This is a genomic window from Pseudomonas sp. FW300-N1A1 (assembly GCF_058789115.1).
Genome location: NZ_JBYTBK010000020.1, coordinates 1 through 57671 on the forward strand (window position 1 = coordinate 1; position 57671 = coordinate 57671).

A 57671-nucleotide genomic window follows, 5' to 3' on the forward strand; every position below is an offset into this window, starting at 1 on the left:
AGATCCGATTATGACCGAAGGCCGCCAACAGCAAGGGGGAGCAAGCTCCCCCTTCGGTTTTTACCGGACACTAGTGAGGCTCCGCGTGGGAATGATCGATTGCAACCACGACCTTACAAGCTGCATCCCGTTAACGGCCTGCCCCGCTCTTCCCCCCAAGCCTGACGAGCAATAAGATCCGCGCATCTCCAACCGGATACATACCGATGAACCTCGCCCCCAATTTCCCCGACGACCTCGCCATGCAGTTGCTCATGCAGCTTTTGCACGAAGAACTCGGCCTGCCCGAACGCAAAGCCATCAACCTCGGCACCTCGATCAACCTCGATCTTGGCTGCGACGGCGCTGATGCGCGGAACCTGATGGAAACCCTGGAAGAGCAGTTCGTCATCGACTTGATCGACTACGATGCCTATCGCTACTTCCACCCCGAAGGCTACGATGTGTTCCTCAAGCGCAGGGCCAAGGGCCGGGGCGACAAGCTCCCGCTGACGATCGGCATGCTCTACCAGGCCATCAAGGCCCAACGCTGGGACACGCAGGTACTCGAAGGCCTGTAGCGTCCACTGTGCCGTTCGTGTTGACCTGTAAACCTGAGGAGCAGGCTCAATCGCACACACAAAAAAGCCGCCCCGAAGGGCGGCTTTCTCATTGCATCAAACCAACACTTACAACTTTGGACCCGCAGCCTTGATCGCGTCGCTCACGTCGAACTTCTTGAAGTTCTCGATGAACAGGCCGGCCAGTGCCTGGGCGGCTTCGTCGTAGGCGGCTTTGTCGGCCCAGGTGTTGCGTGGGTTCAGCAGGCCAGTCTCAACGCCCGGTACGGCCAGTGGCACGTCGAGGTTGATGGTGTCCATGTGCTCGGTCTCGGCACCGATCAACGCGCCGCTCTGGATCGCTGCGATCACGCCGCGAGTGGTCGGGATGTTGAAGCGGTTGCCAACACCGTAGCCACCGCCGGTCCAGCCGGTGTTGACCAGGTAGACCTTGGAGCCGAAGCCGCGGATGCGCTTGATCAGCAGCTCTGCGTATTCGCCAGCCGGACGCGGGAAGAACGGTGCGCCGAAGCAGGTGGAGAAGGTCGACTTGATGCCGCTGCCCGAACCCATTTCAGTCGAGCCCACCAGAGCGGTGTAGCCGGACAGGAAGTGGTAGGCCGCTTGTTCTTCACTGAGGATCGACACAGGCGGCAGTACGCCAGTCAGGTCGCAGGTCAGGAAGATCACAGCGTTTGGCTCGCCACCGAGGTTCTGCTCGGAGCGCTTCTCGACGTGCTCCAGCGGGTAGGCGGCGCGGCTGTTCTGGGTCAGGCTGCCGTCGGCGTAGTCCGCTTTCTTGGCGTCGTCCAGCACAACGTTTTCCAGGACCGCGCCATGCTTGATGGCTTTCCAGATAACCGGTTCATTCTTCTCGGACAGGTCGATGCACTTGGCATAGCAACCGCCTTCGATGTTGAACACCACGCCCTCGCCCCAGCCGTGCTCGTCGTCACCGATCAGGTAACGGCTTTCATCGGCGGACAGGGTGGTCTTGCCGGTACCGGACAAACCGAAGAACAGGGTCACGTCGCCCTCTTCACCGATGTTGGCGGCGCAGTGCATTGGCAGCACGTCGGCGGCCGGCAGCAGGAAGTTCTGCACCGAGAACATGGCTTTCTTCATTTCACCGGCGTAACGCATGCCAGCGATCAGCACTTTCTTCTGAGCGAAGTTGAGGATCACGCAGCCGTCGGAGTTGGTGCCGTCACGCTCTGGAACGCACTCGAAGTTGGCAACGTTGAGGACCTGCCACTCATCACGGCCAGCCGGGTTGTACTGCGCTGGGTTGATGAAGAGGCAGCGGCCGAACAGGTTCTGCCAGGCGGTCTGGGTGGTCATTTTCACGGCCAGGTAGTGCTCGGCGGCCGCACCTACATGCACGTGGGAAACGAAATGCTCTTGCCCGTTGTTGAATGCCTCGACGCGAGCCCACAGGGCATCGAACTTGTCGGCCGGGAACTTGCGGTTGATCGCGCCCCAGGCGATTGCGTCCTGAGTGCCTGGCTCTTCAACAATGAAACGGTCAGCGGGCGAGCGACCGGTACGATGACCGGTGCGAACAACCAGCGCGCCGGTATCGGCAAGCTCGCCTTCACCGCGATTGAGGGCTTCTTTAACCAGATCATCAACACTCAGATCGGTGTACACGGCGTTATTGGCTTGCGTCATGAGGTTCCCCGTCGGCCAGTGGCCGAGTGCTCCAAACGTTTTGTAGTAGAAAGTCCTGCACTACTACCGCGAAAAAAGTGGGCCGGATTATGCCAGAAACGCCCAAAAAAAGTAGGGCCCTCCCGTCAGGACGGCGTTATACCGGCATTTGGCAGTTAATTTACCTGCGCTGAAACGTTTTAGTGACGAGTATCTGACGGCGTGTCGACACCCGCTCCGGCGAACAATTGGGTGATATCGGCCGCATCGAACAGATAACGCTCATTGCAGAACTGGCAGTCGATCTCGATCGCGCCACCGTGCTCAAGCACCAGTTTCTGCGCATCGGCCTGACCCAGGCTGACCAGCGCGTTACCGGAGCGCTCACGGGAGCAGCTGCATCGGAAGCGCAGCTTCTGCACGTCGAACAGGCGCACCTGCTCTTCGTGATAGAGGCGGTGCAACACGGTTTCGTTGTCCAGGCTGAGCAATTCATCGGCGGTCAGGGTGCTGCCCAACGCGGTGATGTGCTGCCAGCTGGCGGCGCGTTCTTCTTCATCTTTCAGGCGGTCGGCCGGCAGTTGTTGCAGCAGCAGGCCACGGGCGCGACGGCCATCGGCGTGCAGCCAGAAACGCGTACCCACTTGTTGGGACATGACGAAATAGTTGGTGAAACATTCCGACAGGGTCGCGCCGTCGAGGTCGACGATGCCCTGATAGCGCTGGCCCTGGGTCGGGTCGACGGTCAGTGCCAGGACACCGTTGGGCATCAGGTCGGCCAGGGTCGCGTCAGGAGCGATCTTGTCCGCCTCATAACGGGCCAGGCCGCGAATTTCGCGCGCACTCGAGCATTCGATCATCAGGAGCGGCACCGGGCCTTCGGAGCGCGCCTGAAGGATCAGCAAGCCATCGAACTTCAAGGTGCCGACCAGCAGCGCCGCAGCTGCCATCAACTCACCGAGCAACTGAGCTACCGGCTCCGGATAGGCGTGTTTGGCGAGGACTTCGGCATAGCTATGCTCCAACGCCACCAGCTCGCCGCGGGTATCGCTGTCATCGAAGATGAAGCGTTGGGTGTAGTCGGTATCCGGTAGATCAGTCATAGGTCTGGGTATCTGAAGTGATGACAAAATAAGTACGAGGGCCGGAAATCACCAACTCGCACCCCCTGGGTGCGTGATTTTCAGCCGTGGGAGGCATTTTATGAACAATCGGGGCGCGTTCCAAGCAAGGTTGGACGCTCGGCCGATGGATGCGCTGTCATTAAGTCCCGTCAGCGTTACCGCGATCAGGTTACTCCGCCGCATTCCCGCCATGGAACTTGAACAGATCGCGGCGCTGTTTCTTGCTCGGCTTGCCGTCGGTGCTGACGCCCAGGGCACCGGCCTTGCGCTGGGCCGCAGCGTTTTCGCGCTTGGCGATACTGGCTGGGGTCTCAACGTACAATGCCTGGGCTTCGGGGGCACCACGACGCACGATCGACAGCGCCTGGACCACCACCGTGCGCTCGTCGAAACCGGTCCGGATCTGAAACTCGTCACCGATTCTCGGCTCCTTGCCCGGCTTGCAACGCTCACCCCGACAATGCACTTTGCCACTCTCGATGGCGGCCTTGGCCAGCGCGCGTGTTTTGTAGAATCGCGCCGCCCACAACCACTTATCGAGACGGACTTTGTCGTCCTCTTCGGTTTTTTGTGCCATGGGATTTCCTCATCCTGAAATATTTTCGAACTGTACTACCGTTTCTGTCGTGCCATGAATTTCACCCGGTCAGCTTACAATGCGCGACGTCCTCTGGCTGCACCCGAGGACCGGGAGTCCGGGCTGTAGATATCTGTCGCCTTTTAACCACTATTCTGCGTGAATACCGCACATTCGACCGCATCGCGGTACGAGCGGTTTTCTCACCGGCTGAGCACATTTGAAGACATTTGACCATTTGACCGTTGTGGGTCTGCGCGAGTGGGTGGCGCTTCCCGGCCTGGGAGTCGCCGGCCTGCGGGCGAAAATCGACACCGGTGCCAGCACCTCCAGCCTGCACGCCACCGATATCGAGCCGTTCGAGCGCGACGGTGAGAAGTGGGTGCGTTTTACCGCGCACCTGGGCACGGTGGTGCAATTGCGTCACCGCCGCTGCGAAGCACCGCTGGTGACGCGCAAGACCATTAAAAGCTCCAATGGCCAGGCACAGGTGCGCTACGTGATCAGCACCACCCTGGCGCTCGGCGACCGGGTCTGGCGAGTCGAATTCACGCTTGCCTGCCGCAAGTCCATGCGCTATCGCTTGTTACTCGGTTCCAAAGCCCTGATCGACGGCCAGTTGGTCGTCAACCCAGGGATTAAATACGTTCAAGACAAGCCGGTGTTCCCGGCGTCCACTACCTTCTCCACAGGTGTTGCATGAAGATCGCTGTGCTGTCGCGGAACCCGCGTCTGTATTCCACTCGTCGTTTGGTTGAAGCCGGGACCGAACGCGGCCATGAGATGGTGGTGATCGATACCCTGCGCGCCTATATGAACATCGCCAGTCATAAGCCGCAGATCCACTATCGGGGCAAACCACTGGAAGGCTTTGATGCGGTGATCCCGCGAATCGGTGCTTCGGTGACGTTTTATGGCTGCGCGGTGTTGCGCCAGTTCGAAATGATGGGTGTGTTTCCGCTCAACGAGTCGGTGGCCATCGCCCGCTCGCGAGACAAACTGCGCTCGCTGCAACTGCTGTCACGTCGTGGAATCGGTTTGCCGGTCACCGGCTTTGCCCACTCCCCGGACGACATTCCCGACCTGATCGACATGGTCAACGGCGCACCGCTGGTGATCAAAGTGCTGGAAGGCACCCAGGGCATTGGCGTGGTGCTGTGTGAAACGGCCACCGCGGCGGAATCGGTGATCGAGGCGTTCATGGGCCTCAAGCAGAACATCATGGTTCAGGAGTACATCAAGGAGGCTGGCGGCGCGGACATTCGCTGCTTCGTGGTCGGCGACAAGGTGATTGCCGCGATGAAGCGCCAGGCCAAGCCCGGCGAGTTCCGCTCCAACCTGCACCGGGGTGGCAGCGCCAGTCTGATCAAGATCACCCCGGAAGAGCGCATGACGGCATTGCGCGCGGCCAAGGTCATGGGCCTGGCGGTCGCGGGCGTGGACATCCTGCGTTCCAACCACGGACCACTGGTGATGGAAGTGAATTCATCACCGGGCCTGGAAGGGATTGAAACCACCACCAACAAGGACGTGGCGGGGATCATCATTCAGCACCTGGAGAAGAATGGCGGGCCGAACATGACGCGGACCAAGGGGAAAGGCTGAGACAGGTCGATCACCCATGTGACTGGAGAGCTTGCCGCTGTCGGGACAGGGAGTCCTTCGGCCTCCAGCGGGAGCAAGCTCCCTCGCCACATGGATCACCCTCGGCGGTTAGACTGCGTCTCTTGGCAACATCAGCCCCAGTGGCAATCTCACCCGCGCTTCCAAGCCGCCGCCGGTACGGTTGCGCAGCTCAACATTGCCGCCATGCATCGAGGCAATCCGCTTGACGATGGCCAGGCCCAGCCCCGTCCCTTTACCGCCCCGGGCGCGGTCGCCACGGGTGAAGGGGTTGAAAATCGCTTCCAGCTCCGACGGATCGATGCCGGCCCCGCGATCCATGACGCTCAGCACCACGTATGGCGCGCTGACATCACCCGAGACATAGGCTGCCACCTCGACATCGCTACCGGCGTGATTCAAGGCGTTACCGATCAGATTGTTCAGCAGGCGCTTCATCGAGACCCTTCGCAACGGGAACGGCTGGATCGGCTCCAGGCGCAGGCGCACCCGCTCCTCGTTCTGGTTGAACGGTGCCGCTACTTCACGCACCAGATCACTCAGGTCGACGGCTTCCACCGACTCGTCACGTCCATCGCGAATGAACGCCAGGAACTGGTCGAGAATCGCGTCCATGTCCTCGATGTCGCGCACCATGTCGTCGGTCAGGTCGCTGCGGTTACCCATCAGCTCCAGCGACAATCGCAAGCGGGTCAACGGTGTGCGCAAGTCATGGGAGACGCCCGCCAGCATCAACTCGCGCTCGCGCCCCGCCTGTTCGACATCCTCGGCCATCTGATTGAAGGCGCGATACACCTCGGCCATCTCACTGGGTGTGTCGCTGATCGGCAGCCGCACGCTGCGGCCCTGCCCCAGTTGCCTGGCGGCATCGACCAGACGCTTGAGCGGCTGATTGAGCTGACTGACGAATATCCACGCCGAAGCGGTGGAGAGCAAACCAATGGCGAGGAACCAGCCGAGCACGCTCCAGATTTTCTGGCCACGCAACGGGTGCGGGTACAGCGGTACTTTCAGCCAGCCATCCCCCAGGCTCGGCGCCTTCACCCACAACGCCGGAGGCGCGTGCATACGCAGACGCACTTCCGTGTCGCCACCCAGTTCGGCCTGCATCTGCCGCTGATAGATTTCACTGTAGGGCCAGTGTTGTTCGCCATCGGGAACGCCAGCGCCCACCACGCGGATCAATCCGACGTCATTGGCGATCTTGTCTCGGTTCTCTTCATCGGCGGCCCAATAGGCGCGCAAGGTCAGGGCAACACCGTGGCTGTATTGACGATCCACCAGCACGTCCTCGTTCATCAACAGATAAACCAGGGTCAGCGCCTTGGAAAACAGCACGACGATCAGCACCAGCCAAAGGGTGCGAGAGAAGAAGCTCTGGGGGAACCACACGGGGGTTTTCATAGACGACAGCTACACACTTTGCAGGAACGAGTCAGGCTCGCAGAATTGCGGATCGCGAATCAACTGGATAATGCCTTATCCGGCTGACCCGCTCCTGCAAATCACCGGTCACTTGGTTGCGGTGCCGTCCGGAACGAACACGTAACCCACGCCCCAGACTGTCTGGATGTACCGTGGTTTCGAGGGGTCCGGCTCGATCATCCGGCGCAGGCGAGAGATCTGTACGTCGATGGAACGCTCCAGCGCATCCCACTCGCGGCCACGGGCCAGGTTCATCAGTTTGTCGCGGGTCAGTGGCTGGCGGGCGTTCATCACCAGTGCCTTGAGGACCGCGAACTCACCGGTGGTGAGCATGTGGATTTCGTCGCCGCGCTTGAGCTCGCGAGTCGCCAACGACAATTCGTAATCCCCGAAGGTCACGCTTTCGTCTTCGCTGCCCGGTGCGCCTGGCACCGGAGCCGATTGACGACGCAGGACCGCCTTGACGCGCGCCATCAGCTCGTCCGGGTTGAACGGCTTGGCCAGGTAATCGTCGGCGCCCAGTTCGAGGCCCTTGATACGGCTCAGTTCATCGCCCTTGGCGGTGAGCATGATGATCGGAATCTGGTTGTTCGCGCCACGCAGGCGGCGGCAGGCGGTCAGGCCGTCTTCACCGGGCAGCATCAGGTCGAGGACGACCAGGTTGAACACTTCACGCGCCAGCAGGCGATCCATCTGTTCGGTGTTCGGTACGGCGCGGGCACGGTAGCCCTTGCTGACGAAAAAACGTTCCAGCAGGCTGCTGAGCCCTGGATCGTCGTCAACGATAAGAATTTTTTCGCCTTCAGCAGTTTGTGCAGTGCTGCTCATTGGATGCTCCTTTGATCTCGGCGCGCATTATGGCGTAGCTGCCGTTATACGCACCGTGTGCATTGTTAGCAGATTTTTCCTCTACCGCCAGCAGTACAGGCATTGTGCCTACAGGCTGCGATACCCCCCGAAGCTCGGAACGCTGGTTATAATGCGCGGCCTTTTGTGTCAGGCAACGTCTGATCGTTACGGCGTATGGCAACGGTTTATTTTTCATCGCCGCGCAGTAATTTTTCGATTTCACGGGTCAATGGGATGCCTTTTGATCCAGGTGGCGGTGCAGGCCAGGCCGCTCAACCAGACTCGCCGGGCCCTGATTACTGTGCCCGCGAGCCTGCTTTCACAATTTGTCAGGTGGTTTTATGGACAGCATCAACAGCCGCATCGCCGAGGAACTCGGTGTACGCCCACAACAGGTCGAAGCGGCCGTCGCGCTACTCGATGAAGGCTCCACGGTGCCCTTCATCGCCCGCTACCGGAAAGAAGTGACCGGCAGCCTCGACGATACGCAATTGCGTCATCTGGAAGAGCGTCTGCGCTACCTGCGAGAACTCGACGAACGGCGTATCAGCATCCTGGCCAGCATCCAGGAACAAGGCAAGCTGACCCCGCAACTTGAGCGCGACATCAAGCTGGCCGACACCAAGACCCGCCTCGAAGACTTGTACCTGCCGTACAAGCAGAAGCGCCGCACCAAGGGCCAGATTGCCCTGGAAGCCGGCCTCGGCGAGCTGGCCGACGGCCTGTTCAATGACCCGAACCTCGCGCCCGAAGCGGAAGCCGCACGCTTTGTAGACGCCGAAAAAGGCGTGGCAGACGTCAAGGCCGCCCTCGAAGGCGCCAAGTACATCCTCATGGAACGCTTCGCCGAAGACGCCAGCCTGCTCGACAAGCTGCGCAGCTACCTGAAGCAGGAAGCGACCCTCAGCGCCCGCGTGATTGCCGGCAAGGAAGAGGAAGGCGCCAAGTTCCGCGATTACTTCGAACACGACGAACCGCTCAAGAGCATGCCGTCCCACCGCGCCCTGGCGATCTTCCGTGGCCGCAACGAAGGCATCCTCAGCTCCGCACTGAAAGTCGGTGACGAACTGCCCGGCACCATGCACCCGTGCGAAGGCATGATCGGCCAGCAATTCGGCATCGCCAACCAGAACCGCCCGGCCGACAAATGGCTCGGTGAAGTGGTGCGCTGGACCTGGAAGGTCAAGCTCTACACCCACCTGGAAACCGATCTGCTGGGCGAGCTGCGAGACGGCGCCGAGACCGAAGCGATCAACGTCTTTGCCCACAACCTGCACGACCTGCTGCTGGCCGCTCCCGCCGGCCCTCGCGCCACCCTGGGCCTGGACCCGGGCCTGCGTACCGGTTGCAAGGTGGCCGTGGTCGATTCCACCGGCAAAATGCTCGACCACGCCACGGTCTACCCGCACGTGCCACACAACAAGTGGGACCAGACCATCGCCGTGCTGGCTGCCTTGTGCGCCAAGCACTCGGTGGACCTGATCGCGATCGGCAACGGCACCGCCAGCCGTGAAACCGACAAGCTCGCCGCCGACCTGATCAAGAAGTACCCGGCGATGAAAATGACCAAGGTCATGGTGTCCGAAGCCGGTGCTTCGGTGTACTCGGCCTCGGAGCTGGCCTCCAAGGAATTCCCGGACCTCGACGTATCGATCCGCGGTGCCGTGTCGATTGCCCGTCGCCTGCAGGACCCGTTGGCGGAACTGGTGAAAATCGATCCGAAATCCATCGGTGTCGGCCAGTACCAGCACGATGTATCGCAGCTGAAACTGGCTCGCGGCCTGGATGCCGTGGTCGAGGACTGCGTGAACGCCGTCGGCGTCGACGTGAACACCGCTTCCGTCGCGCTGCTGGCCCGTATCTCCGGCCTCAACGCCACCCTGGCGCAGAACATCGTCACCCACCGTGATGAACATGGTGCATTCAAGACCCGCGCGGCGTTGAAGAAAGTCGCCCGTCTGGGGGAAAAAACCTTCGAACAGGCCGCCGGCTTCCTGCGCGTGATGAATGGCGACAACCCACTGGATTCGTCTGCCGTTCACCCGGAAGCCTATCCGCTGGTGCAGCGCATCGCCGCTGAAACCAACCGCGACATTCGCTCGCTGATCGGCGATGCCACTTTCCTCAAGCGCCTGGACCCGAAGAAGTACACCGACGAATCCTTTGGCCTGCCAACGGTCACCGACATCCTGCAAGAGCTGGAAAAACCCGGCCGCGACCCGCGTCCGGAGTTCAAGACCGCCGAGTTCCAGGAGGGCGTCGAAGACCTCAAGGACCTGCAGCTGGGGATGATCCTCGAAGGCGTGGTGACCAACGTGACCAACTTCGGTGCCTTCGTCGACATCGGTGTGCATCAGGACGGCCTGGTGCATATCTCCGCACTGTCCGAGAAGTTCATCAAGGATCCCCGCGAGGCGGTAAAAGCCGGTGACGTGGTCAAGGTCAAGGTCATGGAAGTCGACATCCCGCGCAAACGCGTTGGCCTGTCGATGCGCATGAGCGATACCCCGGGCGAGAAGATCGACGGCGCCCGTGGCGCACGTCCGGGTTCGGCGCCACGTCAGTCGCAAAACACCGCACCGCGCAAGGAAGCCGCCGCGCCAGCCCCGAGCAACAACGCCATGGCATCGCTGTTCGCCAACGCCAAGCAGTTGAAGAAACGCTGATGGAGATCCCGGCAGGATTGACTGAAAGCGCGTTTTTCAAACTGCTGGGTTGCCGTTTGCACAGACTGGAAACCGGGGTGGCGCACGTTGCCCTGGCCCTCGAACCTGAACTGCGCAATCGCGGTGGCAAGCTGCACGGCGGAGCGTTGTTCAGCCTGGTGGACATTGCCATGGGGCTGGCCTGTTCCAGCGTGCATGGCTTTGACCAGCAGAGCGCGACCATCGAATGCAAGATCAACTACATCCGCGCCGTCAGCGAGGGTGAAGTGATGTGCACGGCGCGGGTGATCCACCCGGGCCGGCGCACGCTGGTGGTCGAGGCTGACGTGATGCAAGGCGATAAACTCGTCGCAAAAGCACAAGGCACGTTCGCTGTCCTGTAGATACCGGTCATCAATTTGAGTTAATTTCGGCGCTGCGAAAGCTGCGCCGAAGTTTTTTCGTGCGCGACAGCCAGGTTCAGGGAGTGAAGTTGGCATTTAAACGTGGGTCCGTGCGGCTAATGCCCGTCAGTCAAGATGCGCAAACTGTGGGAGCGGGCTTGCTCGCGAAGGCGCTGTGCCAGGCGACAGTCATGTTGACTGATACGCCCTCTTCGCGAGCAAGCCCGCTCCCACAGAGGTTGCGTCGATCAATCCTTGACTGACTGGCGCCAGGCCTGTGCGGCTCGAAAACCAGGCGAAAACGCCAGTTTCAACTTCACCCTTGTAGACCGTCCTGCCCACCCCCATATTGGGGCGACTGACGCGTGAAGGAATCCAACTTGAGCGAACTTCTCAACCGCCGCCTGGCTCTGCTCGGTGAGCGCGCCAACCTCTCTCTGCTCGAACAGTGTCTTCACGGCATCGAACGTGAATGCCTGCGCGTGACGGGCGAAGGTCGCCTGGCGCAAACGCCGCACCCGGAAAGCCTGGGTTCCGCGCTGACCAACGAACAAATCACCACCGACTATTCCGAGTCGCTGCTGGAGTTCATCACCCCGGCATTGCCAGATCCCGCCGACACCCTGGCGAGCCTGGACAGTATTCACCGCTTTGCCTACAGCAAGCTCGGCAACGAGTACCTGTGGAGTCCATCGATGCCGTGCCCGTTGCCGGCCGAGGAAGACATTCCGATCGCCTACTACGGCACCTCCAACATCGGTCAGCTCAAATACGTGTATCGCAAGGGGCTGGCTCTGCGCTACGGCAAGACCATGCAGTGCATTGCCGGGATCCACTACAACTTTTCCCTGCCGGAAAAGCTCTGGCCGCTGCTCAAGGCCGACGATGGCTTTGTTGGCACCGACCGTGACTATCAATCGGCGGCCTATATCGCGCTGATTCGCAATTTCCGTCGTTACAGCTGGTTGCTGATGTACCTGTTCGGTTCCTCGCCAGCCCTGGATGCCGGCTTCCTGCGCGGTCGTTCGCATCAGCTGGAACAGCTGGATGCCGACACCCTGTACCTGCCGTACGCCACCAGTCTGCGCATGAGCGACCTGGGTTACCAGAGCAGCGCGCAAGCCGGACTGACGCCGTGCTACAACGACTTGAACAGCTACACCGACAGCCTGCGCAGGGCGGTGGCCACACCTTATGCGCCCTATGTCGAAGTCGGCACGCACAAGGACGGTGAGTGGGTCCAGCTCAACACCAACATCCTGCAGATTGAAAACGAGTACTACTCCAACATCCGCCCTAAGCGCGTGACCTACACCGGTGAGCGGCCGATCCAGGCGCTGGTGGCCCGTGGCATCCAGTACGTCGAAGTGCGCCTGCTGGACATCAACCCGTTCCTGCCCACCGGCATCGAACTGCCGCAAGCACGCTTCCTCGACGCTTTCCTGCTGTACTGCGCGCTGAACGAAAGTCCGCTGCTGACCAGCACTACCTGCGGCAACGCCACCTCGAACTTCCTCAGCGTGGTCAAGGAAGGTCGCCGTCCGGGCCTGCAACTGCAACGCGACGGTCAGCCGGTGGACATGAAAGAGTGGGCCTGTGAGCTGCTGGAAAACATCGCCCCGCTGGCCGCGCTGCTGGACCAGAGCCACGGCGGCGACGCCCACAGCAAAGCCCTCGACGCGCAGCTGGCGAAGGTCCAGGATTCGTCCCTGACACCCTCTGCCCAGGTACTGGCCGCGATGAGCGAACACAAGGAGAGCTTCGCCCAGTTCTCCCTGCGCCAGAGCCAGGCGCACGCCGAGTACTTCCGCCGCGAACCGCTGGCCCCTGACGAACAAGCGAAATTTGAAGCGCTGGCCCGTACGTCCCTGGCCCAGCAAACCGAGCTTGAACAGAACGAAGTCGGTGATTTCGATGTGTTTGTCGGCGCGTATCAGGCGAGCATTCTGGCGATCAGCAACTAAAGCCATCGATCGTTCCCATGCTCGCGCTCAGGAACGGTCCTTCAGCCCGGGAATGCGCGACCATGCACACCACGATCATCATCACCTTCGGCCTGGTCCTGTTGGCGTTGATGCTGTTCATCGGCCAGAAACTGGGCTTCAGCCGTGACACCCTGACCTACAGCTTCGTTGCCCTGTGGCTGGCGCTGACGGTCATCAACGGCGCCATCGGCATGATCAGCACAGGGCAATCGCTGACAAACGAGTTGATGGCGGGGTTCATGGTGTTTTCGGTACCCGTGGCGGCCCTGGTGTTGTTCATGTCCTTGAGCAACACCTGAGCCGCCGCCCTCGTCAGCGCACCAGGTGCAGGAACTGCATGTGCCGCTCGTACTGGTCGAGGATGTCGTTGATGATTTGTTCCTTGGTGTAGCCCATCAAATCGTAATCCTGACTGCCCTCGCTCAAGTGCACTTCGGCGCGGTAGTAACGGCGGTTGCGCAACTCCTTGGGCCCCATCCCGCCACGGGCGAATGACGGCGTGAAGTAGCCGCGCATCTGCACCTGGTAAATGAACGGATGCTGGTCGCCATGGCCGATTTCCAGGCTGACACTGTCATTGGCCGGGTCCGGTTGGGTGATCACGTTCAAGCCCTTCTCGACGAACACCGCGGTCACCTCTTCGATGGCCGGACGCACCGTGGTGTCGAGGAAACGATACACCTCATCGCGAGACGGGAAGTGCACTGCCTGGGTCAAGCGCTGGCGCCAGCCACCCTTGCCGCGCCGAGAGGCCGAGACCGGTGCCAACGAGTGCATCTGGGCGATCTTCCTCTGCGATTCGAGGTAGAACGCTTTATGCAGCCCCCACATCATCAGCAGCAAGATCAGCGAGAACGGCAACGAAGTCAGCACCACCGCTGACTTCAACGAATCGATGCTGCCCGCGAACAACAGGGCGCTGGTGACCAGTGCCGTCATCGCCCCCCAGAACACCCGCAACCATTTCGGGCCGTCTTCGTCGGCGCTGCCACCACGGGCCGACAACGTCGAGAGCACCACAGTGCCGGAGTCGGCCGAAGTAACGAAGAACACGAAGCTGATGAACACCGTCACGGCGATCACCGTTTTGCTCCAGGGGTAGGTCTCCAACAACAGGTAAAGGGTCATCGACGGATTCTCGATGGCCGACAGGCCCAGGGCACTCATGCCGTGATTGAGCACCTGGTCGATGGCGCTGTTACCGAAGATCGACATCCACGCCAGGGTAAAACCAAGGGGAATCAGCAACACGCCGAAGACGAATTCACGGATGGTCCGGCCACGGGAAATCCGTGCGATAAACAGGCCCACGAACGGCGACCATGCAATCCACCAGGCCCAATAAAACACAGTCCAGCCACCCAGCCAGTCGCTGGGTTTGTCGTAGGCGTACAGGTCGAAACTCTTCATCGGCAAGGCGCCGAGGTAATCGCCGAGGTTCTGGATCAGGGTGTTGAGCAAGTGCTGGGTGGGACCTGCGAACAAGACGAACAGCAACAGCGCGCAGGCCAGCAGCATGTTGATATCGGACATCACCCGCACGCCCTTATCGACGCCCGCGACCGCCACGATAATCGCCGCGCCCATCATCAAGGTGATCAGGCCTACCTGAACCCACTGCGTGTGGGCAATGCCGAACAGGTAGTCCAGGCCGGAATTGAGGTGCAACACCCCAAAACCCATGTCCGCGCCCAGGCCGAACACCGTGGCAATGATGCCAAAACCGTCCACCGCGTAACCGATGGGGCCGTTGATGCGCTTGCCAATCAGCGGGTACAGCGCCGAACGCAGGGCCAGCGGCAAATTATGCCGGTAGGCAAAGTACGCCAGCGCCATGCCGACAAAGGCGAATACGCCCCAACCATGCAGGCCCCAATGCAGAAACAGAATCTGCATCGCCTGGCGCGCCGCGTCAGCCGTGCCGGCTTCACCTTGTGGTGGTTGCAGCATGTGCGTCAGGGGTTCGGAGACGCAGAAGAAAAACAGGGTGATGCTGATGCCGGCGGCGAACAGCATGCCGGCCCACGACAGGTAACTGAATTCGGGCTCGTCGTGGTCGGCACCGAGCTTGATCTTGCCGTAGCCAGACAAGGCGGTGACCACCACGAAGACCAGATACAGGGTCATTGCCAGCATGTAATACCAGCCGACCGTATTGGCCGCCCAGTCTTGCGCGGCCAGCAGCCAGGCACCGGACTGTTGCGGGAAGGCGATGACGACCAGGCCGAACAGCAAAATGAAGGTCGCCGCGAAGTAAAACACCGGCGGGTTCATGCGCATCTGAGCGCTTGGCGGGGTAGTTGATGCACTCATGCAGGGTGCACCTCGAGGGGATGAAACGTGGCTGTCAAAAACGGACTCAGCAAAGGCAAGCCTCCTGTTGTGAGCGGGCAGCGAACCACCGGTTTAACTTGAATGAACGTTCAAGTTAAACATGGATAGGGGGCTAAGGACTAATCCCAAGGCCCGGCGGTACTGTCGTACGCTAGCTCAAGGAAGGCTATGAGGTGGGGTTTGAAGGATTTGTTCAATGAAAAATCGGCAGAATGCTATTACCGTGGAGAGGGAGCTTGGCGCAGCAACCGCCATGCATCGCGCAAGACTCGGGTCGCAGGTTTTGGGCCGCTTCGCGACCCAGCGGGAGCAAGCTCCCTCGCCACAAAGCGTACCCAACATCGCCCTACTTCTGCGTCCCGTCATCATGCTGCAGATTGGCCTGGGTCAGGTTGCTCCCGGCCGGCACGCTGCGGGTCAGCCAGACGTTGCCGCCGATGCTCGAGCCCTTGCCGATGGTGATCCGTCCCAGAATGGTTGCACCGGCATAGATCACCACATCGTCTTCGACAATCGGATGGCGCGGGTGGCCCTTCTGCAATTGGCCGTCTTCGTCCGCCGGAAAGCGTTTGGCACCGAGGGTCACGGCCTGGTAGATACGCACGCGCTCGCCGATGATCGCCGTCTCGCCAATGACCACGCCAGTCCCGTGATCGATAAAGAAGCTGCGGCCGATCTGCGCGCCCGGGTGAATGTCGATGCCGGTCGCCGAGTGGGCGATTTCCGAGCTGATGCGGGCCAGCAACGGCAAACCGGCGCGATACAGATGGTGCGCCAGGCGATGGTGAATCACCGCCAGAATCCCCGGATAGCACAGCAGCACTTCATCGACGCTGCGGGCCGCCGGGTCACCGTGATAAGCGGCCAGCACATCGGAGTCGAGCAGGCTGCGCAGCTGCGGCAGGGCCAGGGCGAAACCCTGGATCAGGCCGATTGCCCGCGCCTCGACGTCGGTGTCGACCTGCGCGCTTTGCCGCGCAACGTAGCGCAGCTCCAGGCGCGCCTGGCCCAGCAAAGCGTTCAGCGCCACATCCAGCGTATGCCCGACGTAAAAGTCCTCACTCTCCTCACGCAGGTCCACCGGCCCCAGGCGCATCGGGAACAACGCACCACACAGTGCTTCGAGAATCTCCGCCATCGCCGCACGCGACGGCAGCTCACGCCCCCCCTGCTCGCCGCTGCTGCGACCATTCTGCGCGCGCCACTGGTCGCGGGCCGCGCGCAGTTCGCTGACGATGGTCTGTAATTGCCAATGGCTGGAACGCTCGCTCACGATAAAACTCCTCACAGGCTGTGGCCGTACAGTCGGCCGCCTAAATGGCATTCACTTTACGGTATGGGTCCAAAACGCAATTAAGAACGAATTGTGCTGTTCTCAGCATTTTTTTGCATAAGCGTTTCGCGGTTGCCCGAGCAAATCAGCCTGCCTATAGTCCAGACATCTCCTACAACCCGTACGGACCCATGATCAAACAACAGCTGGCTCGTTTTAATCGCCTGGATCTTCTCACCCACGCCACCCCCCTGGAAAAACTCGATCGCTTGTCGAGCTGGCTGGGGCGTGATGTCTACGTCAAACGCGACGATTTGACGCCGCTGGCCATGGGCGGCAACAAGCTGCGCAAACTCGAATACCTGGCCGCCGACGCACTCGCGCAAGGTGCCGACACGCTGATCACCGCCGGGGCCATCCAGTCCAACCATGTACGCCAGACTGCCGCCCTGGCCGCTAAGCTGGGCCTGGGGTGCGTCGCCCTGCTGGAAAATCCGATCGGTACGGATGACAGCAATTACCTGGGCAACGGCAATCGCCTGTTGCTGGACCTGTTCGATGCCAAGGTCGAGTTGGTGGACAACCTCGACAACGCCGACCAACAGCTACTGGCCTTGGCCGAGCGGCTGCGCAGCAATGGCAAGAAACCCTATCTGGTGCCCATTGGCGGTTCCAATGCGTTAGGCGCACTGGGTTATGTGCGGGCGGGGCTGGAACTGGCGGAACAGATCAAGGATACCGGCCTTGAATTCGCCGCCGTGGTCCTGGCTTCGGGCAGTGCTGGCACCCACAGCGGGCTGGCGTTGGCGCTGAGCGAAGTGCTGCCAGACCTGCCGGTCATCGGTGTCACCGTATCGCGCAGCGACGAGGACCAGCGGCCCAAGGTTCAAGGCCTGGCCGAACGCACCGCCGAACTGCTGGGCGTGAGCTTGCCGGCGAGTTTCAAGGTTGAACTATGGGACGAGTATTTCGCCCCGCGTTACGGTGAGCCGAACGCCGGTACCCTGGCCGCCGTGAAGTTGCTGGCGAGCCAGGAAGCCCTGTTGCTGGACCCGGTCTACACCGGCAAGGCCATGGCCGGCCTGCTCGATGGCATTGGTCGTCAACGCTTCAATGACGGGCCGATTATCTTTTTGCACACCGGTGGCGCGCCGGCGCTGTTTGCCTATGCCACCGCGTTTTGAGAAACCCGGTGGCGAGGGAGCTTGCTCCCGCTGGGATGCGAAGCGTCCCCAAAACCCGCGACCCGGCTCTTGCAGATACACCGCGTTATATGGATTTGCGCTTGCTACGCAACCGAGCGGGAGCAAGCTCCCTCGCCACAGAATTTGTACTCAGACTTTATATTCCAATAACGAATAACAAGGTTAACTTATATTATTTTCCAATCTAAAAGCCGCGTCATATAGTCCCGCCGCAGGCGCAATTGCCGCGAGACGCATACGCTGCTTTAAGGCAGGATGTTGCAGTCGTTCCATTCCCGGTTTTGCCTGCTTCCTAAAACAACGTCTTCATAAGAAAACACAGGGGCTTGTCATGAATTTTTCCGCATTTCGTCGAAATCTGCTGGTGGGCTCGCTGGGCCTGGTCCTGGGTGCCGGACTGCTGGGGCAAGCGGTTGCCGGTGAGCAGCTGCAAAAAATCAAGGAGGCCGGCGTGATCAACGTTGGCCTGGAAGGCACTTACCCACCGTTCAGCTTCGTCGACGCCGACGGCAAGCTGGCCGGCTTCGAAGTCGAATTCTCCGAGGCCCTGGCCAAAGAGCTGGGCGTCAAGGTCAAGCTGCAACCGACCAAATGGGACGGCATCCTCGCGGCGCTGGAGTCCAAGCGCCTGGACGCAGTGATCAACCAGGTGACCATTTCCGAAGAGCGCAAGAAGAAGTACGACTTCTCCGAGCCCTACACCATCTCCGGAATCCAGGCCCTGACCCTGAAAAAGAATGAAGGCACCATCAAGAGCGCTGCCGATCTGGCGGGCAAGAAAGTTGGGGTCGGCCTGGGCACCAACTATGAGCAGTGGCTCAAGGACAACGTTCCACAAGCCATCATCAAGACCTATGACGATGATCCGACCAAGTATCAGGACCTGCGTGTAGGCCGGATCGACGCCATTCTCGTGGACCGCCTGGCCGCTCTGGAACTGACCGCCAAAGCCAAGGACACCGCGGTTTCCGGCGAACCCTTCTCCCGTCAGGAAGCCGGTATTGCCCTGCGCAAGGGCGAGCCTGAACTGCTGGCAGCGGTGAACAAGGCCATCGAGAAACTGCGCGCCGACGGCACGCTGAAAAAGATCTCGGAAAAGTACTTCAACGCTGACGTCACTCAATAATGGAAGAAGGTTTCCAACTCGCGCTGGACTCCGCGCCCTTCCTGCTCAAGGGCGCGTACTACACCGTCATCCTGAGCCTGGGCGGCATGTTCTTCGGCCTGCTGCTGGGGTTTGGGCTGGCGCTGATGCGCCTGTCACGCTTCAAGCTGGTGAGCTGGATCGCCCGCATCTACGTGTCGTTCTTTCGCGGCACGCCGTTGCTGGTGCAGTTGTTCGTGATCTATTACGGCTTGCCGCAATTAGGAATCGAACTTGATCCACTGCCCGCCGCCCTGATCGGCTTCTCGCTGAACATGGCGGCCTACGCCTGCGAAATCCTGCGTGCCGCCATCAGCTCCATCGAGCGCGGCCAATGGGAAGCCGCTGCCAGTATCGGCATGACCCGTGCACAGACCCTGCGCCGGGCCATCCTGCCGCAAGCCGCGCGCACGGCACTGCCGCCACTGGGCAACAGCTTTATCTCGCTGGTCAAGGACACGGCATTGGCCGCCACGATCCAGGTGCCGGAACTGTTCCGCCAGGCACAACTGATCACCGCCCGTACCTTCGAAATTTTCACCATGTATCTTGCCGCCGCGCTGATCTACTGGGTTCTGGCCACGGTGCTGTCGCACCTGCAGAACCAATTGGAAGAGCGGGTCAATCGGCACGACCAGGAGTCCTGACCCAATGATTGTCGTGGAAAAACTGACAAAGCAGTTCAAGGGTCAAGTGGTGCTCAATGGCATCGATCTAGAGGTCAAGGAAGGCGAGGTGGTCGCGATCATCGGCCCCAGCGGCTCGGGCAAGACCACCTTCCTGCGTTGCCTTAACTTCCTGGAAGAGCCCACCAGTGGCCGGATCAAGGTCGGCGACATCGAAATCGATGGCAGCCGCCCATTGAACCAGCAGCAAGGCCTGGTGCGACAGTTGCGCCAGCACGTAGGTTTCGTGTTTCAGAACTTCAACCTGTTCCCCCACCGCACCGCGCTGGAAAACGTCACCGAAGGCCCTTTGGTGGTGAAGAAAGTCCCCAGGGAACAGGCACTGGCATTGGGCCGCAAGCTGCTGGCCAAGGTGGGCCTGGCGGGCAAGGAAGACGCCTACCCACGCCGACTCTCCGGTGGGCAACAGCAGCGTGTCGCCATTGCCCGGGCGCTGGCCATGGAACCGGAAGTGATTCTCTTCGACGAGCCCACTTCAGCCCTCGACCCAGAACTGGTCGGCGAAGTACTGGCGACCATTCGTGGCCTGGCGGAAGAAAAACGCACCATGGTCATCGTCACCCACGAGATGGGCTTTGCCCGCGATGTGGCGAACCGGGTGGTGTTTTTCGACAAGGGTGTGATCGTCGAACAGGGCGAAGCAAAAGCACTGTTTGCCAATCCAAAAGAAGAACGCACACGGCAATTCCTCAGTAAGTTCCTGAACGACTGAAGTTACAAAAAACATACCCACCCCTATTAAAAGCGCTCATCTTCCACGGACGGAAGTGACACTCCCCGAAATAACAAATCAACCGACCAGCAGCATCCCCGCTATTTCATTCAGCCTTCATTCAATCGCTTGAGCGCGGTAAATAGAGACCTCCTGCTGCGACCTCTTGTCACGTGCGCGGCTACATACCCTGCCCATACCCACATCGCAAAGTGCCAGATATTATGGCTCCAGATCAGTAAGCCCCCAAGAAAAATGTCAACTAGCCGTCCACTGACGATCCATATGACGTAGGAGTTTTCTGAATAGCAAAACATCAGATCGTTATTAACTTCTAACTATTGACACGTTATCAAGCGCGCTCTTATCTAGACACCCATTAACTCTTCACCACACCTAAAATACTCTCGACGTTATTAGCAAATAGTTAACAGCTTGAATCACTGTCAACTAACGCACCCCATCATTACGAAATGGACTTCGTTGCACTATTTCAAGGAGAACACTCATGAACTGCATGTCGAACACAGTTGAACTGACAGCTCCCCGCCTGGCGCAATCACCGGGGTCAGCCATCAATATCACCTCTGCCGCTCACCTGCTGATCGAGATATCACCTTATGCCAGCATGGAAGAAGGCGACCTGATCGAGTTGTACTGGGACGACTGCTATGTGGCTTCCAGGGCGCTCGGTGCCACCGATATCGGCCAACCACTGCAATTGCGCGTGCCGGAGAGCTTCATCCGCAACGGCAACTCTCGAATCCACTATCAGGTCATGCAGGTTGGACGAAGCCCGACGTTGTCCGCTGCGAAAGGGGTTCAGGTCAAACTCGACTGCCCGGGAGGCCAGCCTCACGCCTTGTGCATCGACGAAAACCAGAGCCTGGAACCCCTGGGTATTCCAGAGATGATCCGCCGCCACGGGGTGAATCCAAGCCAGGTCAAGCGTGGCGTTCCGCTGACCATCGAGCCCTACCTGAACATGGCCGCTGACGATGCGATCACTCTGCGCTGGGGCGATGTGCGCATGGACCTGCCCACGGTCAAAGCGAACGAGGTCGGCAAGCCGGTCAATGTCTGGGTACCGCCGGCGGTGATTCTGGAGGCGGGTGAAGACAACCGCCTGGAAGTCACCTATTGCATCCTCGACCGGGTAGGGAACAACTCACGCTGGGCACCGGCTCGCACCCTGAAAATCGGCGGTACCCAGCCCTGCTACACCGTGCGGCCCAACAAAGCGCTACGTACTGAGAAACCCTGCACCGAGGCTACTCGCCCATATTCTGGCAGTAACCACCCGCACCCTTGAACACCCGCGCTCACGGTCTGACTGGGTCGCTTAGCGACCCAACGGGGCAAGCGCCCCCTTACTACCGAGGCGTACCTTGACCATCTATGCATATTCCAAAATGTTAGTTCATAAATTGTTTATACACCATTAGGGTATATGAACCGGACCACCGGACATTCTTGAATTCGATTTCGCCGCATGAGCGGCTTATCCATCAGATGTGAGGTAGGTATGGTCCGGAACACAATCACCCCAGTGCAGATCGCCAGGGCATTGCGTACAGCCAAGGAGTGGCAGTGATGTCCAGTCTGGCCGAAGCAAGCGTTCAGAGCGATCTGGACATCGCCCCGCCGTTGTTGCCCGCGCACGTCCTGCGCAACGACGCACAAGCCCTTGAAGCTGCCCGTGAACTGGCGAATGTTGCCCGCCTGCACGCGGCGCAACGCGATCAGCAACGCACATTGCCATGGGCACAGATCGAGCAATTCACCCGCAGCGGCCTGGGCAGTATTGCCATTGGCAAGGCTTTCGGTGGGCCCGAGGTTTCATACGTCACCCTCGCCGAAGTCTTCGCGATCATTTCCGCGGCGGACCCGGCGTTGGGACAAATCCCGCAGAACCAGTTCGGCATTCTTAACCTGCTCCAGCACGTTGCCCGCGAACCGCAGAAACAGCAGTTGTTCCAAAGCGTGCTCGAGGGTGCGCGCATCGGCAACGCAGGTCCCGAACGCGGCAGCAAGAACACCCTGGAACTCAAGGCACGCATCACCGCCAAGGGTGATGGTTTCGTGCTCAATGGCCAGAAGTTTTACTCCACCGGTGCGCTGTTCGCCCACTGGATTGCAGTCAAGGCACTGAATGACGATGGCAAGCAAGTCATGGCATTCGTGCGTCGTGGCACCCCTGGGCTGCGCATCGTCGATGACTGGTCGGGGTTTGGCCAGCGCACCACGGCCAGCGGCACGGTGCTGCTGAACAACGTGCGGGTCGAAGCCGCCCTGGTGGTGGACAACTGGCGAATCAATGACAGCCCGAACATTCAGGGCGCCGTGTCACAACTGATCCAGGCCGCCATCGATGTCGGCATTGCCCGCGAAGCCATCGATGACGCCATCCGCTTCGTTCGCGAACACTCCCGGCCATGGATCGATGCCAAGGTCGACCGGGCCAGCGATGACCTCTATGTGATTGCCGACATCGGCAAACTGAAAATCGAACTGCACGCCGCCCAAGCGCTGTTGCGCAAGGCTGGTCGGGTGCTCGATCAGGTCAGTGCGGCACCGGTCACCGCCCAATCTGCCGCCCGCGCCTCGATTGCGGTGGCCGAAGCCAAGGCGCTGACCACCGAGGTCTCGTTGCTGGCCAGCGAAAAACTCTTCGAATTGGCCGGCAGCCGCGCCACCCTCGCCGAGTTCAACCTCGACCGCCACTGGCGCAACGCCCGCGTGCATACCCTGCACGACCCGGTGCGCTGGAAGTATCACGCGGTGGGCAGCTATCACCTTAACGGCACTTTACCGGCCCGGCATTCCTGGATCTGACCGACCCGACCTCTGGAGAAACACATGACTCTTTCCCACTCCGTCGCGGTCATCACCAGCGATGAGCATGCCCTTATTGTCGCCAGCGACCTGGCCGATGACTTCCAGCGCGACAGCGCCCTGCGCGACCGCGAGCGCCGCTTGCCGCACCTGGAACTGGAGGCTTTTTCACGCTCCGGCCTGTGGGGCATCAGTGTGCCCAGGGAGTACGGCGGCGCGGGGGTTTCCAGCGTCACCCTGGCCAAGGTCATTGCCCTGATCGCCCAGGCCGACGGCTCCCTGGGGCAAATCCCGCAGAACCATTTTTATGCCCTCGAAGTACTGCGCATCAACGGCAGCCAGGCGCAGAAAAGCCGCCTGTACGCCGAAGTGCTGGCCGGCCAGCGCTTCGGCAATGCCCTGGCCGAACTGGGTACCCGCACCGCTCACGACCGGGTCACCCGCCTGACACGCGACGGCGACGGTTATCGCATCAACGGGCGCAAGTTTTACGCGACCGGCGCGATCTACGCGCAGCGGATTCCCACCTCGGTGGTCGATGAAAACGGCGTCCAGCAACTGGCCTTCGTCCCGCGCGACAGCCAGGGGCTGACGGTGATCGACGACTGGAGCGGCTTCGGCCAGCGCACCACCGGCAGCGGCTCGGTGGTGTTCGAGGAGGTCTACGTGTCGGCCGACGACGTGGTGCCGTTCCAGAGCGCCTTCGAACGCCCGACCACCGTGGGCCCGCTGGCACAGATTCTCCACGCGGCCATCGACACCGGTATCGCCCGCGCCGCCTATGAAGACGCGCTGCATTTCGTGCGAACCAAAACCCGGCCGTGGATCGACTCAGGCAGCGACAAGGCCACCGAAGACCCACTGACGCTCAAGCGCTTCGGCCAACTGAGCATTCGCCTGCACGCCGCGCAAGCCTTGCTCGAGCGCGCCGGCGAATACCTCGATACGGCGCAGGCCAGGAGCAACGCGCAAACCGTCGCGGCGGCCTCGATTGCCGTGGCCGAAGCCCGCGCCATCAGCACCGAAATCTCGCTGGCGGCCGGCAGCACACTGTTCGAGCTGGCCGGCAGTCAGGCAACACTCGCCGAGCACGGCCTGGACCGGCACTGGCGCAACGCACGTGTGCATACCCTGCACGATCCGGTGCGCTGGAAGTACCACGCGGTGGGCAACTACTACCTCAACGACGAAAACCCGCCGCTGCGGGGGACCATCTGATGAGCCGCCCTGCAGAAGCGAAGAAAAAGATCCTGCTCAATGCCTTCAACATGAACTGCATCGGGCACATCAACCATGGCTTGTGGACCCATCCACGGGACAACTCGACCCAGTACAAGACCGTCGAGTACTGGACCGAACTGGCACAGTTGCTTGAGCGCGGATTGTTCGATGGCTTGTTCATCGCCGACATCGTCGGCGTGTATGACGTTTATCAAGGTTCGGTCGACGTTCCCCTGAAAGAGTCGATCCAGCTGCCGGTCAACGACCCGTTGCTGCTGGTCTCGGCCATGGCGGCGGTGACGAAAAACCTCGGTTTCGGCCTGACCGCCAACCTTACCTACGAGCCGCCGTACCTGTTCGCCCGGCGCCTGTCGACACTCGACCACCTGAGCCGTGGCCGGGTGGGCTGGAACATCGTTACCGGCTACCTGGACAGCGCCGCCAAGGCCATGGGCCTGAACGAACAAGTGGAGCATGACCGGCGCTACGACCAGGCCGACGAATACCTGCAAGTGCTCTACAAGCTCTGGGAAGGCAGCTGGGAGAGCGACGCGGTGGTCAACGACCGTGCACAGCGCATCTATGCCCGGCCGGACAAAGTGCACAAGGTCGAGCACCACGGCGAGTTCTATCAGGTCGAGGGCTATCACCTGTGCGAACCCTCACCGCAGCGCACGCCGGTACTGTTCCAGGCCGGCAGTTCGGAGCGCGGCTTGCAGTTCGCCGGCCAGCACGCCGAGTGCGTGTTCATCAGTGGCCAGGACAAGGCCTCGACCCGGGCCCAGGTGGACAAGGTGCGCGCCAGTGCCATTGAGGCGGGGCGCAACCCGGGCGACATCAAGGTGTTCATGGGCTTGAACGTGATCGTCGGGGCCACCGAAGCGCAGGCGTGGGCCAAGCATGCCGAGTACCTGAGCTATGCCAGTGCCGAGGCGGGCGTGGCGCATTTTTCCGCTTCCACCGGGATCGATTTTTCCGAGTACGAACTCGATGAGCCGATCCAGTACGTGAAAAGCAACGCCATCCAGTCCGCGACCCGGCACCTGCAAAACAACGATTGGACCCGGCGCAGATTACTGGAGCAACACGCTCTGGGCGGACGCTACATCACGGTGGTCGGCTCGCCCGCTCAAGTAGCCGACGAACTGGAATCGTGGATCGCCGAAACCGGCCTGGACGGCTTCAACCTGACCCGCATCGTCACCCCGGAAAGCTATGTCGACTTCATCGACCTGGTGATTCCCGAACTGCAGCAACGCGGCTCGTACAAGACCGAATACGAGGCGGGCACGCTGCGCGAAAAGCTGTTTCACGCCGACGCGCAATTGCCCAAACAACATACCGGCTCGACTTACCGTAACTGATCGTTCCAGCGCACCCCATGGGAACGAACGACTTTAAACTGACTGGAAGCCCAATGATGAAAAACACTCTGTTTAGCCGCCCAGTCAAAGCACTGGCCCTGGCCATCGGCCTGTTCAGCCCGGCGGTTTTCGCCGCCGATACCCCCCTGAAAATCGGCACCACCGCCGCCTTCGCCATTCCCCTTGAAGCCGCTGTCGAAGAAGCCGGCAAACAAGGCCTGAAGGTCGAACTGGTGGAGTTCAGCGACTGGATCGCCCCGAACGTCAGCCTGGCCTCGGGGGACATCGACGTGAACTACTTCCAGCACATCCCGTTCCTGGAAAACGCCAAGGCCACCGCCCACTTTGACCTGGTGCCGTTCGCGCCGGGGATCATCAACAACGTCGGCCTGTACTCGAAAAAATACAAAAGCTTCGATGAACTGCCAGTGGGCGCCAGCGTGGCCATCGCCAACGATCCGATCAACAGCGGACGCGGCCTGCAGTTGCTGGCCAAGGCCGGGCTGATCAGCCTCAAGCCAGGGGTCGGCTACAAAGCCACCGAAGACGACATCGTCGCCAATCCGAAGCAGATCAAGATCCTTCAGGTCGAAGCCGTGCAACTGGTGCGCGCCTATGACGACGCCGACCTGGTGCAGGGCTACCCCGCCTACATCCGCCTGGCCAAGACCTTCGACGCCGGTTCTGCCTTGCTGTTCGACGGTCTGGACCACAAGGAGTACGTGATCCAGTTCGTGATCCAGCCGAAAAGCAAGACCGACCCGCGCCTGATCAAGTTCGTCGACATCTACCAGCATTCACCCGTGGTGCGCGCCGCCCTGGACAAGGCCCACGGCAAGCTCTACCAAGCCGGCTGGGAAAGCTGAGCATGAGCGCCGCCATCCAACGGCGACTGGAGATTCCAGAGCCCCATGACGCCGAACAGACCGAACTGCATCCGCAACTCACTCACGCTCACGTGCGCTTCATCGGCCTGGGCAAGACTTACCAGGGCCAACAGGGTCCGGTGGCGGCACTGCAGGGCATCGACCTGGCGATCCAGCGCGGCGAAGTGTTCGGCATCATCGGTCGCAGCGGCGCCGGCAAGTCGTCGCTGATCCGCACTATCAACCGCCTTGAACAACCGAGCAGCGGCCGGGTGCTGATCGATCACGTGGACATCGGCGAGTTCGATGAGGACCGCCTGGTGGCGCTGCGTCGGCGCATCGGCATGATCTTCCAGCACTTCAACCTGATGTCGGCCAAGACCGTCTGGCAGAACGTCGAGCTGCCGCTGAAGGTCGCCGGCGTGCCGAAAGCCGAACGCGCGGCCAAGGTGCGCGAACTGCTGGAACTGGTGGGCCTGCAAACCAAGCACAAGGCCTACCCGGCGCAGCTCTCGGGGGGGCAAAAGCAGCGCGTTGGCATCGCCCGGGCGCTGGTGCACGACCCGCAGATTCTGCTGTGCGACGAGGCGACTTCAGCACTGGATCCAGAGACCACCCAGTCGATCCTCGGCCTGCTGCGCGAGATCAATCGGCGCCTGGGACTGACCATCATCCTGATCACTCACGAGATGGCGGTGATCCGCGATATCTGTGATCGGGTGGTGGTGCTCGAGCACGGGCGAATCGTCGAGCAAGGCCCGGTCTGGGAAGTGTTTGGCAACCCACGACACGAGGTCAGCAAAACCTTGCTGGCGCCGTTGCAACACGGACTGCCAGAAGAGCTGCAAAGCCGCCTGCAGCCCCAGCCACATTCAGCGCAAGCCGCCGTCGTGCTGCGCTTGCAGTTCACTGGCAGCGGCGCGGATGAACCTGACCTGGCGGCGCTGTTCGGCGCCCTGGGTGGGCATGTGCGCTTACTGCAAGGGGGTGTCGAGCGGATCCAGGGGCATGCCCTCGGGCAATTGCTGCTGGCGGTGACAGGATCGTCCCTGGGGGCCGAAGAACTGCGACAACGGGCCACTCAATGGGCGCAACAGGTGGAGGTGCTGGGTTATGTGGTTTGATCGATTGTTGCAGGGCGTTATCGACACCTTCCTGATGGTTGGCGTGTCGTCGCTGATCGCACTGTTGGCGGGTATTCCGCTGGCGGTGATCCTGGTCACCAGCGCCAAGGGCGGGATCTACGAAGCGCCGGCATTGAACCGGGCGCTGGGGGCCTTTGTGAACCTGTTCAGGTCGATTCCGTTCCTGATCCTGATGGTCGCGCTGATTCCCTTCACCCGCCTGATCGTCGGCACCACCTATGGCGTCTGGGCCGCCGTGGTGCCGCTGACCATCGCCGCCACGCCATTCTTTGCGCGCATAGCGGAAGTCAGTTTGCGTGAGGTCGACCACGGCCTGATCGAAGCGGCACAGGCCATGGGCTGCCGGCGCTGGCACATCATTTGGCATGTACTGCTGCCCGAAGCACTGCCGGGGATTGTCGGCGGGTTCACCATCACCCTGGTGACCATGATCAACTCCTCGGCCATGGCCGGTGCCATTGGTGCCGGTGGGTTGGGAGATATCGCGTACCGCTACGGCTATCAGCGTTTCGACAGCCAGATCATGCTCACGGTGATTGCGCTGCTGGTGATACTGGTGGCGGCGATTCAGGTTGGAGGGGATCGACTGGCGCGGGTCGTCAACAAACGTTGAATCGTTTTCCGCCGAAGGGACGCGGAGCCCGGGAACGATCAGACGCAAAAAAAGCTTATAGTCGGCCCATCTCCTTTGCCTGCGCAGCCGATCATGAAGCACACCCCCGACGACCTCCAGCAGATCACGACCACCACCCTGGGCCACTACGAGGAAGTGGCCGAGGATTTTCGCGAAGGCACTCGCGATCACGATGTCAGCCAGAACATCGACGCGCTGCTACGGCATATCCAGGGTACGGCACCGTTCACCCTGCTCGATTTTGGCTGTGGGCCGGGCCGTGACCTGAAAACCTTCACCGCCATGGGTCACGTTGCCATTGGCCTCGACGGCTGTGAACGGTTTGCCCAGATGGCGCGCGATGACAGCGGCTGTGAGGTCTGGCAGCAAGACTTTCTCAACCTTGACCTGCCGGCCGAACGCTTCGACGGCATTTTCGCCAATGCCGTGCTGTTTCACATTCCTGTTCAAGAACTGCCCCGAGTGCTCAAGCAGCTGCACGGCACCTTGAAACCGGGTGGGGTACTGTTCAGTTCGAACCCGCGCGGGGATAACCGTGAAGGCTGGAACGGGCAGCGTTTCGGGGCCTATCACGACCTGGCGGCGTGGCAGGTGCTGCTGACAGCTGCAGGGTTTGTGGAGCTGGAACATTACTACCGGCCAGCGGGGCTGCCGAGGGATCAGCAGCCCTGGTTGGCGAGTGTCTGGCGCAAGGGATAACAGACTGAAGTCGGTGACGCCCTGCGGTGGTGACGCAGGGACGTGGAGCGTCCCGGGAGGCATTCCCACGCAGGCGCGTGGGAACGATCATCAAACGGCTTGTTTCTGCGGTTCCTTGATCTTGTACCAGGCCACATACAGCGCCGGCAGGAACAACAGCGTCAGCAAGGTGGCGACAATGATCCCGCCAATCATCGCGTAGGCCATCGGCCCCCAGAACACCTCACGGGCAATCGGGATCATGCCCATGCTCGCGGCAGCGGCGGTGAGCAGAATCGGCCGGCGGCGGTGTTCGGTGGCTTGCACCACGGCATCCCAGGGTGAACAGCCGCTGCGCTCGAGCTCATCAATCTGGGTGACCAGGATCACCGAGTTGCGGATGATGATACCGATCAGCGCAAGAATCCCCAGGATCGCCACAAAGCCCATGGGCGTGCCCGTGGGAATCAGCGCCAGGACTACGCCGATCAGACCCAGCGGCGCGACACTGGCGACCAGGAACAGCTTCTGCACGCTGTGCAGCTGGATCATCAGGAAGGTCGCCATCAGGAACAGCATTAGCGGCACCACTTTGGCGATCGGACCCTGAGCCTTGCCGCTCTCCTCCACCGTGCCCCCCGTGGCGACCTTGTAGCCCACTGGCAACGTGGCGGCGAATTTATCGATGTCCGGCTTCAACAACCGCACCAGGTCAGTGGGCTGGATCTCATCGCGAACCGCCGCCTTGATGGTGATCGTCGGCTTGCGGTCACGACGCCAGACCAGTGGCTGCTCCAGCTCATAGCGCACGGTGGCGAAGGCCAGCAACGGAATCGAGGTGCCACCCGGTGTCACGATCTGCAGGTTCTGCAGGGTTTCCGGCGTCCCCCGTTCGCTGTCCACCGCGCGGCCGATCACGTTGATCAGGTAGATGTCATCGTCAACCTGGGTCACCGTCGAGCCGCTGACAATGCCATTCATCAAGCTGGCCACGTCCTCGGATGACAACCCGAGTTGCCGCGCCTTGTCCTGGGCAATATCGATGCGCAAGACCTTGCCCGGTTCGTTCCAGTCAAAAATGATCTCGCCGATGTGCGGGTTCTTGTCCAGTTCGCTGGCCAGGTCGATGGCGTGCTTGCGCACCTGATCGATGTCCTTGCCGCTGACCCGGTACTGGATCGGCCGCCCGACCGGCGGGCCCATTTCCAGCGCTTGTACATAGCTGCCGATACCGACGAAATCCTTGCGCAGCCGCTCGCGCAACCGCTGGCTGAGTTCCGTGCGCGCCTGGAAGTCCTTGCTGACGATCACCAGCTGCGCATAGAAGGGGTTCTGCAATTGCTGGTCGAGTGGCAGGTAGAAACGAATCGCGCCCTGGCCGATGTACGTGCTCCAGCGCACGATATCCGGGTCGCCCTTGAGGGTCGCTTCCAGGCGGTCAACGGCCTTGCGGGTTTCATCCAGCGAGGCGTTTTGCGGCAGGTTCAGGTCGACGAGAATTTCCGGACGATCGGACGAAGGGAAGAACTGGTTCTGCACAAAGCGCATGGAAAACACTGCCAGCACAAAGCACAGCACGGTGATACCGATGGCCCACCAGCGATTGCGCATGCACCAGAGCAAACCACCGTTGAAGGCCCGGCCGATGCGCCCTGGCTCGGCAGAGTGCGGTTTGACCTTGGTACTGAGGATGTGCACGCCGATCACCGGGGCAAACAGCACCGCGACAATCCACGACACGATCATGGCCACCGCGATCACGGCAAACAAGGTGAAGGTGTATTCGCCGGCAGAGCTACCGTTCAGCCCGATCGGCACAAAACCGGCGACGGTCACCAGGGTCCCGGTGAGCATCGGGAACGCGGTCGAGGTATAGGCGAAGGTCGCCGCCTGTTCCTTGGTTTCCCCCATTTCCAGGCGCGTGACCATCATCTCGACGGTGATCATCGCATCATCCACCAGCAGGCCCAGGGCGATGATCAATGCACCGAGGGAAATCCGCTGCATGGTGATGCCACTGTATTCCATGAACACAAAGACCATCGCCAGCACCAGCGGAATCGAACACGCCACCACCAGCCCGGCGCGCACACCGAGGCTGATGAAGCTGACCACCAGCACGATGATGACCGCTTCGAACAGCGCGCTGGTGAAGCCGCCAACGGCCTCCTCCACCACTTCGGCCTGGTCCGACACCTTGTGCACGCCAACCCCCACCGGCAGGTCCGCGGTGAGCTGATCCATGCGTGCGTGCAGGGCCTTGCCGAACTCCTGAATGTTGCCGCCCGCCTTCATGGCAATCGCCAGGCCAATCGCCGGCTGGCCATTGAAGCGGAACATCGGGGCGGCCGGGTCGACATAGCCACGGGTAATGTCCGCGATGTCGGCCAGGCGGTAGAAACGGTCGTTGAGCCGCAAATTGACCGCCGCCAGGTCTTTCTCCGAAGCAAACTGCCCGGAGGTGCGCACGGAAATCCGCTCGGGACCGGCCTCGATCACCCCGGCCGGGGTCACGGCGTTCTGGGCTTGCAGGCTCTGCACCACCTCGCGCTGGTCAAGCCCCAGGGCCGCCAGCTTGCGCGTGGAGAAGTTCAGGTACAGCACTTCGTCCTGCTGGCCGACCATTTCGATCTTGCCCAGCCCCGGCACGTCGCGGATCTCGGCGCGCGCCTGCTCGACGTAGTCGCGCAACTGGCGCATCGACAGGCCATCGGCGGTAAAGGCAAACACCGAGCCGAACACATCACCGAACTCGTCGTTGAACGACGGCCCCTGTATGCCTTGCGGGAAGGTGCCGCGAATATCGTTGATCTTCTTGCGCACCTGGTACCAGATTTCCGGAATGTCCTTGGCCTTGGTGGTGTCGTGCAAGTAGACATACACCGTGGACTCGCCGGGCCGGGTGTAGCTTTTCACGTAGTCGAGCGAGTCGAGCTCTTCGAGCTTCTTCTCGATCCGGTCGGTGACCTGCTTGAGGGTTTCTTCCTGGGTCGCACCGGGCCAGCGGGTCTGGATCACCATGGTCTTGATGGTGAACGAAGGGTCTTCCTCGCGCCCCAGATTGAGGTACGAAAACACGCCCATGAGCAAGGCAACGAACATCAGGTACCAGACGAAGGACTGATGCTTGAGGGCCCATTCGGATAAGTTGAAACTCCCTTTCATCGCGGGCTGTCCTCGTCGACTTTCACTTTCTGCCCCGGCTTGAGGCTGTTCACTCCGGCGCTGACCACGCGCTCGCCACTCTTGAGGCCCCGCCCCAGGATCACACTGTCGGGACCACGGCTGACCACGCTGACCTCGCGTGGAGAAACGGTTTGGGTGTGGGGGTCGACCACCCAGATACGGGTTTTGCCGTCGACTTCCTGCAAGGTGGTCAGCGGCAGTTCAATGCGCGGTTCGATAGCGGTACGCAGACTCACGCTGATGGCCGTACCAAGGCGGAACCCCACGGGCGTTTCCGTCAGGGTCAGGCGAGCGCGCCGGGTACGGGTCGCGCTTTGTGCCTGCGGTTCGATCTCGCGGATGATGGCCGTTGTGCGCATGCTCGGGTCCAGTTGCGCCGAGACTTCGAACACCACGTCGGTCGGCAACTGTTCGGCAAGGGTGGCCGGCAGGTCAATGACCGCTTCCTTGATGTCCGGCCGCGCCAGGGTCACCACTTGCTGTCCGGCGCTCACCACCTGTCCGGCCTCGGCGTTCCAGGCCGTGACGACAGCCGCATGATCCGTGCGCAGCTCGGTATAGGCGAGCTGGTCCCGAGCCTGGTTGACCGCCGCCCGAGCCTGATCCAGTGACGCCTGGGTGGTTTTCAGGTCGGTCTGGGCAATGTCCAGTTGCGCCTGGGCACCGACGCCCTGGTCAAACAACTCCTGCTGACGCCGGGCATTGGCCTGGGCGTTGATCAATTGCGCCTCGATCTTCGCCAGGTCGCCCTGCGTGGAGCGCAACTGGTTTTGCTGTTCCGTCGGGTCGAGGGTCGCCAGCAACGCGCCCTTCTCGACTTCGCTGCCGACATCCTCCGCACGGCTGGCGATACGTCCCGGCACACGGAAACCAAGATTGCTTTCGTAGCGAGCCTGGATGGTCCCGGCAAATCGTCCGAGATCCTCCTGATCCAGCGCCTGTACCTTGATGGACAACACCGGACGCACCGGCTCCGGTGGCGCCTCTTTCTCCGAGCAGGCCGACACCAGCAGGCCCGCCGACAACAACAGTAGCCAGCGCTTCATGGTTGGGCTCCCGGCGATTGCATCGAGGGTTGGGCAGGCGAGGGGACAATCTCCACCAACACATTGGGGTGCAGCAACTGGCCGCCGGCGGTGACGACTTTCTCTCCGCCGGTCAGGCCCTCGCTGATGATGACTTTGCCGGTCAGGTAACGACCTACCTTGACGGTCTTGAGCTGTGCCTTGCCGTCAGCATCCACCAGCCACACGGCCGGCTCGCTGAGGTTCTTGGTCAGTGCCGCCCAAGGCAACTCGACCACGGACTTGCCTGGTACCTTGCCCGTGGCACTGACCACAGAGCCCAGCCGCATGCCTTCAGGTAGCTCCGCAAGGGTCACCTTGATCTGTACCGTGCCGCTTTGCGCCGACACGGCCGGGGTAATTTCACGCACGATACCGGTGGTCTTGATGCGCGGGTCATCGAGCAGACTGACCACCACGGTCTTGTCTTCGGGCTCCTCGAGCAGCAGTGATTCATAAACGTTGAACACCGCGTCGCGATCGCCGTCCCGGGCCAGGCTGAAAATCGGCACCGTGGCCTGCACCACCTGGCCGACTTCCGCCTGACGCGCAGTGATCACGCCAGGCGCATCGCTAACCAGCGCGGTGTAGCTCAGTTGCTGGCGGGCATTGGCCAACTGCGCCTGCGCGGCCGCCAGGGCGCTCTGGCTGCTGCGCAATGCCGCCTGGGCAGAGTCGTATTCGCTTTGGCTGGTATAGGCTTTGGGCAGGAGTTTTTGCTGGCGGACGAACGCGGCAGCCGCCTGCTTGACCCGCGCCTGTTCGGCGACCACTTGGGCCTGAGCGCTGTCGAGGCTGGTCTGCAGGTCTTTCGGATCGAGCCTGGCCAGCACTTGCCTGGCTGACACGCGATCACCGACATCCACCATGCGCTGGATGATCTTGCCGTCCACGCGGAACGACAACTCGGTCTGGACCCGCGCCTGAACATCCCCGGTGAGGGTCACCGAGGCCGCGAACTCAGTGGGTTTTACCTCTTGCACGAACACCCGTGGGCGTTCCTTTTCAACGGGCTGCTTGTCGCCGCACGCGGTCAACAGGGCAAAGAGGCTCAGGCCAACGATACACTTCAATCCGGGACCAGCCATGCAAGCTCCTTTGCGTAATACGGGCGGACGGGTAACGATCAGACAGTGAGCGCAGATCAGGGTTTGCTTGATGCGTACCCAGCGACTCAAGCACCGTGCGCTCACAGAGCTGCCGACAATAAGGCAAACTGACCTCCAACGCAGCAGGAATTCCCCAATGCTCAACACCCTGGCGGTGGCCAATTACCGCTCGATCAATAAACTGGTAATCCCACTGGGCCGGCTGAATCTGATTACCGGGCCCAATGGCAGCGGCAAATCCAATCTCTACCGCGCGCTACGTCTATTGGCCGAGACTGCTCAGGGCGGTGTGGTCAACGCACTCGCTCGCGAAGGCGGGTTGGATTCGACCTTCTGGGCCGGCCCGGAAAATATCAGCCGACGCATGCGCAACCATGATGTGCCGATTGAGGCCTCGGTGCGCCAGGGGCCCAAGCGCTTGCGCCTGGGCTTCGCCGGCGAAGACTTCAGCTACGCCATCGCACTGGGCCTGCCCATGCCGTTGCCAGAACGTGTGTCGTACTTCTCGCTGGACCCGGAAATCAAACGCGAATGCATCTGGGCAGGCGCCGTGTATCGTCCGGCGAGCCTGCTGGTGAACCGTGCCGGCCCCATGATTCGGGCCCGCGAGGGGCGCGACTGGGACGTCCTGGCCCAGCACACGCCAACCTTCGACAGCCTGTTCGATCAGGTCGGCAACCTGCGCTCATCGCCGGAAGTCTTGCTGCTACGCGAGCACATCCGGGGCTGGCGCTTCTACGATCACTTTCGCAGCGACGCCGACGCCCCGGCGCGCCAGGTACAACTGGGTACACGCACGCCAGTATTGCATCACGATGGTCGTGATCTGGCGGCGGCGTTGCAGACCATCCGGGAAATCGGTGATCCCGAGGCGCTGCAAAGCGCGGTCAGCGATGCCTTCCCCGGTGCCCGGCTACACATCGAGCCCGTGCAAGGCGGCCGCTTTGCCATTGAGTTTTATCAGGACGGATTACTACGCCCGCTGTCCGCCGCCGAGCTGTCGGACGGCACCTTGCGTTACCTGCTGCTGATCGCCGCGCTGCTGACGCCACGACCTCCGACACTGATGGTCCTCAACGAACCGGAAACCAGCCTGCACCCGGACCTGCTGCCGGCCCTGGCCCGCCTGATCATCCGCGCCTCGCAAGACTGCCAGGTGTGGGTGGTGTCCCACGCCAGCCGCCTGATCGCCGCGCTGCAGCAAGACCCCGAGTGCAATTGCATCGTGCTGGAGAAACAGTTTGGCCAGACGCAAATCGTTGGGCAGGGGATGCTGGATGAACCGGCGTGGAACTGGCCGGACTGAAACAGCGGGCTGATGCCTGGCCGCGCGGTCAGGCGGCCGCTTGAGTCACTTGAAAAGTTGTCCCTCGGATTGGCGAAGTCCGCAGATGACAGCTATTTTCCTTTGCGCTGTAGGAGGGTTCTTTCTTTCACCTCATCCCTCCAAGGACGAACAGCGCTCGGTCAGACTCCCCGACCCGACATCCAACAAGGACGATCAACATGGCAGACCTGAACACCCCTCCGCGACTGGACCCGCAGGATGTCGTGAAGTGGTTGGTGGCGTTGCGCCAGGCATTGAAGCCCCCGGCGGCCTGAGCGAGATTCCGGGCTTGATCTTGAAGCGAGTGGGCCTGCCACCGATCTGATGATCATAAAAAACGCCGACGCGGGTGAAAGCCGTCGGCGTTGAAACCTTGAACGGGGCTGCGGCATTATCAGAACGCTGGCAGTACCGCACCACTGTACTTCTGGGCGATGAATGCTTTGACTTCAGGACTGGTCAGGGCCTTGGCCAGTTTCTGGATCGCAACACTGTCCTTGTTGTCTGGACGCGCGACCAGGAAGTTCACGTACGGCGAATCGGCACCTTCAATCACCAGCGCATCCTTGGCCGGATTCAGGCCGGCTTCCAGCGCGTAGTTGGTGTTGATCATGTCCAGGTCGACCTGATCCAGCACACGCGGCAGCATGGCCGATTCCAGTTCCTTGAACTTGAAGTTGTGCGGGTTCTTGGCAATGTCCTTCGGCGTGGCCAGGGCGTTTTTCGGGTCTTTCAACTCGATCAGGCCGGCTTTCTGCAACAGGATCAGCGCACGGCCGCTGTTGCTGCCTTCATTCGGGATGGCGATGGTGGCGCCGTCTTTGAGCTCAGCCAGGGACTTGACCTTTTTCGAGTAGCCGCCGAACGGTTCGACGTGCACACCGATCACCGTCTCCAGGTGAGTGCCTTTGCCTTCGTTGAAGCTCTTGAGGTACGGCAGGGTCTGGAAGTAGTTGGCGTCCAGACGCTTCTGATCGACCTGCACGTTCGGTTGAACGTAATCGGTGAAGATTTTGATCTCCAGATCCACGCCTTGTTTGGCGAGGGTCGGCTTTATCAGTTCAAGAATCTCGGCGTGCGGCACCGGCGTTGCGGCAACCACCAGCTTCTCGCCTGCCTGGGCGATACCTGCGGTCAGGGCAGCCGCCAATGCGGTGAACAACAGAACCTTTTTCATGCAGTGTCCTTATTTGTCGTTGTCGACAACGGCTAAAAAGTGAGGTGCCAGTGAAGGGCTATCAGTGGCGTGGAGCGGACAATACCGAGGTTTTTTATTCCTGAATAATATCTTTTATTCACTTTCATATTCCATTTTGTTCTTTTTGCAGCTGCCCTCTTTGTCACCCGGTAATGCCTACAGGGACTGCGCCAGGCTTGCGAGCAGGCGCCCGAGCGCTGCGCGTTCAGCGGCCGAGCCGGTGGTGATGAGCTGTGTGGCCTGCTGCTCGATCAACGACAAGGGCGACACCACCTGTGGCAAGTTCAAATGCGCAGGTTGTATCTCCTCGCCACTACTCACCAGCAACGCAAAGTGAATGACATTTTCCAGCTCACGGGTGTTGCCCGGCCAACTGTGTTGCTCCAGCAGCCGTTGCGCTGCCTCGCTGATGAACGGTACTGGCAGGTCAAGGCGCTGGCTGTAGATACCCAGGAAGTACTCGGCCAACGATTGAATGTCGCCGACCCGCTCACGCAGCGCCGGCAGTTCAAGCTGGCCTTCGCTGAGGTAATGGAACAGTCGCTCGTGGAACTTGCCGGCGGCCACCGCCTGTGCCAAGTCAATGCTGGTGGCCGCCACCAGACGTACATCCACTGGGCTGGGCTGCTGCGCACCGACCCGGGTGACTTCGTGGTTCTCCAGAGCCGCCAGTAATTTGGTCTGAATCGGCAACGGCAAATCGCCAATCTCGTCCAAGTACAGGGTCCCGCCATTGGCCGAGCCAAACCAGCCGGCGCGACTGCTGGCCGAGCCGCTGAAACCGCCACCGGCATAACCGAACAACTCGGCATCGGCGTAGGTCGGGCTTATGGCGCCGCAGTTGACCGATACAAACAAACCGCCACGGTCACTGGCGCGGTGAATGTGTCGCGCCAGCAACTCTTTGCCGGTACCGGTCTCACCGCGAATCAATACGCAAATCGAGCGCGGCGCCAGTTCCTCAAGGTCCTGGCGTAGCTGGCGCGAGCGTGGATCGACGAACACCAGCGCCTTGGCGCGGATGCTCAGCGGGCTTTTTTCGGCATCGGGAAAGGTCAGCAAGGACTGACCGAAAGACTCATGCACACTCATGACGGACTCCCGCCCAAACCGTCGGCGGACGGGGGCGTTGCAATGAAAAGGATGTTCAGGCGCGACGCAGGGCGCGATGTTCCATGCGGGTTTGCAGGCGATACAGGTAGGCAAAACCCTGCTCCCAGCGATGGTGACCGGACTTCACATTGATGTGCCCGGCACCGGCCAGGATGCCGGCCTCGGCGCCCCAATGGCGTGCCAGCTCAAGGGCGCGCGGCGCGCTGACCGCTGCGTCGTTATCAGAGCTGACGACCTGGCTCGGGAACGGCAGCACGTGCATCGGAATCGGTGCAAAGTTACGCAACGCCGGCACGCAAGCCGGGCGTTCGACGTCGGCAGGCGCCACCAGCAGGGCCCCGCGAACTTGACGCAACGCCTGCGACGGCGCGGTGGCTGCCCAATGCGCGACGGTGATGCAACCCAGGCTATGGGCGATCACGATCACCGGCGTGCTGTCGGCAGCAATCGCCTCGGCCAACGCAGCCACCCAGTCTTCACGGCGCGGCGTCAGCCAGTCGGCCTGCTCGACCCGTGCGCTATTCGGCAGGCTGTTCTGCCAGTGGGTTTGCCAATGATCGTCCGCCGATCCCTGCCAGCCCGGCACAATCAGGTAGCGAATGGGTTCGTTGCGCATGGGGGGCTCTCCTGTGCGTGTCTATTCCTGAGCGAGTATAGGGACGAGAGAGATATTACTTAAGGAATAAAAATGCATTTATTAAGACCTTAATCGAATATAAAGTGCATGCCCACAGCCTGTGATTTTTTCCCCCAAATAAAAAAGGGACCGCTCCCTGCCAAGGAGACGGCCCCGGAAATCGATGGATTGAAGCGCAGCTAACCGTAACGTCACGCGATGCTCTCTTGTGTAAAGAATTACCGCATCAAGATTTCGATCTAATGAATGAGCTCACTTGGTACGCATCTTAGCTAAAAAATAAGATCCCCTTTGTCGCTGCCGTCATTGGGATGACGTTAACGGTGGCTAAGGTACTTCAGACCTTCCCTAAGGCGACAACGCAAACGCAGATTAGTATGGGTTGCGTCATTACTTCGAATGCCTCATAAATATTTCGGACGATAGTTAATTAACTTTTGTGTGGCTTTTTTCGGCGCCATTTACAACGCCCCAGCGTTTGAGTCGATACAGGTAGTGGCGTACCTGGAGTTTTGGCGGGCGAGCAAGAGGATATCTGTGTTCTCCATGACGGATTATGCCGACATTACCGTTGGTGCATGGATGTGTTTTGAAGAACAAGTTAAACAAAAAAAAACCAAAAAAATGTCAGTGCAGAAAACCAAATTGCACCAGTGATCCAAGGTGCTAAAAGCTTTCGTTTAAGATCTGTTGGCAAATTTAACAATTCATTTTTTTCTATAAGCCCTCGCCTCTCGCAGAGCCTAGGGGTCAGGAACAGCAATGTCATTGAGCCGTTTCTGATGGTTTTCCCGAGTAGGCCGGCACTAGAGAAAGCCTCTCGGTTGTTTGCTACGAACTTGCTTTTACTTAGATGATTTTCTATTAGCTCGGTAAATTTGCAAGAGGAAACCAGTATCCAGAATAGCGAGAGAAACAAGAATACCAGTATAAAAACCGCGATGATCGCCAACTCAATATCACTCATCGCGCTGTATGCTCATAAATTACTTCACCAGCCCATTCTCCAGTACTTCCACCAATTTCGCCACCAGCCCATCCGCCTAGCCCACCCCCAATTACGGCGCAAGCCAAGGCGCCAGCGCCGCCGGTAACAATTCCAAATGCCACAGCACAACCAAACGTAGCCACACCTGCTCCTACGGGGCCTCCGAAGACTCCACCCAACAGGCTCCCTGACAACTTACCACCTTCAACATATTTAGATTTCCTACAGTCCGCTTCACGCCCATTTGAACATGCAGTATAGATAGATGAAGCTGTTGCAGCCACATCTAGACCCATGCCTATATACGTACCTTTTTTTATAAGGTTTGAAGCTTTTGCCACACCGCTAATGGTTTCGGCGTACCCTGCAATCACTCCAGTATGTAAATAGCTCTTCGTTGAAATGCCAAGCATACTCTTGATTGATCCTTGATTACGCAAGCCCGAGCCATAGCTCGCAAAGCTTTTCAGTTGATCATCAAGCTTTCCAAATAGCAGTTTTCGCTTTGAGTAAAAAGCATCTCTACTCTGACTTGTTCCGCTTCTGAGGTGATCGTTATGGACTACATCAATTTCTTCGAGGGTTCTCTTGATACCTTCGAGGTGCTTACTCCAAGCATCGCCCACGCTGCCAATGCCAAGCGAGGAGTATCCCAGCATTTTTATTAGAAGTTCGTGGTTTTCAACCAGGAATCCATCATGTTGTGCTCCATTCGCCATTAATGCTGAATGGGTATCAGAGGCCATTTTCATATAAAAGGCTTCTTCGGCTGTACAGGATGGGGTTGAATTATCTCCTATAATTACTATCTCGCCTGGCAAAACTACCGTGTTGATAATATGTACATTCAACATATCGAATTTTGCGCTGGAATTTTTCCCCAGTTGTAAATTTGATTTTAAGTATGAGTAACTTTGCACCTGTGAGTTTACGAAGCTATAGATTTCTGGCATAGGTGATGGCCTCAGGAGTACTTTTTATTGTTGATTCGATCCCAGCCACCCGCTACGTTACCTCCGCCGCTGCCATCCCCCCGTTTTTGTTGAGTGTAGGTCGTTTTTATACGTCCGTAGTTTAGGCTGATGGTCTCCGTAGGGACGCCATCATTCGCGCTATGTGAGTAGTCGGAAATAATGACTTCTTCCAGCGTGATCTCAAAGTACTTGAGCTTTTCACCCCCGGCACGATGCAGCGTCAAGACAACTTCTTTCAGGTGCTCGCCTGCACAGCTGGCCTCTATGAGCTTGCAGCTGGATTTGTCCAGGGTTTTGGTGAACGTGAAGTCGCTGACGGTTGTTCGCCCCGATGAGGCGCCGCCTGATGAGCTGGCTGTAGCCGATGTACTTTGGTGAGTGCCGAAACGATACCCTGTGATTTCTATCCAATCCTTGTGTTGCTCATCAAGGGCTTCGCCAGGGATACCTTCGATTTTGAGGTAAGCGTCAAATGCCATGTTCGTTCTTCCTTGCTTGGTTGTTCCTTGGTGTAAATCATTTTCATGATGTGCCGCTATCAAGTGTCTGAACGGGGCCGCTCGATTCTTCTACCCGCAACGCATACGTCCGCCGGCAAGTCACGGGGTGAAAAAATTCGAAATCACCACCACCGCCTCGGCCATCAGTCTGCTGCGGATCGAGGAAAAACCCTCTGCCGCTTGGCTGCGTCTGTCGGTGGGTACTGCGATTCATGGAGATTACGCAGTGGTTTGCGGGAGGCGCAAGAAGGCGCAGAGGGCATCTCTAAACTTCAGAAGAGTCCTACTGTGTGGGGTGTTTGGGGATGAAGGTTGTTTCTGATTGATCGGCGGGGAGCTTCAGGACGAGTCGTACTTGGTACTTGGTCATTAAATCGTCTTCGAAGGCAGCCCATCGCATCACCCTTCAACGTGTGGCACCACTGCATTGTCGGATGAATCATCACCTCAAATACTTATTCATAAAAAATATTTAAGGCTAAATATAGATCAAAAAAAAATATACAATTCGAACGTTCGTCGAAAGCCACGTTGCTCCCGACTCTGCGTGAAGAAGCCGTGGCACTGAGCAATGCCAAGGACTGCAAAGCACAAACCTGCCTGCCGATCACCGGTAACCGAGCTGGCTTTTTCCGGTGAACAGCACCGGCTAAACGTCAGGGCGACCGTTAAAGCTTGTTCCCGCATACAACCTGGGTTTGAGCCGCTACCGCGGTATCAGCTGCCTGTCGTTCCTTGCGCACGAACCGGTTCGCCCGGCCAAACGTGCCGAAGTCGTTAAACCGCACGCCCATCTCACGCATCACCTTGTGCGCCACCGGCACGGTCAGTTGGCGAATGTAGAACGGCTCCTTCACCACAAAATGGTGGATACCGTGGCTGCTGCCGAAGTTGAAGCAGAACGCCTGTAACGGCCACATCCACCAGGGGTTGAGCACCTGGGTCTGCTGGATCACGTTGCCCGCCTCCAGGTCGCCGTAGTAGTGCATGTTCGAGCTGACAAAGTGCAGGCAAAAGGTGCGCAATACGTTCGGGCCGATGATCACCACGGCGGCGATATCGATCACCTGCATCACTGACAAGGTCGCCGCCGACCACTCCACCGAGGTGCCCATCAGCCAGGCGACGCCGTTGATCCCGTGAAAACCGAGGAACACATACCACGCGCCCCAATGCATCAGTGCCAGCGGCGCATAGACCTTCAGGCTGCGCTGCAGGATGCTCAACTTGTGGGCCCAGGTCCTGGCCCGCAGCGCACGGATAAACGCTGACATCACGTTGTCACCGACCATCAGCAAGCGCGCGACACCCCAGGGCTCGCCATTGGTGATGGCACGCTCTTCCATATCGGCTTCAGTGCCGGACAGCTTGTGGTGGTTGAGATGCAGGTGGCGGCGGATCCACGGATTGATGGTGCTCGGCCGTGCCAGCCACACCAGGCCCATCATCAGGTTGTGCGGTACGCGCTGTTTGCGAAAGTACATGCTGTGGATCAGGTCGTGCTCCAGCTCATGGGTCAGCGACGCAAAAAAAGCATTCAGCAGCAGGCATGCCCACCAGGCCATGTGGCCCGTCATGTACAACGTCGCCGAACCGATCATCCCGGCCAGGGCGAAGGCCAGAATGCCCGCGCCAAGGGCGTCCTGATGATTGAGCAGCGGGTAGCGCTGGCGCAGTTCGACGCCTCTGGCGAGCACCACTTGGCGAATGTGCGCTGATCGTTGCTGTGCATTCTGGCCCTGGGGACTTGCAGAAGTACCGTGCATGCTTCCATCCTCTAGTCATTGATGCTCGCATCCTGCCCTGTGCACTTGCGCCGGGCGTTAGCTGTGAACGCCAACCTGTTGACTGGAAGCGCCAATCATCATGATTGAACCCACCTCCCTCGCCAGCTGGACCCGCGCCCTGCGCAAGCAACTCGACGCCCTGGGACTCGACAGCGCGGCACTGTGCCAGCAGGCCGGGCTCGATCCGCAACTGATGGACGACCCCAATGCCCGCTATCCACTGTCGGCAACCACTCGCTTGTGGGAGGTGGCGGTGCATGCCAGTGGCGACCCGGCCATCGGTCTGCGGGTGTCGCGATTTGTCAGCCCCACGACCTTCCACGCATTGGGTTATGCGCTGGTCGCCAGTGGCAGCCTGCGGGAAGTATTCGAGCGCATCGTGCGCTATCACCAGGTGGTCAGCGACGCCCTGGACCTGCACCTGAGTCGCGCCGAGGACCGGTACTGCTTCACCCTACAGGTGCCCGAAGGCAGCCCTGCCCCCGCCCCGGAGGCCATCGACGCCTTTGCCGCGATCTACGTGCGCACCTGCCGCAACCGCCTGGGTCGCGAGTACGCGCCGCTGGCGGTGTACCTGCGCCGCCCGGAGCCGATGGATCCTCACCCATGGCACAAGGTGTTCCGCTCACCGGTGTATTTCGCCGCCGACGAAGATCGACTGGAGTTTGCCCTCGAAGACTTCGACAGCCACCTGGACGACGCCAACCCGGAACTGGCCGAGCACAATGAAACCGTGCTCAAGCGTACCCTGGCGCAACTCAAGCCCCTGACCTGGGAACGCAAGGTTCGCGATGCCATTGAAGAGCAATTGCCCGAGGGCGAACCCAGCGCCGAACGCATCGCCCAGGCGCTGCACCTGAGCTTGCGCAGCCTGCAACGGCACTTGGCGGATGAGGGCTGTCGCTTCGACACCCTGCTCAACGAAAGCCGCGAGAACCTGGCCCTGCTGCACCTGCGCGATCCGCAATGTTCACTGAGCGAAATCAGCTACCTGCTGGGGTTTGCCGACACCAGCAGCTTCAGCCGCGCCTTCAAGCGCTGGACCGGCATGACACCGGGACAGTTTCGCGACGGGTTGCGCTGATCAGCCTTTCACCAGACTGCGCATGACACCTGATCGCCACTGCTCGATCATCGCAGCACCCATTTCGGCAAACGCACGGTTTGTCCTGCAATGATCCAGCATCTCGACCATCGCTACGTCCATCCCATGGACGACTTGCTGCAGTAGTTCATTGCAGCGGCCCTCCGTCAGGTTGCAGGCCGACCGGCCAAAACGCATCAGCATTTTGTATTTAGGCCATGCCTTTGACCCACCCAGTAACAACGCCATGCTGTCGGTCTTGATATAGACCGAGGTGGTGACGATGTCATAGGCCGGAGCGAAGCGGATGGGCGCATCAGCACCGCAGTGCGGGTAAAGCACACCAAAGTTCTTGAGGTGGGCGTCACCATTTTTCAGACCCGATGACAATGCAACCGTCTTGAAGAACGACTCAAGGGCCTGATTCAGCAATGCTGGGGAGACGAACGCCTTGATCTGTTTGGCGACCCCTTCGTATGAGCCATCGTATTTAGCCCTGGAAGGCCAGGCATTGAGCACGCAGAAATCTTCAAAGCCCAGATAGCCCTGGCCATTCAGATCAAAACGTTCGACGACCAGAAATTTGCCGCGCTCACTGAGTTCGAACCCTGGTACTTCAAGCCCGGAATGCAGGGCCGCCCGCATGCAGAAGTACTCATTAGCGGCCAGCTCAGGGTATTCCTGCGGGCGAAAGGTTTTGACCAGATGGGTTGCCCCACGATGGGTCAGCCGATCGATGGTGGTCGCGCTGTCACGAACCAGCACTTTGGGCTGCACACCGGAAACGCCCGAATATTGGCCATAGGTGTGCAACAGGTCATCAAACAACCCCTGAGCGCCGTCATGCACCAGAAGGTCTGCAAGGCTGGTTTCAGGTGGCCGGTCACTCGCGCCCTGACCCTCCGTAATCCCCAGTCGACCCAACTGATAGGGCCCCGTGATCGCCAACATCGCGAAGTCGTCAAACCCTCGAACCGCCTTACTGAAGCGACGGACCAGCTCTTCACGCAGCGCCCCTTCCGGCAGATTCATTTCAAACACCGGCGGCACTCCTCGCTCCCACGTGTAGCTCTCAAGGCGCACCGGCATGGTCAGCGAGACGGCGTTTTCTTCCTGCGCGTCCTCGCCGTAGGTAAACACTGAGTCAACGCGCGACAGACTGCGGCCCAAGGTCCCCACCGAAGTGCCGGATACACTGATGTGCAACCTGTGCGTATCGTGCGGCTCAACCATGGAAGTCGACCTTTTTCAGGCTGTCCAGAGTCGGACGCTTCGATTGTCGAGGTGCGGCCGTGAGTTCGTATCCAAAGCCATTGAGAATGGCTTCAACCTTGCGGATACCGATTTCGGACAACGAGTTATTCTCGATACCGGAGATAGTGGCGCGGCTCATCCCATACTGCTTTGCCAGTTCTTGTTGTGTCAGCTTGCGTTCTTTACGGAGCGACCTGATCAGCTTTCCAAGGTTTTCCATCCGTCATACCTGCATCATATACAGTGCTTTTCTAACAATTTACATAATATGCATCATATTTAATGCACTATTAGACCATAGCTTAGCTCATTCCCTGACCAGACGGCGCTTCGCAGCTACGCGACAAGCCACTTGATGCTCCAGCTCCTACACGACGACCGAAATAAGGTGAGGAACTCAGAGGCCCGCCAATGCCCGCAAGCGCTGGGCATCGAGAATCTCGATCTCACCATAACCGAGGCTGAGGATGCCCTGGTTTTCCAGGTCCTTGAGGATCTGGTTGGTGGTCTGGCGGGACAGGGACAGCAACAGCGCCAACTGCTCCTGAGGTAACTGCAGGACGCGACGGGCGTGCTCGAACTCGCCGTAACCGTCGGCGATCATCAGCAAGCGGTGCGCCACCCGCGCCGGTGCCGGCAGCAGGGTCAACTGCTCGAGGTTGATGAACGTCAACCGCAGTTTATGGCTCATCAACAACGCCAGTTGCCGCCAGTGCTGCGGTTGCTGGTCGAGAAACGCCAGCAGGCTGGCCTGCGGAATCTGCAGCAAGGTGCACTCGCCGACGGCGTAGGCATCATGGGTGCGTGGCTGGCCATCGAACAGGCAGATCTCGCCAAACCAGTGCGGCGCTTCGATCAGGCTCAACAACGCCTCCTTGCCCTGTTCACTGACCGCACCGACGCGCACCGCACCTTCCAGCACCGCGTACAGGCCACACGGTGCATCGCCGCGCCCGAACAGCCGCTGGCCCGACGCCAACCGCCGCGGGCGGGCCAGGGACAGCAGGCTATCCTGTAGAGAGGACGACAAATGACTGAACCACTGCCCCTGCATCAGGCATGACCGCCAGGCCTGTATTGGCATGAAGACTCCAAAATGATTGTCGCGTGGCCGACAGTGCCACGACGGATCGCAGGGCATGATCAGCATCCCTACAGGAGGAATAACAATGAAAAGCCTCGTTGACCACCTCAGTCAATACGCCGCGTACCACCGTGACCCGCGCAACATCGCCAGCCACTTTATCGGTATCCCGCTGATCGTGGTTGCCGTCGCCGTGTTGCTGTCACGCCCGGGATGGCCTGTGGCCGGGCTCTGGCTGTCACCGGCGGTGCTGCTGGCATTGGCCTCGGCGTGGTTCTACTTGCGCCTGGAGGTGCGCCTGGGCGTGGTGATGACGGTGCTGCTGGGCCTGTCCGTCTGGCTCGGCCAGATCCTCGCGGCACACAGTACGCTGCTCTGGCTGGGCAGTGGTATTGCGATGTTTGTCCTCGGCTGGGCGATCCAGTTTGTCGGCCACTATTACGAAGGGCGCAAACCGGCGTTTGTCGACGATGTGACCGGGTTGATTGTCGGACCGCTGTTCGTGGTTGCGGAACTGGCGTTCATGCTCGGCATGCGCCATGACCTCAAGGAGCAGATCGAGGCGCGGGCGGGTGTGGTGCGGATCAATCCAAAACGCGCTGCGGTGTAGGACACCGTCGCGAGCAAGCGGGGCCGCCCCGCTTGCGTGCAACGCTTTCAGATATTGGCGATCTTCTGCCAGACCTTGGGCTTGAAGAACAGCGTTTCGCCCTTGGCCAGGCCCGTCAGGCTGTCGTGGTCCTTCACCACTTCGGCCTCGATCAATTCACTCTGCCCTTCCACTTTCAAGGTCACCCGCGTCGTCGCTCCCAGAGGGCGGATGTCGCGGACTTCGGCGGCGTGGTGATCGGCAAGCTCATGGCGCGACAGCGACACTTCGTGTGGCCGGAACAGCACGTGATTGTCTTCGCCCAAATGCAAGCGGTTGGAGTCACCGAGGAAGTGGTACACAAAATCGCTGGCCGGGTTTTCGTAGACATCACCGGGTGAGCCGATCTGCTCGATCACTCCCTTGTTCATCACCACGATGCGGTCGGCCACTTCCATCGCTTCTTCCTGGTCGTGGGTCACGAACACCGAGGTCAGGTTGATGTCTTCGTGCAGACGCGCCAACCAGCGGCGCAGCTCTTTACGGACCTTGGCATCGAGGGCGCCGAACGGCTCGTCGAGCAGCAACACCTTCGGCTCCACCGCGAGGGCACGGGCCAACGCAATGCGCTGACGCTGGCCGCCGGAGAGCTGTTCCGGGTAGCGATCCGACAACCAGTCGAGCTGCACCATGTTCAGCAGTTCGTGGACCTTGGCGGCAATCTGGCTTTCGCTCGGGCGCTGGTTTTTCGGTTTCATGCGCAGGCCGAACGCCACGTTGTCGAACACCGTCATATGGCGGAACAGGGCGTAGTGCTGGAACACGAAACCGACGTTGCGATCACGCACATCGTGGCCGGAGACGTCTTCACCGTGGAACACGATGTTGCCCTGGTCCGGGGTCTCCAGGCCGGCGATGATCCGCAGCAGCGTCGTCTTGCCGCAGCCAGACGGACCCAGCAGCGCCACCAGTTCACCGCTCTGGATGTCCAGGCTGATGTTGTCCAGCGCCTTGAACGCATTGAAATTCTTGCTGACGTTACGCACTTCGATCGACATGAATTATTCCTCCGCGGCGCTGGTGCGCAGGCGGTTAATACGGGATTCGCTCCACTGCTTGAGCAGCAGGATCAAGAGCGCCAGGATCAGCAACAGACTCGCCACGGCAAACGCGGCCACATGGTTGTATTCGTTGTAGAGGATCTCGACGTGCAACGGCAAGGTGTTGGTCACCCCGCGAATATGCCCGGAAACCACCGACACCGCACCGAACTCACCCATGGCCCGGGCCGTACACAGCACTACGCCGTAGATCAGGCCCCATTTGATGTTGGGCACGGTGACATGCCAGAACATCTGCCAGCCATTGGCCCCGAGCAAGCGCGCGGCCTCTTCTTCCTGGGTGCCTTGTTCCTGCATCAGCGGGATCAGCTCACGGGCCACGAACGGCACGGTGACGAAAATCGTCGCCAGCACGATGCCCGGCAAGGCAAACACGATCTGGATGTCGTGGTCCTGCAGCCATGGACCGAACAGCCCCTGCGCACCGAACATCAGCACATAGACCAGGCCCGCGATCACTGGCGACACCGAGAACGGCAAGTCGATCAGGGTCACCAGCATGCTCTTGCCACGGAACGAGTACTTGCTCACGCACCAGGCCGCGCTGACACCGAACACCAGGTTCAGCGGTACCGAAATCAGTACGGCAATGACCGTCAGCTTCAAGGCCGACAGGGCATCGGGCTCGAAGATCGCGGTGAAGAACGCCCCCAGGCCCAGCTTCAGGCCCTGGGACACCACGATGAACAGCGGCAACAACAGAAACAGGGCAAAGATCAGCCAGCCGAGGACGATCAGGATCCGCCGTGATGTGGCACTGCCACGGCGGGCGGCGTTGGCCGAAGAGGCTGCGGCAATAGATGATTGGGACATTGTTCGCGCCTCCTTATGGGGTTTCGATACGCCGCTGCAACAAGTTGATCAGCAGCAACAGGACGAAGGAAACCACCAGCATCAGCACGCCGATGGAGGTGGCGCCGGTGTAGTCGTACTGGTCGAGCTTGACCATGATCAGCAACGGCAGGATCTCGGTTTTCATCGGCATGTTGCCGGCGATGAAAATCACCGAGCCGTACTCGCCGACACCCCGGGCAAAGGCCAGGGCGAAACCGGTCAGCCAGGCGGGCAACAGGGCCGGCAGCAGGATGTAGCGGAACACCTGCAACGGCTTGGCACCCAGGCAGGCGGCGGCCTCTTCGATCTCTCGTGGAATATCGGCCAACACCGGCTGCACCGTGCGCACCACGAACGGCAACGTCACGAACGTCAGCGCCAGGGTGATGCCCAGCGGGGTGTAGGCGATCTTGAAGCCCAGGTCGGCGGCGAACTGCCCCACCAGCCCGTTCGGCGCGTACAGCGCGGTCAGCGCAATACCGGCCACCGCCGTTGGCAGCGCGAACGGCAGGTCGATCATCGCATCGATGACCTTGCGCCCCGGGAACGTGTAGCGCACCAGGACCCAGGCCAGCAACGTGCCGATGAGGCCGTTGATGATCGCCGCGCACAGCGCGGTGCCGAAGCTGAGCTGCAACGCCGCCAGCACCCGTGGTGCGGTGATGATTGCCCAGAACTGATCCCAGGTGAGTTGAGCGGCATGCACGAACATCGCCGCCAGCGGAATGAGCACAATCAGACTGAGGTACACCAAGGTGTAACCCAGCGTCAGCCCGAAGCCGGGTATGACGGGGGAAATACGACGCGACATAAAAGTCCTTGGTTGAACGCACAAAACCCGAAGGCGACTCCGGGCTTGATGCTGGCTGGATTCAGGTTACTGCGCCTGGTAGATCTGGTCGAACACGCCACCGTCATTGAAAAACTTCGGTTGGGCAGTTTTCCAGCCGCCGAAGTCCTTGTCGATAGTCACCAGCTCCAGGGTCGGGAACTGTTGGGCGTACTTGGCGGCCACGGTCTTGTCACGCGGACGGTAGAAATTCCTGGCGGCGATTTCCTGGCCGGCCGGGCTGTACAGGTGCTTGAGGTAGGCTTCGGCGACCTGCTCGTTGCCTTTTTTCTCGGCATTCTTGTCAACCACGGCCACGGGTGGCTCAGCGAGAATCGACAGCGAAGGCACGACGATCTCGAACTTGTCGGCGCCACCGTCTTCCTTCAGCGCCAGGAACGCTTCGTTTTCCCAGGCCAGCAACACATCGCCCTGCCCGTTGTTGACGAAGGTGATGGTCGAACCGCGAGCACCGGTGTCCAGCACCGGGACGTGCTTGAACAGGGTCTGCACATAGTCCTTGGCCTTGGCTTCATCGCCGCCGTTGGCTTTCAGGCCGTAGGCCCAGGCGGCGAGGAAGTTCCAGCGCGCGCCACCGGAGGTTTTCGGATTCGGGGTGATCACTTCGACGCCGTTCTTGGTCAGGTCACCCCAATCCTTGATGCCCTTTGGGTTGCCCTTGCGCACCAGGAACACGATGGTCGAGGTGTAGGGCGTGCTCGCCTCAGGCAGTCGCTTCTGCCAATCGGCCGGCAGGGTCTTGCCCAGTTTGGCGATTTCGTCGATGTCACCGGCCAGCGCCAGCGTCACCACGTCGGCCCGCAGACCATCGATCACCGCACGGCCCTGCTTGCCCGAGCCGCCGTGGGACTGCTGGATCTTCACGTTGTCGCCAGCGTGCTCCTTTTTCCAGAAGTCGATGAATTCGGCGTTGTACTCCTGGTACAGCTCCCGCGTCGGGTCGTACGACACATTGAGCAATTCGTAATCCTTGGCAACCGCGGAACCGGCAAACAGGGCGCTGGCCAAAGCGGCCAACGCGAAACGGCGAATCGACGACATAGTGAAGCTCCTGAAATTTTTAGTGCTGGCTGTTCTTATGTATTTCTGGAATCGGGTTGCCTGTCGGGGCGGGCATCAACCCGGCTTGTTGCCGGGGTTCTGCAAGCGGAATTTCTCTTTGCGTTCGATCTGAACCACCTGGGCGTTGTGCACAGTGATCTCTACCGCACCAAAGCGCAGATCGCGCAATGCGCTCTGGATCTCGCGCAAGATGGTTGCTTCGTCCTGGCCGTCAACGCTACGTAGAGATGCGCTCATGGTGCTGCTCCTGAAATGAGATGTGCCCGGCAGTGGCGGCACTGCTTGTGGCGTGGGAGCAATATTAGAGAGGCGCAGATATACTTAAAAATACTATTTAAGAATGTTTATATAACTGAAAGAGCAACCCTCCCCGCACAGGCCCGCCAGAGCGTTCAGTGCAGGGGAATCACCGGCGTTCGTGCCCAATCCAGCTCGTGCGCCGGCATCGGGCGGCCAAACCAGTAGCCCTGGCCCAGGTCACACTCGTGCTCAAGCAGAAACGCCGCCTGCTCGACTTGCTCGATGCCTTCGGCATGCACTTGCATACCCATGCTTTGCGCAAGGGCGATGATCACCCGCACGATCGCCACGTCATCGTCATCCCAGGGCAAGCCGGCGACAAATCCCTGATCAATCTTGAGTTTCTGCACCGGCAGGCGCTTGAGGCGCAGCAGCGACGAATAACCCGTACCAAAGTCATCAATGGCCAGGCGCACCCCCAGTTCGCGCAAGCGGTGCATTTGCTCCAGCGCCACTTCAGGGTCATCCATCACCGCGCTTTCCGTCACCTCCAGCTCCAGGCAGGCCGGGTCCAGTCCCGTGTCATGCAGTACCTGGGCAACCCGCTCATACAGTTCGCGCCGGGCAAACAGCCGTGTGGAAACGTTCACCGCGATAAACGACAACCGCGCCCCGGCCTTCTGCCAGTCACACATTTGCCGGCACGCCTGCTGCATCACCCAGGCGTCGATCTCGGCAATCAACCCGGTGCGCTCGGCAATCGGAATGAACTCCGCCGGCGACACCAGCCCGCGTTGCGGGTGCTGCCAGCGAACCAGGGCTTCAACACCAACCAGACGGCTGGTCTTGAGGTCATGCACCGGCTGGTAATGGACCCGCAACTCTTGCTGCTCCAGCGCACGGCGCAGTTCGAAGGCAATCTCGACCCGGTGCTGGGCGTGGGCCGTCAACTCTTCGGTGTACAACGCATAACCATCGCGCCCGGCCCCCTTGGCCTTGAACAGCGCCGAATCGGCGTTGCGCAGCAATTGCTCGGCGCTCAGCGCATCGCTGGGGAACAGGCTGATGCCGACACTGGCATTGATGAACAATTGGTTGGCGTCGATCTGAAACGGCTCTTTCAGGCTATCAATGATCCGCTGCGCCAATGCGGCCGCCTGAACCAGCTGTGGGCAGCTCTCGGCCAACACCGCAAACTCGTCACCACCGAAACGCGCCAAGGTGATGCCCGGGCCGAACAGGTCACGCAGACGAGCCGCCACGGCCTTGAGCAACTGATCGCCAACGTTGTGCCCGAGGCAGTCGTTGATCAGCTTGAAGTAATCCAGGTCGATCATCAGCAAGGCGCACCCGCGTTTATGTGTCTGCGCGCTCGCCAGCGCCTGCTCGACGCGATCGCTGAACAACAGACGATTGGGCAAGTCGGTCAGCGGGTCGTGATGGGCCAGATGGATCAGTTCATGCTCGGAGTCCTTGATCGAGCTGATGTCGGAAAACACCGCCACGTAGTGACTGAGACGGCCGCGATCATCATGAATCACCCGGATGGTCTGCCATTGCGGATAGATCTCGCCGCTTTTGCGCCGGTTCCAGATTTCACCGCTCCACTCGCGGTCGTGCCTCAAGGTCTGAAACATGCTCTGGTAAAAATCAGGAGGGTGATGACCGGACTTGAACAGGTTAGGTGTGTGGCCCAGCACTTCTTCGGCCCGGTATCCGGTGATTTCCATGAAGGCTCGATTGACGTGGACAATCACGCCCTGGTGATTGGTCACCAGCACGCCTTCGTGAGTGCAGTCGAATACCGCCTGGGCCTGGCGCAATCGAGCGCGATTTTCAATGTGCTGGCGCAAGGTTGCGCCGATCCCCAGGCATCCCAACAACCGCGCCCGTGCCACGAAGATCAACCCGGCACTGAGCACCACCCACAGGTAACCGTTGATCAGTTGCCAGCGCGGGAGATCAGCGGATCCATCGAATATTTTGCTCAATAAATAACCAGTAACTTCCAGCCAGACGACGGAAAGCACCAGATAGAGCAGCGCTACACGCAAGGCATCGCGATGAGAAGCAGACATTCAGTCGTCCATGTCCCTACAAAAAAAGCGGGGATTATAGATTAAAGAAACATCCAGCCACTCTTATCTGAAAGGGCGACTGGTTTTATCTGTGTCCTGAGTGATAATGCGCCTGCTGTTTTTTCTTTATCGAGGGCCCTATAGCCTATGTGGTACGAAGGTTTACTCGGCTTGTCAGCCTGGCAACTGGTGGCGGTCACCCTGTTAATGACCCACATCACCATCGTGGGTGTCACCGTCTATCTGCATCGTTACTCAGCCCATCGCTCCCTTGAGCTCAATGCCGGCCTGAAACACTTCTTCCGCTTCTGGCTGTGGCTGACCACGGCGCAGAACACCCGCGAGTGGACCGCTATCCACCGCAAGCACCACGCCAAATGCGAAACCGTCGATGACCCGCACAGTCCCGTGATCAAAGGGCTGTCCACCGTCCTGCGCAAAGGTGCGGAGCTGTATCGCGCCGAAGCGGAAAACCCCGAGACGCTACGTATCTATGGCAAGAACTGCCCTGAAGACTGGATCGAGCGCAACCTCTACAGCCGTTTCCCACTATTGGGCGTGGCGATCATGGGTGTCATCGACCTGCTGCTGTTCGGCACCATCGGCATTACCATCTGGGCGATCCAGATGATGTGGATCCCGGTCTGGGCCGCTGGCGTCATCAATGGCCTGGGCCATGCCGTGGGCTATCGCAACTTCGAATGCCGTGACGCTGCGACCAACCTGGTGCCCTGGGGCATCCTGATCGGCGGTGAAGAGCTGCACAACAACCACCACACCTACCCTAACTCGGCAAAACTGTCGGTGAAGAAGTGGGAGTTCGACCTCGGCTGGGCCTGGATCCAGGTCTTCAGTTTCCTGCGCCTGGCCAAGGTTCAGCGGGTTGCGCCCATCGCCCACCGTGTCGAGGGCAAAGGCAATCTGGACATGGACACCGCCATGGCCATCCTCAACAACCGTTTCCAGATCATGGCCCAGTACCGCAAGCTGGTGATCGGCCCGCTGGTCAAACAAGAGCTGGAAAAGGTCGACCATTCGGTACGCCACCAATTCCATCGCGCCAAGCGCCTGCTCTCGCGGGAAACCAGCCTGCTGGATGACAAGCACCACCTGCGCATCCAGACCATGCTCGAGCACAGCCAGGCACTGAAGGTCATTTACGAAAAACGCCTGGCGCTGCAGCAGATCTGGGTCAAGACCAGTTCCAATGGCCACGACATGCTGGCGGCGATCAAGGACTGGGTCCACGAAGCCGAAGCCAGTGGTATTCAATCGCTGCGCGACTTCGCTCACCAACTGAAGACCTACTCGCTGCGCCCTGCCTGACACCATTGATCGGTGCGCCCCGTTCGCGGGCGCACCCACTGGAACTAAGCGCCAAATCCCCTCTCTCAAAGATCACTTCGTCATTCAGGCGGGCTTGGCTGCGGCCGCTGTCGAACGGCGGGCACGCCCTTTGAGAATTGTGTCGATGGTCAACGAAAACCCACAAGACCTCCCCCACCCACCGTGGCCCGAGACCGGGCAGAGCCTGACGGCCCTGATCGACGCTCAACGTGAAGTGGCGCGCCTGAGTGCGCGTGAGCAGTTGTTCAACGCGCTGCTGGTCAGCGTCAACGCCGTGCTGTGGGCCTTTGACTGGGAGACGCGTCGGGTGCTGTATGTCAGCCCGGCCTATGAACGACTCTTCGGTCGCTCTGCCGGCTTGCTGCTGGCGGACGTACAGCAATGGCGCGACAGCGTTTACCCGGACGATCTGGAGCATGCCGAGCGCAGCCTGGCCCAAGTGCTGGAAAAAGGTGCCGTGGAAGACCGCGAGTACCGGATTGTCACCGCCGACGGCCAGGTACGCTGGCTTCGCGACAAATGCTTCCTCAACCGCCTGGCCGAGCCTGGGCAGCCGGTGATGGTGGTGGGCATCGCCGAGGACATCACTGACAGGAAACGGCTTGAAACCGAGCTACAGCACCTTGCCACCACCGATGCGCTGACCCGAAGCAGCAATCGCCGGCACTTCTTCGAATGCGCCAGCCGCGAGTTCCAGCAGGCACGCCAGCAGGGTTCATCCCTGGCGTTCCTGTTGCTGGATATTGATAACTTCAAGCGCATCAACGACAGCTACGGCCATCAACTGGGCGATCTCGTCCTGCAGCAACTCGCCGAATGCGGACGCGCCGCCTTGCGCCGCGCGGACCTGTTCGGGCGCATTGGTGGTGAAGAGTTTGCCGCGGTGTTCCCCGGCTGCACGCCCCAGATGGCCAGGCACGTCGCCGAGCGTTTGCAGCGGGAAATCCAGCACTTGAGGTTCAACCATCAAGGGCAGACCTTCGGCATCACCGTCAGCCAGGGCCTGACGCTCCTGAGCGCCGACGACGAATGCCTCGACGCCCTCTACAGCCGCGCTGACGCCGCGATGTACGAAGCCAAGCGCCAGGGCAAGAACCGGATTATCTGTGGCTGACAGGCTCGCTCAGGGTTGGGTGTCAGGCTTGTTTTTTGCGCAAGCGCAGCAATTCCGGCAAGCCGATCTTGAGCAGGCGTGCCGTTCGACTGTTGGCCAGCGCCTCGACGCCCTCATGCTCAGTCAGGCGCGCCAGTTGTGCCGCCATGTTCATCACCAGTGCTTCCCGGGAGTAAACCCCGCCACCGAGCTGATAGACCGCTGCAATCAGCTCGCGCAGCTCCAGCGGTAGCCGCCAGCGCGTGCGCAGCGCCGAACCGTAAGCGGCGCCGAACGTTGCCAGCGCGTCGCCAACTTCCTCCAGGTCGTCCAGCTCGCCGCCGGCCAGCTTCCACTCCTGCAAGCAGCGCAACAGCGCCAGATCGCCTAGGCAATGAAGCATGCCGGCGCAGTAGCAGCGCTCCTGGTCAAGGTCGAGCAAACGCGCCAGGGTGCGGCCATATTCAGCCGTATGCAGTGACAACTCCCAGTAGCGTTCGGCGTAATCGGCCAGGCACGGGTCGCTCAACTTTGCGCTGCGCTTGAGGGCCAGGCCCAGAATCAGGTTCATGCTTTGCCCGGTACCCAGACGATGCAGGGCCTGGGACAAGGTCTGCACAGCATCACCCAGGTGCTGTGAGGCGCTATTGGCGGCGGCGATCAGGACGGCGGTGATCTGCGGGTCGGTCCGTACTTCCTCTTCCAGCACCTTCAGATCGAGGCCAGTAGGGTTCAGGCTGCGCTTGACCGCCCGTTGCACGTCGGTCAGCAGCGGCGCGCCGTCCGCCAGCTCCCGCCGACGCTCGAGGAAGACCGACAGGGTCATGCCCGGCGCCAATGCCGGGATGTCACAGGAAACCGTCTCCCCGGCGTTCAACAGCAAGTCCTGCAAACGCTGCGTCAGACCCTGCATGTTCAGAGGCTTGGTCAAGTAGGCCGTGGGGGCCAGCGGCAGCGCCTCGCGCACACTGGCGCTGTCGTTGCGGTGACTCATCAGAATGAACGGCAACACCGGGTTGCGTCGGCGTAGACGCACACTGCGCAGCAAACCCAGACCATCGACGCCGGGAAGCTCCCAATCGGCGATCACCAGGTCGTAGGGGTGCTGTTCCAGCCACTCCAGCGCCTGCCGGCCATCGGCGCACACATCCAGGCGTGCATCGCAGCGCACGTTCAGCAACACCTGCTTGAGCAGATCCCGAGACCAGGGATCGGCCTCGGCGATCAGCACGCGCGGTACGGCCGGTAAATCAACAGCAATCATCAATACACTCCGAGGCAATGCCTCGCACCTTAGACAATGCTGGCCCTTCGATACAGGGCCAAACCGGCCGATGTGTTTCAGGAGACCAAAAAAAACCCGCCGAAGCGGGTTTTTTGTCGATCAGGTCACACTGGGTGATCAGAGTTCCGAGAAGCACTCTTCGATGATCGCCAGACCTTTGTCCAGTTGCTCGTCTGGAGAAGTCAGTGGCACCAGTACGCGCAACACGTTGCCGTAAGTACCGCACGACAGCAGGATCAGGCCCTTGTCACGCGCCTTGGCCACAACCTTAGCCACAGCAGCAGCGTTAGGCTTGTGGCTGTCGCCGTTTTCGAACAGCTCGACCGCGATCATCGCGCCCAGGGCACGCACGTCACCGATCACCGGGTACTTGGCCTGGATAGCCTTGAGGCCCGTCACCAATCGCTCGCCAACAGCCTTGCAACGATCCAGCAGGTGCTCTTCTTCGAACACTTCCATCACGGCCAGGGCCGCGGCGCAGGCAATCGGGCTACCGGCATAGGTACCGCCCAGGCCACCAGGGGCGATGGCGTCCATGTATTCGGCCTTGCCGCACACACCAGCCAGCGGGAAGCCGCCAGCGATGGATTTGGCGAAGGTGGTCAGGTCGGCGGCAACGCCCATCTGTTCCATGGCGAAGAAAGTGCCGGTACGGCCAGCGCCGGTTTGCACTTCGTCTGCGATCAACAGGATGCCGTGCTGGTCGCACAAGGCGCGCAGGCGCTTCATGAACGCTTGAGGAGCGACGTAGAAACCACCTTCGCCCTGAACCGGCTCGATGATGATGGCGGCGATGTCACGCGGCTCGGCGTCGTTCTTGAAGATGCGCTCGATGCTGGCGATCGAATCGTCGATGCTCACGCCATGCAGTTCGTTCGGGTACAGCGCGCGGAAAATGCCGCCTGGCATCAGACCCATGCCGGCCGAGTACGGCACGACTTTACCGGTC

52 protein-coding genes (1 of these 52 running past the window's edge) are annotated in these 57671 nt (G+C 60.3%); 24 read left to right on the plus strand and 28 right to left on the minus strand.

Annotation, left to right across the window (positions count from 1 at the left end; translation table 11 throughout):
- The first annotated feature begins 206 nt into the window (after positions 1–206).
- Entirely contained in the window at positions 207–560 is a 354-nt protein-coding gene (locus AC3WQN_RS15060) for a DUF1493 family protein (RefSeq protein WP_103399559.1), read from the plus strand.
- Positions 561–668: 108 nt separating this feature from the next.
- On the opposite strand, the gene AC3WQN_RS15065 is transcribed toward AC3WQN_RS15060, so the two are convergent.
- From AC3WQN_RS15065 to AC3WQN_RS15075, 3 genes are all read right to left on the minus strand, one after another.
- A complete protein-coding gene (locus AC3WQN_RS15065; RefSeq protein ID WP_103399560.1) occupies positions 669–2210 on the minus strand; it encodes a phosphoenolpyruvate carboxykinase in 1542 nt (513 codons plus the stop codon).
- 179 nt (positions 2211–2389) lie between these two features.
- Positions 2390–3292, minus strand: coding sequence for an Hsp33 family molecular chaperone HslO (gene hslO, locus AC3WQN_RS15070; RefSeq protein WP_103399561.1), 903 nt, complete (start codon positions 3290–3292; stop codon positions 2390–2392).
- 190 nt (positions 3293–3482) lie between these two features.
- On the minus strand, positions 3483–3890 hold the full coding sequence (locus AC3WQN_RS15075) for an RNA-binding S4 domain-containing protein (protein ID WP_103399562.1): 408 nt from the start codon (positions 3888–3890) through the stop codon (positions 3483–3485).
- 220 nt (positions 3891–4110) lie between these two features.
- Between AC3WQN_RS15075 and rimB the strand changes: the two genes are divergently transcribed.
- Positions 4111–4593, plus strand: a complete 483-nt coding sequence (rimB, locus tag AC3WQN_RS15080; RefSeq protein ID WP_095082139.1) for a retropepsin-like aspartic endopeptidase RimB — start codon at positions 4111–4113, stop codon at positions 4591–4593.
- The gene (gene rimK, locus AC3WQN_RS15085) at positions 4590–5495 is read left to right on the plus strand and encodes a 30S ribosomal protein S6--L-glutamate ligase (protein ID WP_095082137.1); all 906 of its coding nucleotides are present in this window, start codon (positions 4590–4592) and stop codon (positions 5493–5495) included. Before rimB ends, rimK begins: the two co-directional genes overlap by 4 nt.
- A 108-nt stretch (positions 5496–5603) precedes the next feature.
- On the opposite strand, the gene AC3WQN_RS15090 is transcribed toward rimK, so the two are convergent.
- Together AC3WQN_RS15090 and ompR are read right to left on the minus strand one after the other, a co-directional pair.
- Entirely contained in the window at positions 5604–6917 is a 1314-nt protein-coding gene (locus AC3WQN_RS15090) for an ATP-binding protein (protein WP_095082135.1), read from the minus strand.
- Positions 6918–7025: 108 nt separating this feature from the next.
- Positions 7026–7766 (minus strand): osmolarity response regulator transcription factor OmpR, encoded by a 741-nt coding sequence (gene ompR, locus AC3WQN_RS15095; RefSeq protein WP_103399563.1) that lies wholly within the window; start codon positions 7764–7766, stop codon positions 7026–7028.
- 362 nt (positions 7767–8128) lie between these two features.
- On the opposite strand from ompR, the gene AC3WQN_RS15100 reads away from it, so the two are divergent.
- The 4 genes from AC3WQN_RS15100 to AC3WQN_RS15115 all read left to right on the plus strand — a co-directional run bounded on the left by AC3WQN_RS15100 (position 8129) and on the right by AC3WQN_RS15115 (position 13120).
- A complete protein-coding gene (locus AC3WQN_RS15100; protein WP_103399564.1) occupies positions 8129–10453 on the plus strand; it encodes a Tex family protein in 2325 nt (774 codons plus the stop codon).
- Positions 10453–10836 (plus strand): PaaI family thioesterase, encoded by a 384-nt coding sequence (locus AC3WQN_RS15105; RefSeq protein WP_103399565.1) that lies wholly within the window; start codon positions 10453–10455, stop codon positions 10834–10836. Before AC3WQN_RS15100 ends, AC3WQN_RS15105 begins: the two co-directional genes overlap by 1 nt.
- Positions 10837–11216: 380 nt before the next feature.
- Complete coding sequence (gene gshA / locus AC3WQN_RS15110; RefSeq protein ID WP_103399566.1) at positions 11217–12800, plus strand: glutamate--cysteine ligase; 1584 nt, start codon at positions 11217–11219, stop codon at positions 12798–12800.
- 62 nt (positions 12801–12862) lie between these two features.
- Positions 12863–13120: a hypothetical protein gene (locus tag AC3WQN_RS15115; protein WP_103399567.1), complete on the plus strand. Its 258-nt coding sequence runs from the start codon at positions 12863–12865 to the stop codon at positions 13118–13120.
- A 13-nt stretch (positions 13121–13133) separates the two neighbouring features.
- Here the strand turns inward: AC3WQN_RS15115 and betT are convergent, their stop codons facing one another.
- A complete protein-coding gene (betT, locus tag AC3WQN_RS15120; protein ID WP_176465303.1) occupies positions 13134–15095 on the minus strand; it encodes a choline transporter BetT in 1962 nt (653 codons plus the stop codon).
- Between the two features lie 406 nt (positions 15096–15501).
- Complete coding sequence (gene epsC / locus AC3WQN_RS15125; RefSeq protein WP_095144515.1) at positions 15502–16428, minus strand: serine O-acetyltransferase EpsC; 927 nt, start codon at positions 16426–16428, stop codon at positions 15502–15504.
- Between the two features lie 191 nt (positions 16429–16619).
- Here epsC and AC3WQN_RS15130 point away from each other — a divergent pair, with 191 nt between their 5' ends.
- The 12 genes from AC3WQN_RS15130 to AC3WQN_RS15185 all read left to right on the plus strand — a co-directional run bounded on the left by AC3WQN_RS15130 (position 16620) and on the right by AC3WQN_RS15185 (position 28939).
- Complete coding sequence (locus tag AC3WQN_RS15130; RefSeq protein WP_103399569.1) at positions 16620–17612, plus strand: D-cysteine desulfhydrase; 993 nt, start codon at positions 16620–16622, stop codon at positions 17610–17612.
- A gap of 352 nt (positions 17613–17964) precedes the next feature.
- Positions 17965–18759, plus strand: coding sequence for a cystine ABC transporter substrate-binding protein (gene tcyJ / locus AC3WQN_RS15135; RefSeq protein WP_103399570.1), 795 nt, complete (start codon positions 17965–17967; stop codon positions 18757–18759).
- On the plus strand, positions 18759–19424 hold the full coding sequence (tcyL, locus tag AC3WQN_RS15140; RefSeq protein WP_095082119.1) for a cystine ABC transporter permease: 666 nt from the start codon (positions 18759–18761) through the stop codon (positions 19422–19424). The genes tcyJ and tcyL overlap by 1 nt, the downstream gene beginning before the upstream one ends.
- Positions 19425–19428: 4 nt before the next feature.
- Positions 19429–20175 (plus strand): L-cystine ABC transporter ATP-binding protein TcyN, encoded by a 747-nt coding sequence (gene tcyN, locus AC3WQN_RS15145; protein WP_103399571.1) that lies wholly within the window; start codon positions 19429–19431, stop codon positions 20173–20175.
- 508 nt (positions 20176–20683) lie between these two features.
- Positions 20684–21487 (plus strand): hypothetical protein, encoded by an 804-nt coding sequence (locus tag AC3WQN_RS15150; RefSeq protein ID WP_256587240.1) that lies wholly within the window; start codon positions 20684–20686, stop codon positions 21485–21487.
- Between the two features lie 281 nt (positions 21488–21768).
- On the plus strand, positions 21769–23010 hold the full coding sequence (locus AC3WQN_RS15155; protein ID WP_103399572.1) for an SfnB family sulfur acquisition oxidoreductase: 1242 nt from the start codon (positions 21769–21771) through the stop codon (positions 23008–23010).
- 24 nt (positions 23011–23034) lie between these two features.
- The gene (locus AC3WQN_RS15160) at positions 23035–24228 is read left to right on the plus strand and encodes an SfnB family sulfur acquisition oxidoreductase (RefSeq protein ID WP_103399573.1); all 1194 of its coding nucleotides are present in this window, start codon (positions 23035–23037) and stop codon (positions 24226–24228) included.
- A complete protein-coding gene (locus AC3WQN_RS15165; protein WP_103399574.1) occupies positions 24228–25595 on the plus strand; it encodes an LLM class flavin-dependent oxidoreductase in 1368 nt (455 codons plus the stop codon). Before AC3WQN_RS15160 ends, AC3WQN_RS15165 begins: the two co-directional genes overlap by 1 nt.
- 56 nt (positions 25596–25651) lie before the next feature.
- Complete coding sequence (locus AC3WQN_RS15170; protein WP_103399616.1) at positions 25652–26461, plus strand: MetQ/NlpA family ABC transporter substrate-binding protein; 810 nt, start codon at positions 25652–25654, stop codon at positions 26459–26461.
- Between the two features lie 2 nt (positions 26462–26463).
- Complete coding sequence (locus AC3WQN_RS15175; protein ID WP_103399575.1) at positions 26464–27585, plus strand: methionine ABC transporter ATP-binding protein; 1122 nt, start codon at positions 26464–26466, stop codon at positions 27583–27585.
- On the plus strand, positions 27575–28219 hold the full coding sequence (locus AC3WQN_RS15180; RefSeq protein ID WP_095082107.1) for a methionine ABC transporter permease: 645 nt from the start codon (positions 27575–27577) through the stop codon (positions 28217–28219). Before AC3WQN_RS15175 ends, AC3WQN_RS15180 begins: the two co-directional genes overlap by 11 nt.
- Positions 28220–28312: 93 nt before the next feature.
- Positions 28313–28939, plus strand: a complete 627-nt coding sequence (locus AC3WQN_RS15185; protein ID WP_103399576.1) for a class I SAM-dependent methyltransferase — start codon at positions 28313–28315, stop codon at positions 28937–28939.
- Positions 28940–29029: 90 nt separating this feature from the next.
- On the opposite strand, the gene AC3WQN_RS15190 is transcribed toward AC3WQN_RS15185, so the two are convergent.
- The 3 genes from AC3WQN_RS15190 to AC3WQN_RS15200 are packed head-to-tail and all read right to left on the minus strand — an operon-like array spanning position 29030 to position 34256.
- A complete protein-coding gene (locus AC3WQN_RS15190) occupies positions 29030–32083 on the minus strand; it encodes an efflux RND transporter permease subunit (protein ID WP_095144504.1) in 3054 nt (1017 codons plus the stop codon).
- Positions 32080–33150, minus strand: coding sequence for an efflux RND transporter periplasmic adaptor subunit (locus AC3WQN_RS15195; protein ID WP_103399577.1), 1071 nt, complete (start codon positions 33148–33150; stop codon positions 32080–32082). The genes AC3WQN_RS15190 and AC3WQN_RS15195 overlap by 4 nt, the downstream gene beginning before the upstream one ends.
- The gene (locus AC3WQN_RS15200; RefSeq protein ID WP_103399578.1) at positions 33147–34256 is read right to left on the minus strand and encodes an efflux RND transporter periplasmic adaptor subunit; all 1110 of its coding nucleotides are present in this window, start codon (positions 34254–34256) and stop codon (positions 33147–33149) included. The genes AC3WQN_RS15195 and AC3WQN_RS15200 overlap by 4 nt, the downstream gene beginning before the upstream one ends.
- A gap of 157 nt (positions 34257–34413) precedes the next feature.
- On the opposite strand from AC3WQN_RS15200, the gene AC3WQN_RS15205 reads away from it, so the two are divergent.
- Positions 34414–35583 (plus strand): AAA family ATPase, encoded by a 1170-nt coding sequence (locus AC3WQN_RS15205; RefSeq protein WP_103399579.1) that lies wholly within the window; start codon positions 34414–34416, stop codon positions 35581–35583.
- Between the two features lie 415 nt (positions 35584–35998).
- Here the strand turns inward: AC3WQN_RS15205 and AC3WQN_RS15210 are convergent, their stop codons facing one another.
- The 7 genes from AC3WQN_RS15210 to AC3WQN_RS15240 form a co-directional block, all read right to left on the minus strand.
- Positions 35999–36781, minus strand: a complete 783-nt coding sequence (locus AC3WQN_RS15210; RefSeq protein ID WP_095144500.1) for a MetQ/NlpA family ABC transporter substrate-binding protein — start codon at positions 36779–36781, stop codon at positions 35999–36001.
- A 177-nt stretch (positions 36782–36958) separates the two neighbouring features.
- Entirely contained in the window at positions 36959–37894 is a 936-nt protein-coding gene (locus AC3WQN_RS15215; protein WP_103399580.1) for a sigma 54-interacting transcriptional regulator, read from the minus strand.
- Between the two features lie 55 nt (positions 37895–37949).
- Entirely contained in the window at positions 37950–38531 is a 582-nt protein-coding gene (locus AC3WQN_RS15220; RefSeq protein WP_103399581.1) for an alpha/beta hydrolase, read from the minus strand.
- A 622-nt stretch (positions 38532–39153) separates the two neighbouring features.
- Positions 39154–39519 (minus strand): hypothetical protein, encoded by a 366-nt coding sequence (locus tag AC3WQN_RS15225; RefSeq protein WP_103399582.1) that lies wholly within the window; start codon positions 39517–39519, stop codon positions 39154–39156.
- Entirely contained in the window at positions 39516–40493 is a 978-nt protein-coding gene (locus AC3WQN_RS15230; RefSeq protein ID WP_103399583.1) for a hypothetical protein, read from the minus strand. Before AC3WQN_RS15230 ends, AC3WQN_RS15225 begins: the two co-directional genes overlap by 4 nt.
- An 11-nt stretch (positions 40494–40504) precedes the next feature.
- Entirely contained in the window at positions 40505–40993 is a 489-nt protein-coding gene (locus AC3WQN_RS15235) for an Hcp family type VI secretion system effector (protein ID WP_103399584.1), read from the minus strand.
- Positions 40994–41682: 689 nt separating this feature from the next.
- Positions 41683–42780: a fatty acid desaturase gene (locus AC3WQN_RS15240; RefSeq protein ID WP_103399586.1), complete on the minus strand. Its 1098-nt coding sequence runs from the start codon at positions 42778–42780 to the stop codon at positions 41683–41685.
- A gap of 100 nt (positions 42781–42880) precedes the next feature.
- Between AC3WQN_RS15240 and AC3WQN_RS15245 the strand changes: the two genes are divergently transcribed.
- On the plus strand, positions 42881–43885 hold the full coding sequence (locus AC3WQN_RS15245; protein ID WP_103399587.1) for an AraC family transcriptional regulator: 1005 nt from the start codon (positions 42881–42883) through the stop codon (positions 43883–43885).
- On the opposite strand, the gene AC3WQN_RS15250 is transcribed toward AC3WQN_RS15245, so the two are convergent.
- From AC3WQN_RS15250 to AC3WQN_RS15260, 3 genes are all read right to left on the minus strand, one after another.
- Complete coding sequence (locus AC3WQN_RS15250; RefSeq protein ID WP_103399588.1) at positions 43886–45118, minus strand: type II toxin-antitoxin system HipA family toxin; 1233 nt, start codon at positions 45116–45118, stop codon at positions 43886–43888. It lies immediately after the preceding gene.
- Positions 45111–45359 (minus strand): helix-turn-helix domain-containing protein, encoded by a 249-nt coding sequence (locus AC3WQN_RS15255; protein WP_095082083.1) that lies wholly within the window; start codon positions 45357–45359, stop codon positions 45111–45113. Before AC3WQN_RS15255 ends, AC3WQN_RS15250 begins: the two co-directional genes overlap by 8 nt.
- 177 nt (positions 45360–45536) lie before the next feature.
- Positions 45537–46223 (minus strand): Crp/Fnr family transcriptional regulator, encoded by a 687-nt coding sequence (locus AC3WQN_RS15260; RefSeq protein WP_095082197.1) that lies wholly within the window; start codon positions 46221–46223, stop codon positions 45537–45539.
- A gap of 85 nt (positions 46224–46308) precedes the next feature.
- On the opposite strand from AC3WQN_RS15260, the gene AC3WQN_RS15265 reads away from it, so the two are divergent.
- Complete coding sequence (locus AC3WQN_RS15265; protein ID WP_103399589.1) at positions 46309–46833, plus strand: Mpo1 family 2-hydroxy fatty acid dioxygenase; 525 nt, start codon at positions 46309–46311, stop codon at positions 46831–46833.
- A gap of 47 nt (positions 46834–46880) precedes the next feature.
- On the opposite strand, the gene AC3WQN_RS15270 is transcribed toward AC3WQN_RS15265, so the two are convergent.
- From AC3WQN_RS15270 to dibA, 6 genes are all read right to left on the minus strand, one after another.
- Positions 46881–47870 carry a sulfate/molybdate ABC transporter ATP-binding protein gene (locus AC3WQN_RS15270; RefSeq protein ID WP_095082079.1) on the minus strand — a complete coding sequence of 330 codons (990 nt, stop codon included), beginning with the start codon at positions 47868–47870 and terminating at the stop codon, positions 46881–46883.
- 3 nt (positions 47871–47873) lie between these two features.
- The gene (gene cysW, locus AC3WQN_RS15275; protein ID WP_103399590.1) at positions 47874–48746 is read right to left on the minus strand and encodes a sulfate ABC transporter permease subunit CysW; all 873 of its coding nucleotides are present in this window, start codon (positions 48744–48746) and stop codon (positions 47874–47876) included.
- A gap of 13 nt (positions 48747–48759) precedes the next feature.
- A complete protein-coding gene (cysT, locus tag AC3WQN_RS15280; protein WP_095082075.1) occupies positions 48760–49578 on the minus strand; it encodes a sulfate ABC transporter permease subunit CysT in 819 nt (272 codons plus the stop codon).
- A 66-nt stretch (positions 49579–49644) separates the two neighbouring features.
- Positions 49645–50658, minus strand: coding sequence for a sulfate ABC transporter substrate-binding protein (locus AC3WQN_RS15285; RefSeq protein ID WP_103399591.1), 1014 nt, complete (start codon positions 50656–50658; stop codon positions 49645–49647).
- A 75-nt stretch (positions 50659–50733) separates the two neighbouring features.
- Positions 50734–50916, minus strand: coding sequence for a sulfur starvation response protein OscA (gene oscA / locus AC3WQN_RS15290; RefSeq protein WP_028943833.1), 183 nt, complete (start codon positions 50914–50916; stop codon positions 50734–50736).
- A 155-nt stretch (positions 50917–51071) separates the two neighbouring features.
- Complete coding sequence (dibA, locus tag AC3WQN_RS15295) at positions 51072–52997, minus strand: phosphodiesterase DibA (protein ID WP_103399592.1); 1926 nt, start codon at positions 52995–52997, stop codon at positions 51072–51074.
- A gap of 147 nt (positions 52998–53144) precedes the next feature.
- Between dibA and desA the strand changes: the two genes are divergently transcribed.
- Both desA and AC3WQN_RS15305 read left to right on the plus strand, forming a co-directional pair.
- The gene (desA, locus tag AC3WQN_RS15300) at positions 53145–54323 is read left to right on the plus strand and encodes a delta-9 fatty acid desaturase DesA (RefSeq protein ID WP_095082069.1); all 1179 of its coding nucleotides are present in this window, start codon (positions 53145–53147) and stop codon (positions 54321–54323) included.
- A 145-nt stretch (positions 54324–54468) separates the two neighbouring features.
- Positions 54469–55458, plus strand: a complete 990-nt coding sequence (locus tag AC3WQN_RS15305) for a GGDEF domain-containing protein (protein WP_103399593.1) — start codon at positions 54469–54471, stop codon at positions 55456–55458.
- Between the two features lie 22 nt (positions 55459–55480).
- Here the strand turns inward: AC3WQN_RS15305 and AC3WQN_RS15310 are convergent, their stop codons facing one another.
- The gene (locus AC3WQN_RS15310; RefSeq protein ID WP_103399594.1) at positions 55481–56701 is read right to left on the minus strand and encodes a response regulator; all 1221 of its coding nucleotides are present in this window, start codon (positions 56699–56701) and stop codon (positions 55481–55483) included.
- 138 nt (positions 56702–56839) lie between these two features.
- A protein-coding gene (gabT, locus tag AC3WQN_RS15315; protein WP_103399595.1) for a 4-aminobutyrate--2-oxoglutarate transaminase crosses the window boundary here: on the minus strand, positions 56840–57671 show its 3' portion. The gene runs 446 nt beyond the window's last position; the window shows 832 of its 1278 coding nt (coding positions 447–1278); its start codon lies beyond the right edge, outside the window; it ends in the stop codon at positions 56840–56842.

Excerpts from the sequence above, each read along its gene's own strand:
- AC3WQN_RS15185 (WP_103399576.1), top strand. The coding sequence starts at position 28,313 with ATGAAGCACACCCCCGACGACCTCCAGCAGATCACGACCACCACCCTG.
- AC3WQN_RS15060 (WP_103399559.1), top strand. The coding sequence starts at position 207 with ATGAACCTCGCCCCCAATTTCCCCGACGACCTCGCCATGCAGTTGCTC.
- AC3WQN_RS15155 (WP_103399572.1), top strand. The coding sequence starts at position 21,769 with ATGTCCAGTCTGGCCGAAGCAAGCGTTCAGAGCGATCTGGACATCGCC.
- AC3WQN_RS15180 (WP_095082107.1), top strand. The coding sequence starts at position 27,575 with ATGTGGTTTGATCGATTGTTGCAGGGCGTTATCGACACCTTCCTGATG.
- rimK (WP_095082137.1), top strand. The coding sequence starts at position 4,590 with ATGAAGATCGCTGTGCTGTCGCGGAACCCGCGTCTGTATTCCACTCGT.
- AC3WQN_RS15175 (WP_103399575.1), top strand. The coding sequence starts at position 26,464 with ATGAGCGCCGCCATCCAACGGCGACTGGAGATTCCAGAGCCCCATGAC.
- cysT (WP_095082075.1), bottom strand. The coding sequence starts at position 49,578 with ATGTCGCGTCGTATTTCCCCCGTCATACCCGGCTTCGGGCTGACGCTG.
- AC3WQN_RS15215 (WP_103399580.1), bottom strand. The coding sequence starts at position 37,894 with ATGAGTGTGCATGAGTCTTTCGGTCAGTCCTTGCTGACCTTTCCCGAT.
- AC3WQN_RS15195 (WP_103399577.1), bottom strand. The coding sequence starts at position 33,150 with ATGAAGCGCTGGCTACTGTTGTTGTCGGCGGGCCTGCTGGTGTCGGCC.
- tcyL (WP_095082119.1), top strand. The coding sequence starts at position 18,759 with ATGGAAGAAGGTTTCCAACTCGCGCTGGACTCCGCGCCCTTCCTGCTC.
- hslO (WP_103399561.1), bottom strand. The coding sequence starts at position 3,292 with ATGACTGATCTACCGGATACCGACTACACCCAACGCTTCATCTTCGAT.
- AC3WQN_RS15100 (WP_103399564.1), top strand. The coding sequence starts at position 8,129 with ATGGACAGCATCAACAGCCGCATCGCCGAGGAACTCGGTGTACGCCCA.
- AC3WQN_RS15285 (WP_103399591.1), bottom strand. The coding sequence starts at position 50,658 with ATGTCGTCGATTCGCCGTTTCGCGTTGGCCGCTTTGGCCAGCGCCCTG.
- AC3WQN_RS15105 (WP_103399565.1), top strand. The coding sequence starts at position 10,453 with ATGGAGATCCCGGCAGGATTGACTGAAAGCGCGTTTTTCAAACTGCTG.
- AC3WQN_RS15075 (WP_103399562.1), bottom strand. The coding sequence starts at position 3,890 with ATGGCACAAAAAACCGAAGAGGACGACAAAGTCCGTCTCGATAAGTGG.
- AC3WQN_RS15240 (WP_103399586.1), bottom strand. The coding sequence starts at position 42,780 with ATGCACGGTACTTCTGCAAGTCCCCAGGGCCAGAATGCACAGCAACGA.
- AC3WQN_RS15250 (WP_103399588.1), bottom strand. The coding sequence starts at position 45,118 with ATGGTTGAGCCGCACGATACGCACAGGTTGCACATCAGTGTATCCGGC.
- AC3WQN_RS15225 (WP_103399582.1), bottom strand. The coding sequence starts at position 39,519 with ATGAGTGATATTGAGTTGGCGATCATCGCGGTTTTTATACTGGTATTC.
- AC3WQN_RS15190 (WP_095144504.1), bottom strand. The coding sequence starts at position 32,083 with ATGAAAGGGAGTTTCAACTTATCCGAATGGGCCCTCAAGCATCAGTCC.
- AC3WQN_RS15230 (WP_103399583.1), bottom strand. The coding sequence starts at position 40,493 with ATGCCAGAAATCTATAGCTTCGTAAACTCACAGGTGCAAAGTTACTCA.
- AC3WQN_RS15160 (WP_103399573.1), top strand. The coding sequence starts at position 23,035 with ATGACTCTTTCCCACTCCGTCGCGGTCATCACCAGCGATGAGCATGCC.
- AC3WQN_RS15245 (WP_103399587.1), top strand. The coding sequence starts at position 42,881 with ATGATTGAACCCACCTCCCTCGCCAGCTGGACCCGCGCCCTGCGCAAG.
- AC3WQN_RS15255 (WP_095082083.1), bottom strand. The coding sequence starts at position 45,359 with ATGGAAAACCTTGGAAAGCTGATCAGGTCGCTCCGTAAAGAACGCAAG.
- AC3WQN_RS15310 (WP_103399594.1), bottom strand. The coding sequence starts at position 56,701 with ATGATTGCTGTTGATTTACCGGCCGTACCGCGCGTGCTGATCGCCGAG.
- AC3WQN_RS15270 (WP_095082079.1), bottom strand. The coding sequence starts at position 47,870 with ATGTCGATCGAAGTGCGTAACGTCAGCAAGAATTTCAATGCGTTCAAG.
- AC3WQN_RS15260 (WP_095082197.1), bottom strand. The coding sequence starts at position 46,223 with ATGCCAATACAGGCCTGGCGGTCATGCCTGATGCAGGGGCAGTGGTTC.
- AC3WQN_RS15115 (WP_103399567.1), top strand. The coding sequence starts at position 12,863 with ATGCACACCACGATCATCATCACCTTCGGCCTGGTCCTGTTGGCGTTG.
- dibA (WP_103399592.1), bottom strand. The coding sequence starts at position 52,997 with ATGTCTGCTTCTCATCGCGATGCCTTGCGTGTAGCGCTGCTCTATCTG.
- tcyJ (WP_103399570.1), top strand. The coding sequence starts at position 17,965 with ATGAATTTTTCCGCATTTCGTCGAAATCTGCTGGTGGGCTCGCTGGGC.
- AC3WQN_RS15305 (WP_103399593.1), top strand. The coding sequence starts at position 54,469 with ATGGTCAACGAAAACCCACAAGACCTCCCCCACCCACCGTGGCCCGAG.
- tcyN (WP_103399571.1), top strand. The coding sequence starts at position 19,429 with ATGATTGTCGTGGAAAAACTGACAAAGCAGTTCAAGGGTCAAGTGGTG.
- oscA (WP_028943833.1), bottom strand. The coding sequence starts at position 50,916 with ATGAGCGCATCTCTACGTAGCGTTGACGGCCAGGACGAAGCAACCATC.
- ompR (WP_103399563.1), bottom strand. The coding sequence starts at position 7,766 with ATGAGCAGCACTGCACAAACTGCTGAAGGCGAAAAAATTCTTATCGTT.
- AC3WQN_RS15130 (WP_103399569.1), top strand. The coding sequence starts at position 16,620 with ATGATCAAACAACAGCTGGCTCGTTTTAATCGCCTGGATCTTCTCACC.
- AC3WQN_RS15150 (WP_256587240.1), top strand. The coding sequence starts at position 20,684 with ATGAACTGCATGTCGAACACAGTTGAACTGACAGCTCCCCGCCTGGCG.
- cysW (WP_103399590.1), bottom strand. The coding sequence starts at position 48,746 with ATGTCCCAATCATCTATTGCCGCAGCCTCTTCGGCCAACGCCGCCCGC.
- AC3WQN_RS15090 (WP_095082135.1), bottom strand. The coding sequence starts at position 6,917 with ATGAAAACCCCCGTGTGGTTCCCCCAGAGCTTCTTCTCTCGCACCCTT.
- AC3WQN_RS15065 (WP_103399560.1), bottom strand. The coding sequence starts at position 2,210 with ATGACGCAAGCCAATAACGCCGTGTACACCGATCTGAGTGTTGATGAT.
- AC3WQN_RS15205 (WP_103399579.1), top strand. The coding sequence starts at position 34,414 with ATGCTCAACACCCTGGCGGTGGCCAATTACCGCTCGATCAATAAACTG.
- AC3WQN_RS15170 (WP_103399616.1), top strand. The coding sequence starts at position 25,652 with ATGAAAAACACTCTGTTTAGCCGCCCAGTCAAAGCACTGGCCCTGGCC.
- AC3WQN_RS15220 (WP_103399581.1), bottom strand. The coding sequence starts at position 38,531 with ATGCGCAACGAACCCATTCGCTACCTGATTGTGCCGGGCTGGCAGGGA.
- desA (WP_095082069.1), top strand. The coding sequence starts at position 53,145 with ATGTGGTACGAAGGTTTACTCGGCTTGTCAGCCTGGCAACTGGTGGCG.
- AC3WQN_RS15235 (WP_103399584.1), bottom strand. The coding sequence starts at position 40,993 with ATGGCATTTGACGCTTACCTCAAAATCGAAGGTATCCCTGGCGAAGCC.
- AC3WQN_RS15210 (WP_095144500.1), bottom strand. The coding sequence starts at position 36,781 with ATGAAAAAGGTTCTGTTGTTCACCGCATTGGCGGCTGCCCTGACCGCA.
- AC3WQN_RS15165 (WP_103399574.1), top strand. The coding sequence starts at position 24,228 with ATGAGCCGCCCTGCAGAAGCGAAGAAAAAGATCCTGCTCAATGCCTTC.
- AC3WQN_RS15200 (WP_103399578.1), bottom strand. The coding sequence starts at position 34,256 with ATGGCTGGTCCCGGATTGAAGTGTATCGTTGGCCTGAGCCTCTTTGCC.
- AC3WQN_RS15265 (WP_103399589.1), top strand. The coding sequence starts at position 46,309 with ATGAAAAGCCTCGTTGACCACCTCAGTCAATACGCCGCGTACCACCGT.
- betT (WP_176465303.1), bottom strand. The coding sequence starts at position 15,095 with ATGAACCCGCCGGTGTTTTACTTCGCGGCGACCTTCATTTTGCTGTTC.